A 57,671-nucleotide genomic window follows, 5' to 3' on the forward strand; every position below is an offset into this window, starting at 1 on the left:
TCAAACCGTGCTGGACGATGCTGGGGTACGGTAATTAATCAAAAAAGGTGTTAATATGGGAATGTTAGACGACGTAAAAGCAAAGAAAAAGCAGAAATCAGCTGATAACTGGATGAAAATGGCCGAATCGGCCAAAACGATTGAAAAACAAATCGAGTACTATACAAAATCATTGGACATCGATCCTTATAACGCAGAAGCATGGATCAAGAAGGGTAAAAGCCTGGAAAAACTTGGACGTTTTGAAGAAGCTAAAAAATGCTTTGATATTGCAGTAGAGATCGAACCTGCTTATAATGATCTGACTGAGACTAAATATGAATCAAACGCAGCTCATGCAGTATCACCTGCATCTTCTGTAGTTGAAGATACTACCTTTATTTCAGAATCCGATGTTCCTTTAGTTGCTGAAGAACAAGATACGGGAGATCAATGGTTCACAAAAACACCGGCAGCCGTGACTGCTGCAGATGATGTAATATCACAGAAGGATGAATATTCTTTTGCATCTCATGTAGGCGATGAATCTGCATTTAGTAATGTACTTATAGATGATGATAATGGTTCACCTGCATCTTTCAAAGAAAACGACGATGAAGTTTTTGGCAACAGCTATGAAGGCCCGTCTGTAATACCAGAACCTGAGATAATTTCAGGTGATGGCCGCATGGATGAAAATAAAGATGATGAAGCTTCCATATTTGCAGCTATTTCCAATGGTGTTGAAAAGGAACATGATGAAAGAGAAGGTACATTCTCCTCAATACCGGTACATACTCCGGAAGAAGAATCCTTTTCCTTTATTTCCGATAAGAATGTCATAAGCGAAAACACAGAAACAATCAATTATGCTCCCGTTAATGCTCCTGCTAACGCTCCCGTTATTCCTGAAGAAGAAAAGTCATCAGTTGGGTATGTCGCAGAAGCACCTACAGCCGCTGCAGTTGTAAAAAGGGATGCAATATCTTCAGAAGCCATTACCAGACCGGCAGTAATTAAAACATCAGGAGTTGAACCTGTGGATATACGGATACCATTAAGTGAAGCAATTAAATTCTGGGCAATAGGTATTGTTGCAATGCTCATTGTTATGATACTATCATCCATGATCTGATATTCTTCGGTCGATAGTTCTAACGGAATATTTTGCATACGCAATAATTTCAAAGTAATGTCTGAATGCTCAGATATCAAATTTCTTTTTTAGATTTCTTATGGCTGAGTTTATTTTTATACAAGGAACAACCAGTAGACAAAGACCTGTACAATAGTTAATGGAATACCCACTCTGGCAAACTCGAAAAAACCCAGGGATAGTTTACCTTTGCGTTCTGCATTCTGTACAATTATCACGTTACTTGCAGCTCCGAGGATGGAAAGATTTCCTGCAATGGTACTGCCAGCTGCCAGTGCAAGCAATCCCTCTGCTGTAACATTTGCATGTGAGAGTATTGGCATGTAAAGAGCAACCAGCGGTACATTAGATATAAACTGACTTAAAAATACACTAATTACCAGTATCATTGGAGTCATGGTAATATCTGCACCAGAATTATTAATTATATTCTGGAAAAAGCCGCTGCTCCAGACGCTTTCCATAAGAATGAACATTGATGCAAAGAAAACAAGCGTATGCCAGTCCAAATTCTTCAAAACATCTTTTCTTCTCTTGCTCAGCAGCAGTATCGGAAGTGCTGATAATACAGCTATATAGGTAAGTTTGAGATCGAATGGCTGTCCTGTTAATGCCAGCATTATCTTAACACATATAAGTAAAATCACAAGTCCCAGCGACACCCTGGAAATTCCTGCAAGTCTGATGTCAGTGATTGGCTGTCTAGTATGGTTTAGTGAAGCCGTGTTGAAATGTTCCCTGAACGATAGTTTGAGAAATAGGTAAGCGATGAATAGATTGACTACAGTTGGGATCAGCAGTTGTTCCATAAATGTGAGAAAAGGATTTTTCATTTCACTTCCAAGTGCTATCAAAAGGTTCTGGGGATTTCCAATAGGGCTTATGACACTTCCAGTTGTAACGGCAAAAGCCAGTGCAAGCAACAGCAATTTAGGATTGATCTTGTGTTCTTTTGCAAGTAAAAGAACAACTGGTGTGCCAATTATTGCCAGTGTATCATTCATCAGGAATGCTGAAGCAAAACCCATCCCAAACAGAATGTAAAGAATTACAGCATCAATTGACTTTGCATTTCTGAAAAAACGATATGATAGATGAGAAAGATATCCGCTCATCTCAAGTGCCTGCCCGATTGTGAACATTCCGAAAAGGAATAACATAACATCAACGTTGACAGCGGTAATAGCATCATTTATTGATATCTGGGCTGTAAGTAGAACACCTGCAGCTCCCATACTCATTATCTGCCATATTTCAAGCCGTATATCTCCAATCTGTCTCACAGCTATAAGAAAAAATACGATTGCAAGTACTACTACAGAAATTATCATTAGAAATCCAGAATCAGTGAGTTTACTTATATATTTATCCGTGACCTTGCCTGCAATTAAACACTTATCCTTATCTAGAATGAAAACAAAAAGTCCCACTAATGTTCGGACGATTCAGGTGCAAGGATGAAGTATTCTATGGAGAGGTAAATGGTAATACTGTTATTCCCCAGAATTGTACATTTATGGAGTATGAGCTCTCTGATCTGGAAATCCTGCCACCTTCACATCCTTCCAAGATAGTGTGTGTGGGACTTAATTATCATGACCATGCAACTGAGCTTGGTATGTCTGTTCCTGAAGAACCTATCATTTTTATCAAGCCTCCATCAGCTGTAATTGGACAGCATGGGAAGATACTTTACCCGAAGATGAGCAAAAGAGTTGACTATGAAGCTGAACTGGCTATCATAATCGGTAAAAAATGTAAAAATATAACATATGACCGGGCATTTGATGTAATTGCTGGTTTTACATGTTTTAATGATGTAACTGCCCGTGATCTGCAGCAAAAAGACGGGCAATGGACAAGAGCCAAAAGTTTCGATACTTTTGCACCAGTAGGTCCTTTCCTGGTTCATGTTGCTGATTTCAACCCGGAGGATGCTTCCATTTCAACCCGTGTCAATGGTGAAGTGATGCAGGATTCAAATATATCTAACCTGATATTTGATGTGCCATACCTGATTGAGTTTATTTCAGGAATAATGACATTGGAAGTCGGTGATATAATTGCAACAGGTACGCCGGCAGGTGTAGGTGAGCTTCATCCCGGAGATACTGTAGAGGTGGAGATTGAAGGAATAGGAACTTTGAGTAACGAGGTTGTATAATGCTATTCGATCAGGTTAACCGGGAGTTGGAACTAGCCCAGCGTCATCTGGAAGTTTTAAAGGTGGTTATCGAGCGTGGACCTATCGGTATACTCAAACTGGCAGAAGAGACACGTATGCCTACGCACAAGGTACGTTACTCTCTACGTGTACTTGAACAGGAACAACTGATAAAACCATCCTCTCATGGTGCCATTGCAGGTGATTCAGTGGGAAAGTTCATATCTGGTTTTGAAAAGGATATTGATGAGTTCATCAGCAGGGTAGAAGTGATAAAAAATACTGGTAAATCCTTCTGAACAAAAAGATCGACCATCTATTTTAAGTTCAGTTCTTATAATTCATTCACTATGTCTACCATAACAGGGATTGCAGAATTATCTGGTCCCATTATTGCATTTTATTTGATAAATTTTGATTTTCCCGGAGATATATAATGACTTTAACTGACGATGATAAGAAGAATATAGAAAAGTATGCACTCCAGAATGCTGTAAAATACGGCCAAGCACCACAGATAGGTGCTGTTTTGGGCCGTGTCATGGGTGAGTGTCCCCACCTTCGTCCCAAAGCAAAAGACGTTTCACCTCTGATACAGGAAATACTTATAGAAGTTGCAAAGGAAACACCTGAACAGTGGCAAGTCCGTCTTGAAGCTCTTGCTCCTGAACTCATAGAGGAGCTAAATACCAAAAAAGAGCCTGATAAGGGATTAAAAGCACTGGACCTTGAAGAGGGTCAGAAGGTTGTAATGCGTTTTGCACCAAATCCCAATGGTCCTCCAACACTTGGAAGTACCCGCGGTATCATCGTAAACTCCGAGTACGTGAAGAAATACGGCGGTAAGTTCATCATTCGTTTTGATGACACAGATCCCCAGACAAAGCGCCCCATGCTTGAAGCATACGACTGGTATGTGGATGATTGTAAATGGCTTGGTGCGAACCCTGATGAGATCGTCATCGCTTCTGACAGGATCCCCGTTTATTATGATTATGCACGCAAGCTCATAGAAATGGGACATGCATACGTATGTTTCTGTGATGGTGCAGATTTCAAGAAATTCAAGGATGCGAAACAGGCATGTCCACACAGGGACGCAAGCTCAGAGGATAATCTCGGACATTGGGATAAGATGCTTTCAGGCGAATATGAGGAAAAATCCGCTGTCCTGCGTATTAAGACAGATATCACTCACAAGGATCCTGCTTTACGTGATTTCGGTGCTTTCAGGATAGTCAAGACCCCTCATCCACGTCCTGAAGTAGGGGACAAATACAATGTCTGGCCATTGCTTGATTTCGAGGGTGCAATAGAGGACCATGAACTTGGTATGACCCATATCATCAGGGGTAAGGACCTGATGGACAGCGAGAAGCGCCAGGGTTATATTTACAAGTATCTGGGATGGGAGTATCCAAAAACAACCCACTGGGGTCGTGTAAAGATGCACGAGTTTGGCAAGTTCAGTACAAGTGGACTACGTAAAGCAATTGAGGATGGGGAATATTCCGGCTGGGACGACCCCCGTCTGCCAACTCTGCGTGCACTGCGAAGGAGGGGAATCTTCCCTGAAGCTATCCGTAAGTTCATGATAGAAATGGGTGTAGGTGAGACTGATATCAGCCTCAGTATGGATACTCTCTATGCAGAGAATCGTAAGATCCTCGATCCTATTGCAAACAGATATTTCTTCGTGTGGAACCCTGTTGAAATTGAAATAACGGGTACAGAACCATGCACCACAACTCCTGCACTGCATCCCACTAAGGATAGGGGATGTCGTGAGATCGAAGTGGACAATAAGGTCTATATCTGCAAAGAAGATGCAGAAAAGCTGGAGGAAGGTTCAAAGATCAGGCTCAAGGATCTGTACAACTTGGAAATAACTTCCATGGAACCTCTGCAGGCAAAGTATCTCGGTAACTCCATCGAGTCTGTGAAAAAGGAAAAGATGAGGATAATCCACTGGGCTCCAATGGACGGAATTTCTGTAAAGGTTCTCTCACCTGATGGCGAGTTTACAGGTATTGGAGAACGACAGATCGCTACGGAACTGGACAAGGTCGTGCAGTTTGAGAGATTCGGTTTCTGCAGAATCGATGCTGTGGCCGGAGAAGTAGTGGCTTATTATACGCATAAGTGAAAAGGGAATGTTGTTATTCCCTTTCTTTTATTTTATCAGTTTCACCCAAAAACTCTTTTTTCTCGCTTACTGTTTAACATATTATGGAAACTTGTCCTGATTTAAATTTCTCCAGTCCGATCATCGTGATTAGTAAATGTCTTGGATTTGCACATTGTCGCTATAACGGGCAAATAGTTCCATCTCTTTTTGTGGAAGCAATGAGTCCATTTGTTGAATTCATTGACATCTGCCCGGAGTGTGAGATCGGCCTGGGAGTTCCCAGGGAGCCGATTCTTATGGTTGATGATGGCAGTAGAAAGCTCATCCAGCCAGCCATCGGACTTGATCTGACAGAGAAGATGACAACATTTTCAAGGTCTTATCTTAAAGGACTGGAAGACTTTGACGGCTTCATCCTTAAATCAAAGTCCCCGTCATGTGGAATAAGGACCACTAAGGTCTTCATGGATCCTGATAGTGGTAAGTGCTTGTATCATGAAGGGAATGGATTTTTTGCAGAAACGGTCCTCAGGGATTATCCGGATCTTCCTGTAATTGATGAGAGACAAATTACTGATTCTTTTTTAATGGATCATTTCCTGACACGGGCCTTTGCGCTGGCATCTTTCAGGGATGCATCGCTTTCCGGGAAGATTCATACGTTAGTTGAGTATCATACCAGGAACAAGTTGTTGTTCATGGCATATGACAAAGAGCTTCTTAATGAAATGGGGAATATTGTTGCAAACAGAAACGAGCTTCCGGTTGAGGAGGTTTATGAAAAATACCTGTCACTTTTAACCAGGGTGCTATCAAAACCGTTAGAAACCGGTTATGTTGTTAATGCTTTTATGCATGCTTTTGGTTATTTCTCCCGGAACTTAAATGCCGGTGAAAAGTTTGGTTTCATGCAGAAACTGCAGCAATACCGTGAAGATAGTTCCATCATATTTGAACTGAAAAAATGGTTCATATCCAGAGCAGAGGAATTTAATGTGGACTATCTCTTAAAGCAGACCTTTTTCTGTCCGTATCCTCCACAACTGTCTGGTAGTTTGCAGATAGTTTGATATGTCTTAAAAATCCATATTATAATGTCGGTACAGTGTCCGTCGGGGAAATTCAAATGGAGGATATTGTCGTGGAAGAAAATGATGACGAATTAACGGTTTTTCAGGAAGCAGATGACGAAGAAATGGTGGAAGTATGTCCTGTATGCGGTAGCCCGGATCTTTACTATGAGGCAGGTGGCACTGAAGGACTCTTCCACTGCAAATACTGTGGTTACATCGGCGGATTTGTTATCGATGCTAATAAGAAGATGATACAATTGATTCGTGATGAGTATGAGAACAAGTTACGGGTTTCTGAATAAAGTCTGAACTACTTTTTCAAATAAAGGTACAAAGATTTACAAAAAGAGTAAAGAACAGGTGGTAAGAACCACCCGATATATATTTTAACACAATTTATTCTTTTACAGGGACAGTTTTTACAGGGACAGTTCTTACTTCTGTCTTCCTGATCTCTACTCTTCTGAGTGGGTAGATAGACTTTGCGTTCCTGTAGATGTTTGCGGAAAGTTTGCCCATGATCGCTTCTTCGATGAACTGTTCGAAGGTAAGCTCTGCTGCGCGGTCCTTGGTAATCTTAACCATGACTTCCCTGATACCTTTTATCTGGCTTGTCCTTGCCCTTTTGACAGTGAAGCAGATAGGCTTTACTCTGATGGAATATCCGTCCTTTGTTTTAACATCAAGGTTCGCATCAATTCTTGAGGTCTGACGCTTTACGATTGAGCGCAGGTAATCTGTAGTTATCTCGTGACCAAGGAATCTTGTGCTTGCAACGTCACCTGTGACATCACTGATCTCGAGCCTAAGCTTTGTGTTATGCTTTGTGAAATCGTTAGCAATTTCTCCGACAGTAGTTTCAACAATGCGGCCAACGAGCTGTTCAGGTGTTTCTGCAGGAGTAACCCCTATATTATTTCTACCCATAAATTCTGGTATTTCCACGTTGTACCATGTCTTAGACTTCCATTTGTCTAACTTTCTCTGCACTTTTCTTGCCAAGTAATTCCTCCGAATGAGTATGATTTAATGATATAATTCTAATGAAATATTGTAAATTGTTCAACGAGCTGTCATATATAATAGTGAAATAAGGTATACACTGATAAATTGGCTCTCTATACTATGCATGTCCGTATATAAAGAAATCGGTTAGAATCATAAAAAGTCAATTGAGCGACCAATTGCTTAAAACTAGCTCTAAATCAATTGTCTGGTAGGGTATGAAGTAACAAAAAGTATTTTAGCGATAAATACTTCATTGTTCCAATTCACAATTGTAAATACACTATCACTAAAAGTCTTCCTGACACAAGGAGTATATCATATATGAATCTTCCACTGAAAACGATAAGAGATACGAAACCGCTGGTACACCATATAACGAACTGGGTAACTATCTACGACTGTGCTAACATGACAAGGGCATTTGGTGCACTTCCTGTAATGGCTCATGATCCTGAAGAAGCTGCAGATATGACTGGAATTGCTTCCGCATTGGTCCTCAACATCGGCACCCTCACAAAAGAGCTCATTGATGCAATGATAATCTCAGCTACTGCTGCAAATGAGAAGAACATACCCGTGGTACTAGATGCCGTCGGAGTGGGTGCTACAAAATTCCGTGATGATATGGCAGCAAAGATCCTTGATTCAGTTCGCATTGATATAATCAAAGGCAACTATTCTGAGATCGCAAAACTGGCAGGCGAGAATGCCCAGACCAGAGGTGTTGAAGCAATGTCCATTGAAGCTGATCCAAGGAAAGTTGCAAAGGAATTCGCAGCTTCAAGGTCGTGTGTTGTTGTTATGACTGGTGCGGAGGACATCATCAGTGATGGACAAAAGACCTATGTTGTAAAGAACGGACATGAATCAATGGGTCTGATCGTGGGTACGGGCTGCATGGCTGCATCAGTTATCGGTTCCTTTGCCGCAGTCAATGAAGATTACTGTGATGCTGCAAAAGATGCTCTGTGCTATTTTGGAATTGCCGGTGAACTGGCATCCGTAAACTCTGTAGGTCCGGGAACATTCAAGATGAATTTCTACGATGAGGTATTCAATCTTTCAGATGAGAAAACGCAATCGATGGTGAATGTTGAAGAGTGTTGATCTGACCATGGAACACAAAAGAAAACTGCTGGACATCATTGATTTCTACCTTGTGACAGACTCCAGTCTGTCTAAAAAAGGAACCTTGTCAGACGTGGAGAATGCAGTCGCTGCCGGATGCAGGATTGTCCAGTACAGGGAAAAGGCCCGAAGTACTAAGGATATGGTCCTTGAAGCAGCACAGATCAAAACTCTATGTGGCAGCGAGGCAATCTTCCTTGTGAACGACAGGGTGGATGTTGCTCTTGCAGTTGATGCAGATGGAGTTCACATCGGCCAGGATGATATGCCAATTGGCACTGCAAGGCAAATTCTGGGCAAAGATAAGATAATAGGTCTTACGGTCCATAACATCGAGGAAGCACTGGATGCGGAAAACAGAGGTGCCGATTATGTTGGCCTCGGTCCTATCTATGATACTTCTACTAAGAAAGATGCAGGGGATGGAATTGGTCCTGAAAGCATCAAGGCTGTAAAAGATGCAATTGGTATTCCTGTTGTTGCAATAGGCGGCATTAACAAACAAAATAGTGAAAGCGTTATTGTGGGTGGTGCCGATAGTCTTGTGGCAATCTCCGCCGTTGTGTGCAGTGATAATGTGGCAAGGGAGACTGAGGCTTTTATTAAGTTGATTAAGCAGATTAAAGAGATTTGATCTGCTATTTCTTTCCAATTGAAAAGATTAATTTAACTATATTAAATTATTTTAACTTACAAAAGAGCTTTAAAATAGTGCTTTTATCATTCACTTTCAAGTAATTTCGTTTTAAGTCTAACTTCACAATCCTGGATGTATTTGTAATTATGACTTTTTTCATATCTGGTTAAGTGAAGTTTCATTTTATCGACTTTAAAATCATCTAATATATTAGTCTTTTTTCTTTCACTGATTTGCTCTTCATTTTCAATATTTTCAATTTGTGTATTCCATCTATCAGCAAACATTTTTACTTCTTCATTCACCATTCATCAACTCATATTTTGCAAAATATACTTCTCATATATTCACTAAAATATTTGTGGTTTCATATTTTTATTCATATAATGCAAAATGCTCTTTAAAAATGACAGGTCTTTCAATTCAATATCATTATAATGTACAACCTCTGCAAATAATATCACGTTTCAACTAAGCTTGTCGTGATGTGTCTAGAGGTGGTTAATACAAATTCAAATTCAAGCTGCCCTTAAAAAAGAAAATTGAAAGCTTACCGCTTTCACAATCCATCCATAAATACCCCTATCCTTTCCAGAGCTATCTCAATTTCTTCTCTGGAAGTTGCGTAGGAGCATCTGAGGAAACCTGTACCAGCTTCACCAAATACATTGCCGGGGATTGTGACAACCTTCTGCTCGTTCATCAGGCGTTCTGCAAACTCCTCGGAGCTCAGGCCTGTGTTCTTGACAGATGGAAAAGCGTAGAATGCGCCTTTTGGCTCGAAGCATTCAAGTCCGACCTTATTCAGGCCGCTGATTATGAGGTGGCGGCGACGGTCGTAGTCACGGACCATGCGTTCCATTTCTTGCTGGCCGTTCTTGAGGGCTTCTATGGCACCGATCTGTGCTGTAATGGGTGCACAGAGCATGGAATACTGATGAATCAGCATCATTGCACTGATTATTTTAGGGGATGCCATTGCATAGGCCATCCTGAAACCGGTCATTGCATATGCTTTGGAAAATCCATTTAGCAGGATCGTTCTGTCCCGCATGCCTTCAAGGGATGCAAAGCATGTGTGACTACCATTATAAGTAAGACAGTCATAGACCTCATCGGAAATGACCATGATGTCATGCTCGCAGACAACATCTGCAATAGCTTCCAGGTCTTCCTTGCCCATGGTAGCACCAGTGGGGTTGTTCGGGAAGTTGATGATCACAGCTTTTGTTTTTGGCGTGATTGCAGCTTCCAGCTCCTTAGCGGTCAGTTTAAAATTGTTCTCAAGTTTCGTTGAAACAATAACAGGGACGCCACCTGCAAACATCACGGAAGGCACGTATGCCACGTAGGCTGGCTGGACGACAATGATCTCATCACCCGGGTTGGTGATAGCTCTTATGGCTACATCAAGGGCTTCGCTAACTCCTGAAGTAACCAGTATCTCTGAATTAGGATTATAATTTACCCTATACTTTGTGGAAAAATAACTGGCCAGCTCTTCTCTAAGCTCTATAAGGCCATAATTCGAAGTATATGAGGTCTCACCACATTCAAGTGAATGAATACACGCTTCCCTTATGTGCCATGGAGTAACATAATCCGGCTCACCTACACCAAGGGATATGACATCTTCTAACCCTGATGCAAGATCAAAATAGCGGCGTATGCCTGATGGAGGCACCTTGTTCATTACATCCGCTACAAATTTTGAAGGGGTGCATGTTTTTCTCATACATTATACATCCTTTGTAATGTGACCCTTATCAGGGAGTCACCGGTAAACGTGTAACATGGTCCTGTTCATAGAGGATAACACCATCCTCTTTATACGTCTTCAGGACAAAATGAGTTGTTGTGTGCTGTACCTGTTCGAGGGTTGAGATCTTCTCAGCAACAAAGAAAGCTACTTCTTTCATTGTCTTACCAAAAACGGTAAGTGATAGGTCGTATTGTCCTGAAAGAAGTCTGGCAGAACGTACTTCGGGGAACTTGTACAAGCGTTCTACAAGAGCCTGATACCCCATTTTCCTTTCAAGGGTCACTTCCAGCTCGATAATTGCATAGACGTACTCATCACCCGCAGCATCCCAGTCAATGACTGTCTTATATTTGCGGATCACTCCACTGTCCTCAAGCTCTTTTACCTTTTTGCTAACTTCATCAACAGTAAGTCCTGTAAGGGCTGCAATCTTTTCATGACCTATTCTTGCATCCTCTTCAAGACATTCCAGAATATGACGTGTTTTATCATCCATCTATAGCAACCCCATAACACCAGACACTCAAATTGAAAAGAAAAAAGAATGCTCGATTATTCGAGCAGTATTGCGTTCACTACACCATCCTGACCAGGACGGCTTGTAATTCTTGCATTACCAAGAGGAGTCTTGATAACGGAGCCTTTTGTAAGGATGTTACGCCTGACATAGTGCTCGTTTGCATCATTTCCAACAACATTCTCAATGCTGGTTTGATGGCTCTTGCCCTGTGTATCTGTTACGTTTGCGACGTTGCACTGGAGAAGTCTTACTTTCCTGTTTCCGCCTCTTGTTGCAACATTCTTCCTCTTTGTCTCGTGAATGTGAGTGTCAGCTGATTCACGGCCAAGTTCGAATTTCCTCTTACCGCGAGCTCCCTTTACTTTAGCACCTGTATATGTTCTTCTAGATCTACCTTGACATTTCATGATATATCCTCTTATGATTGTTATTATAAATATGAATGAATTACTTTAATAATTCAGATTTAAATCTGGTATTTCAAATCTGGTATGATTTATGGACGTTCCTTTAATAATAAGATGCTATATGAACTTTTCGAGTGATGTGTTAAGGAGCGCTTCCAACACAAAAACAGAAACCACAACAAAGTCTGCTTTCTATCATAAGCATCATCAGAGACAATTCATAAATAATTCTAACACTTATATAGGTATATGCTTCGCGTAATATTTCTTGGAACAGGGGGTTCCCTTCCAACCCCGGAACGCAACCCTTCGGCTGTTATGGTCAACCGTGAGGGCGAGCTTATGCTCTTTGATTGCGGAGAAGGTACGCAACAACAAATGATGCGAGCAAAGACCGGGATGAAAGCATTGACATCCATATTCATAACACATTTCCATGCAGATCATATTCTTGGAATTCCAGGACTCATACAGACTATGTCTTTTCACGGACGAACCGAACCATTGAAAATTTATGGTCCTCACTGGGTGCATGAATTTGCCCGTATACTCAGTGCCCTTGGATACTATAAACTCCGCTTTGAAATTGATGCAATAGACTTGAGTCCCGGGGATGTAATTAAAAGAAATGATTATTCCATAGTAGCCTTAAAAACAGAGCACAGTGTCCCAAGTATTGGATATGCTCTTATAGAAAATGAGAGGAGTGGCAAATTCAACCGTCAGAAAGCTATTGATCTGGGCGTTCCTCCAGGTCCACTATTTTCAAAACTCCATCGTGGGGAATCTGTGGAGGTAGGCGGCAAAATCGTACACTCGCAGGATGTAGTAGGGGTAGGTCGCCCCGGCAGGAAAATAGTCTACACAGGAGATACCCGGCCCTGCAAAGCCGTACTTGAAGCCAGTAAAGATGCTGATCTTTTGATACATGATTCCACGCTTGCAAATGATCAGCAGGATTGGGCGATCGAATCAATGCATTCAACTGCGCAAGAGGCTGCTTCTCTTGCAAAAGAAGCAAATGTTCTGAATCTTGTACTCACACACATCAGTTCCCGATACTCAGATAATCCTGCACAACTGCTGGAGGAAGCAAAAAATGTATTCAAAAAAGTAGTAGTTGCTGAGGATCTGATGGAACTTGACATTCCATACAGGGACCAAAGGTGAATTTTTCTGTGATCTGAATTAAAACAAAACCTACAGGAAGGTCCAATCAAGCCTCTTATCGTTGGCGTCGTAGAGGGAAACTTCCATTGGCATCTCCTCAAGTTCACTATTAAGGCGTTTAATGCCTATATACAGGATGTCGCCCGGGGCATATTTAAAGCCTTCTGCCTTCACTTTTCCAAAATATACACGACCTCCGGATTCAACCTCTTCGACAACCACTCCTTTCCAAATGAGGGTGTTAATTACATTAACGATAATGCATTCAAACCGATCAGATTCATTTACCTCAGACATAGTCCTCGATACATTTGTCAGGTTTAAAAAGATAATCCTTAAATGTACATTCTGTCACTATTTGATGGTGCAGGAATATTCTTCAGTTTCTTGACAGAAGCATAGAGGTCATCTTGGGTTACACTATCTCTGTCCTCAATTATCACATTATGGAGTGCTGTTTTGAGCACTTTTCCTACAAGGTCTCTTCCAGAAAGTCCCTGTGTCATCTTTGCAATGGCTTTAAGGTCAACATCTTTTGCAGGAATGGGAAAGGTCTGAACGTTTGATTCAAGAATTTCAAGACGCTCTTTTTCATCAGGTAGGGTAAACTCTATTTCTTCTTCAAATCTACTCCTAACAGCGGGGTCTATGGTGTCAGTACGGTTTGTAGCTCCAATCGTACATACGCCGGGGCGCTCAACGATACCATCCATTTCCGTAAGGAGTGAATTAACTATTTCCGCAACATCGCCGCGCAATTCCTGATGTCTGCGATCAAGGGCAATGGCATCTAGCTCATCAATGAATATGATACATGGGGCCATCTCCTGCGCGCGCTCATACAATTGGTGAATCTGTCTGGCACCCTCACCAACAAATTCGCCTATAAGCTCGGTAGCCTTCACAGGGATGATTGGGACATGGGCTTTATTTGCCAGTGCCTTTGCAAGCATTGTCTTACCAGTGCCGGAAGGACCGAAGAAAAGTACATTTCGGGGTGCCCATTTCCCAAATTTATCAGGTGCCTCAAGGAAACGTTCAATGAGTTTACACTTCTTGCGTGCATTTTGCTGACCTATAACATCATCAAAGGTGACATCACTTCTAAACTCAACTGCAGGAACACTGCTTATAGTCGTGTCTTTTACAACAATGTGTGTATTCTGCCCAATGAATGACCCGGGTGGCTCAACATCGGTAACCTTATAGGCAAAATCAGGATACATGCGATTATCAAAAAGATAATCTCCTTTATGGGCTGTACAGCCTTTCCACTGTTCTCTGGCATAATGTTCAAAAACACCAGGATCCTCGATTTCGGGATATTCATCAAGTATGCTTGCCATGGGGTAGCCTGCTGGCTCAAGTACAAGGAATTCTGCAGTGCACTCAGCTTCTTCTGATTTTGTTTCCCTGTTTGATTTAGGGTTTGTTTTCTGGGCAGTCCTTACTATATCTATCATCTCTTTTTTAATTCTACATTTGTAAATGAATTAAGCAAATTCTTAAACCTAACCCTTAAAGGTTTCGACACATGGGTTATTAAAAACAAAAAATATTAAACGAAGAATAAATATACCAGTCCTGACAATATTACCAATGAACATGGCTAATGAAAAGACTATGAAACATGTAAAAATTCCAGGCGTAGTTAATACTGTATTCTTTTTAATAGTCTGTATATTCGGATTCGTATTACTCGCACCGTTTGTTATTGCAAAGGATACAAACTCCATAATAATCAGTTCAGCTTTGATAGGGTGTACTTTCATAGCAATCATTTATGCCAGTAGTCATATAGAAAAACAGAGCCGAGAGCTCGAATCAAAAATAGAGGAACTGGAAGGCAAAAGAAAAGGGCTTGAGCAACTTGTAGATCGCAATGCAAAGATTGAAGATATGATTTCTTCGCTGGTCTCAATGTTCATTACACCAAAAGACATTGACACAATAATTCTCAAAACACTGGAAAGAACAGCTACACTCTGTAATGTGGGGAATAGCTACTTGTTCTTGTTTAAAAGTGATGGTAGTGCACATATGTCGCATCACTGGAAAACGGATGAGTTCCAAAATGAAAGCAGTATTTTTGAAAAAACATCATTTTCGTATTTTCCCTGGATAGGGGAAAAACTGAACAAAAAAGAAATGATTTTCATATCTGATGACAGCAAACTTCTGAGCAATGCTGACAGGGAAAGGAAGATATTAAACTCAAACGGCTTACAGTCCATTTTAGTAATACCTGTGGAGGCAAACGGGGAAATCGCAGGATTTGTAAGTGTCGAGAGCTATACAGTATCTATAGAATGTTGCCAGGAGTATCTCCAGACATTAAAAGTGGTTTCGGAACTTTTAGGCATGGCTCTGAATCACAAATCGTTCCTTAAGGATCTGGGACTTTTCAAGGACCTCATAAACAGATCGAATGACTTTATATTCGTTATTGATATGGAAAAAGACAGGATAATAGATGTCAATCAAACCGCATGCCAAGAACTGGGTTACTCCAGAGAAGAAATCCTTGGCATGGGGAAGCAGGACATTCAATCACTTTTGAACGATGATTTCTGGGAAAATAATTTTAAGGATATGTTAGGAGATAGGTATTTTGGACCTGACAAGATATTAACAAGAAAAGATGGGAGCACTCTGCCAGCTGAAATAAATGTTACATTTTCCACTCTTGACCAGTATAATTATGCTCTTGCAGTTGTGCGTGATATTACAATACGCAAGGGTATGGAAAGTGAAATTGCAAAGACAAAAGAAGTTATGGAGCTGGCACTTGAAGGTGCAGATCTTGGAATGTGGGACTGGAACCTCAGGACCAATGAAGTAATGTACAATGCCCGCTGGGGTAAAATGCTGGGGTATGATGCAAAAGAGATCAAGCCAAACATTGAATTCTGGAAACACCTTGTACATCCTGATGATATTAAAATTTTAAATGAAGCCATCGATGAACATCTGACTGAGGAATTAGGTTTATTTGAATGCGAATTCAGGATGAAGAACAGCCAGGACAAATGGCAGTGGATACTTGCCCGGGGTAAGCTGACCGAATGGGATAAAATGGGTGAGCCTTTCAGATTCACCGGAACCACAATGGATCTCGATGAAAGGAAAAAGGTCGAAGAAGAGCTTCGCCACTCTAACGAGCTAAAAGACCTGTTTACAGATATTATGCGTCATGACCTCCTTAATCCTGCAGGAAATGCCAGAGGATTTTCTGATGTACTGCTTGAAATGGAGGAGGATCCAAGCAAAGCAAGGATTCTTAGGATTATGCAGAGAAGCATCAACAAACTCATCGACATGATAGAGACTGCTGCCAAATTCGCCAAGCTTGAATCTGAAGAGGAACTTGAAGTTATGATGATGGATATCATGGATATCCTGAATGATGCGACAGAACAATTCGACCAGCAACTGCAGGAAAAGAATATGGTCATTGAAATGAGGGCAGATGGCAGTTACCCTTCCATGCTTAATCCTATTGTTGAAGAAATATTTGTAAATTACATATCGAATGCCATAAAGTATAGTCCTGAGAATACAAGGATAATCATCGACATTCAGGATTGCAATTATGAATGGAAAGTAAATGTAATTGATTTTGGTGATGGCATTCAGGATAAGTCTAAACCTCTTGTTTTTGATCGTTTTAAGAGGGTAGATAAAAGCGGAGTAAAAGGAACTGGCCTTGGTCTTGCTATTGTGAAAAAGATAGCTGTTCTTCTTGGGGGGACTGTTGGTGTGGATGACAATCCGGAAGGCAAAGGTAGCGTGTTCTGGGTCCGGTTGAACAAAGTTCACGACAGCATTGTTGACTAAAATAATTAACTTGATCTGGAATGTGATGCAGAACTAAATACAGAGCATGATGCTCTGATTCATATTAATTGTTGATTTTTTATTTTCCATTAACTTTAATAAAGATAGGTCTTATCAGAACCGTTTGTATCAATTTTGATGAGGAAACAAAATGGAACTTGATGAGACTATAATTACGAGGGCTATTGTAGAAGAATTTTCAAAGGTTTTTCTGGACTACATTGATGTTGATGTGGCACTTGTAGGGGGAGGACCTGCGAACCTTGTTGCTGCCAAATATCTTGGTGAGGCTGGACTGAAAACAGTTCTTTTTGAGAAAAAGCTCTCTATCGGAGGGGGCATGTGGGGCGGTGGAATGATGTTCCCTCGTATAGTGGTTCAGGAAGATGCAAAGCACATCCTGGATGATTTCGGTATCAATTACCATGAATATGAAAAAGGTTATTATGTGGCAAGTTCTATTGAATCTGTTGGAAAGCTCATTTGTGGTGCAACCGGTGCAGGCGTGGAAATATTCAATCTTATTGATGTGGAAGATGTGATGATCAGGGAAAATGATGCTGTTTGCGGCCTTGTTATCAACTGGGGTCCGGTTTCAATGGCACGCCTTCATGTAGATCCTCTGGCAATCCGCGCAAAGGTTGTTATTGATGGAACCGGGCATGATGCAGGTATATGCAGCACGGTCCAGCGAAAGATACCAGGGGCTGATATTGAACTTGGTGTAATTGGTGAAAAGCCAATGTGGGCAGATGTTGGAGAAAAAATCCTGATGGATACTACTAAAGAAGTATATCCTGGTCTTATCGTTACCGGGATGGCTGCAAATGCCGTTGCGGGAGCACCCAGGATGGGCCCTGTCTTTGGCGGAATGATGCTGTCCGGTAAAAAAGCTGCTGAAATTGCAATTGAAAAACTGAAACAATTGAAAAACTGAAACGATAAATAAAATTCTATACAATGAATGAGGTCTGATGATGCTGTTCAAAGTTGTTTCAAAGGAAAAGATTTATGTAAGAAACGGACCTCTATAGGGTGCTTTCAAGGAAAGCACCTACTTCGTGCCGGGGTAGGGTAGCGGTTATCCTGTAGCCCTGTGGAGGCTACGATTCGAGTTCGATTCTCGATCCCGGCCCTATAATATTATTTTATCATCGTTTTGGTTTTGTTCTATTAAAACAAGAACACAGAGTTTACTTTTCTCCGTTATTCTAATAATAGCTATTAGTTAGCTCCCTCCTTGTTAGCAAGGATTAGTGCATCATTGCATCATGTCGCTAGATTGTAATATAAATAGGTCGTGCAATTTGCTACTATATAATTCTATATGCTTAATGTATAAGTTATGTTTGATGGGGGTATACAATCCCTTCAAAAAAAAATTAGAATTCGTGCAGCTTTAGCTGCCTTCGCTGGCAAACAGTTTCGCCTGGAATTTCTACGGGGTAAGCACCTGTGAGGCATCCTACGCAGAGATCATCTCTTCCAATTCCAATTGATGCTACCAGACCATCAACACTCAAGTATCCTAATGAATCTGCATTGATCACTGCTTCAACGCCTTTTATTGTTTTGTGGGCTGCTATCAGCTCATCCCTGGATGCCATATCAATACCAAGGTAACATGGTGCTACTATGGGTGGGCTTCCAATGCGGGCATGTACTTCTTTAGCACCTGCGTTGCGTACCATGTCGATAATACGGCGCGATGTAGTTCCCCGCACAATACTATCATCGATGAGGACTACTTTTTTCCCATTGATGTTCGCGTTGATCGTATTCATCTTCAGTCGCACGGCTGTTTCACGCATTGCCTGGCCGGGAAGAATAAAAGTACGACCTATATAGCGGTTTTTCATAAGACTTTCTTCATAGTCTATTTTTGAACCTCTGGAATATCCTATGGCAGAAGTGATTCCTGAGTCTGGTACCGGGGATACCATATCCGCATCGACCGGATGTTCAATGGCCAGTCTCTCACCAATTCTTTCACGTACTCTGTAAACAAGTTGTCCGTCGATTATAGAATCGGGACGTGCAAAATAGACATACTCGAAAACACAATGTGCAGAAAATTTCTCTTCAAAGAGTTGATATGATTCAATTTCTCCATCTCTGAATATGACAAGTTCGCCTGGTTTAACATCCCTTAAAAGTTTCCCATTCAAAGTATCGATTGCTACACTCTCTGAAGCAACAACATGGCCCGAATCAATTGTGCCAATGCACAGGGGCTTAAATCCTAACGGATCTCTTACAGCCATAAGCACATCATCGATCATGATGGCAAGGGAGTAAGACCCATTGAGTTGCTTCATCACATTGCGTACAGCTTCAACCGTGCCGTGTTTTAGCAGTTCTTTTACAAGCAGGTGTGCAATCACTTCAGTATCTGAAGTTGCAACAAACACGTGTCCTTCAGTCTCAAGTTGAGCTCGAAGATCCAGACCATTGACCAGATTACCATTGTGGGCAAGTGCCACACTGCCACTCTTATATTTCACAATAAATGGCTGACAATTCTCTATTCGGGAGTCGCCTGAAGTAGAATAGCGTACGTGGCCAATCCCTACATTGCCTTTAAGGCCCACTAGCTCGTCCTTGTCAAATATTTCCGGGACAAGGCCCATGCCTTTAAGAGTATGGGGCTGTTTGCCATCATGAACAGTTATTCCTGCGGATTCCTGACCACGATGCTGCAAAGCATACAGAGCATAGTAGATGCGAAGCGCGGAAGGGACTGCATGTGTTTCTTTAATGAACTGTACGATCCCTGCAACACCGCATTCTTCGCGCATTTATATTCCTAGTCTAAAAAAGACTTAATATTTGCACTTTGCTTGCCATTTGTAGCTTCTCATGCGTGTAGTTTTTCCAAAGCCACATGATGTGCATTGTTTTGTGTGAATGTTAAGTGAAACACTACCGCAGCGCCTGCATTTCAGATGCGTACGCTTTTGTCTTTTACCCATTGAGGGAGTACCTTTTGACATTTATAATCACCTTTTGATTTAAAATTTAATTAATAATAGATTATTTGTAGCCATTAATAGCTCAGAGTTTACCCTTGATATGGCTAGTAGTTCTTATAGGTTACGTTCGTTTCAGGGGGATACGTAAACTACGTTGTCACCTCTGATAACAACACTACCTAATTTTCTCACAATTTCTCCTTCTTTAAGTTCTTCCGCATCATCAAGAACAAGGTTCATGTGGACATCATATCCTTGAAGTTTTCCACGGAATTCCCTTGCGCCTTTAAGTCTCACAATTACAGGTGTGTTTAAAGTATCGTTCAATATATCAAGAGGTCTGTTTCCCATTTTAGTCGCCCTCAGTTAAATAAATTCGAATAGTTATACGCGAGTATTAGCTTGTAAATTTGTTTATTCACTTATACATATTGCGATGCTCCAATGTTGCAGATTCAGTATATAAAACTATCGAAGATAGCAGCTTTTCAACAAATCTAACGCCCATATCACAAGATATAATAGACTCCGTTAACCAACTGATATATAAATATCAAGGCATTTAAGGGCTTCGTCATACAGGAAATGAGACCAGAGGAGAGTGAATATGAGTAAAGTATCAGTCATACTGACCATCGCAGGTTCTGACTCCGGAGGGGGAGCAGGGGTAGAAGCAGATATTAAAACAATATCTTCCATGGGACTCCACCCGGCATGCGCTATAACATCAGTAACATCACAAAACACTACAGGAGTGTTAAGTGCTTATGACCTCCCCTGTGAAGTGATAAGCAGTCAGGCAGATGCAGTTTGTGATGATATGGATATCAAATGGGCTAAGTCCGGTATGCTCTCGTCTTCTGCGATTATATCAACAGTCGCAGAGATTGTGAAAAAACATGGGCTGAAACTGGTAGTTGATCCTGTCATGTCAGCTGAGGCAGGGGGGGACCTGCTTCGAAAAGATGCTGTCTCAACTTTAAAAGATGAACTGTTGCCCTTAAGTGAAGTGGTTACGCCGAATATCAATGAGGCAATCATCCTTTCTGGCATGCAGATCCGAAGTGTGGATGATGCTAAGGAAGCTGCAAAAATAATCAGTTTTACAGGTGTAAGGAACGTTATCGTTACTGGTGGTCACCTGGATGCATCAGATATATTATATCAATCCGAAAATGACACATACACTATAATTCCCGGAACCTTTGTCAAAGGTGGAACACATGGCTCAGGATGTACTTATTCTGCTGCACTGGCATCATGTCTTGCACAGGGGTATGGTATAGATAAAGCTGCAAAAATGGCAAAGGATTTTGTTGTCGAGGCTATTAAAGGAAGCGTTCATATTGGGAAAGGTGTGGGCCCGGTTAACCAGTTGTCTCATGTCCTTCACAACGCTGAGAAATATGTTGTTATGGAGGATGTAAAAGAAGGAGTTGGGATACTTAGGAGGTGCAAAAACTTTGCAGGTATTATTCCGGAAGTTGGGTGTAACATTGCAATGTCACTCTCTGATGCTGCGTCCACTTTAGAAGTGGTTGCACTAACAGGTCGGATAGTCAAAGTAAACGGAGCTCCACAGGTGGTAGGGGATGTAGAGTTCGGTGCAAGTAGTCACGTTGCCCGCATAATACTTACTGCAATGAAGTATGACTCGAAATCCAGATCAGCTGTGAATATCAGCTATTCTGAAGAGCTTGTGGATATATGCAGGGAACTGGATCTCAGCATCTCCTCATTTTCCCGAGAAGAAGAACCCGAAGAAACGCATACCATGGACTGGGGGACAACGGATTCCATTGAGAGGCATGGTAGTGTGCCTGATATTATCTATGATAAAGGCGGCGTGGGAAAAGAGTCCATGATTCGGGTAATCGGGCACAGCGCCACAGAAGTTGCGGAAACTGCTGTAAAAATAGCTGAGATGCATGCCCTAATAATAAATAACGGATAATCTCATATCTACATAATACGTCCATACATATTTCAGATGAAACAAATATTGGTTTCTGTCAAGAGTGGAAAATAAAATGGAAACAGAAGCATTCAACGGGCTTTATCTTTCAAAGGAGATAAGGAAAAGTATTAAGGAAATGGGGTTCAGGGAACCAACTGAAATTCAGGAAAAATGTATTCCCCTTATACTGGAAGGAAAAGACATTATCGGGCATGCGCAGACCGGAACAGGAAAAACAGCCGCTTTTGGAATACCTTTAATGGAACTTCTTGATCCTGCTAACAAAAAAGCCCAGGCCATTGTGGTATGTCCGACAAGAGAACTGGCAAACCAGGTGTCTGAAGAGCTTGGCAGGCTTGCAAAATATATTCCTGAGCTTAAAGTGCTATCTGTATATGGTGGTTTATCTGTTGATTCCCAGATAAGTGCGCTTAAAACTGGAGCACAAATAATAGTTGGAACTCCGGGAAGGATTATTGACCATCTCGAAAGGCAGACAATGCAGACTGATGATATTGGTATTGTTGTGCTTGATGAAGCCGATGAGATGCTCAATATGGGATTTAGGGAAGCTATAGAAGAAATACTTGGTACTATTCCTCTTGGCAGACAGACTTTACTCTTTTCGGCAACAATGCCAAAACCCATTCTCCGACTTACAGAACAGTATCAGAAAGATCCCGTCCTGGTTAAGGTGGTTCAGGAAGAACTCACTGTGCCTCAGGTGAAGCAATATTACTTTGAAGTAAAGGACAATGCAAAACCAGAGGCATTGAAACGTTTGATAGATGCTGAAAATATCAAGTCTGCACTTGTGTTTTGTAATGCTAAAAAGGAAGTTGACAAATTAGTTATTAAGCTGCGCTCCCGTGGATATCCTGCTGATGCACTTCATGGTGACATAAAGCAGAAGAAAAGAGAACAAAGAATGGACATGTTCAAAAATGAGGAGATTGGTATCCTTATAGCAACTGACGTAGCTGCAAGGGGTATAGATGTCGATAATATAGAAGTTGTTTTCAATTATGATCTGCCCCAGGAACTTGAAACATATGTGCACAGGATAGGAAGGACTGCAAGGGCAGGCAGGCCGGGGCTTGCATACTCTTTTGTATCCAGGAAGGAACTTGGCAAGCTGAATGCTATTACAAAAATAACTAATACAGATATTATTAAAAGAGAGCTTCCAAGCAACAAGGATATAGAAAAAATAAAAGAGGGTCGTATTGCAGATGATATCAGGATGCAAATTAGACGTGGGCATCTGGATAAATACGATGATTTTGTCTCTGGTATTGCTGATGACACTATCAACTATCGACAAATTGCTGCAGCACTTGCAAAAATTATACTTAGGAATGAGAAATAGAACTATAATAGAGGATATTAAATGAAAGATTTTGTAATCATAGGACATAAAGCATTGACAACTGGTGATTTTTCACTTAATGACCTGCCCGGTTCGGCCGGAAGGATGGATATCCTGTGTAGGTGTGTCAATTCAGCACTTTTCCTTTCACATGGGATGAGGCGTGATATCAATGTCTATCTGGTACTTCTTGGAGATCCGGATCCTGGTAAAGTAATAAGGTTTAATGGAGAGAAGCTAAAGTACCTCAATCCCGATGAGAGAAGTAGCGGTTCCCTAATAAAAAAAGCACTTGAAAGAGATGCTCTTAAATATGAAACCCAATCCACTCCTGGTGTATGGATACGCCGGGCAGGACTTGAGGAGCTACTTGAAGAATTCAACGATGCAGGCAGGGATATTTATTATCTGAGGGAAGATGGTGTGAATATCCGGGAGTATGACGGTCTTAATACAGATGCAGTCTTTGTCCTTGGTGACCATATGGGGGTTACTGAAGAAGAAGAGGCCATCATTGATAAAGTGGCAAAACAGACACTTAACATAGGTCCAATTTCACTTCATTCAGATCATTGTATGATAATAATTCATAATGAACTGGACAGAAAAGAAGTATAGTCAAAAAAGGTTATATTATATAGTATACATCTGTTGGAAATCATCCAGAGACATTCAATATAGAGAGAAACGTGATTCTATGAGCATACTTGAAACCGCCAAGAAAATTATCGAAGAAGGCCCTATATGTGACCATTGTATGGGGAGGCAGTTTGCCAAGCTGTCTACTGGTCTTACTAATGTTGAACGAGGTCAGGCCATTAAATTGAGTATGGTCATGCAGGGGGATGCTTTGTTCAAAGATACCGGTGACGACTCCTTACTTGAAGAACTTGCACATAGCAGTCACTATGCAAGAAAGACCCTAAAGGTCGAGGGTAAAGATGAGAAGTGCTGGGTATGTATGGGTGTTTTTGACAATCTTGATGTATGGGCTGACAGAGCAGTTGCAAGCATAGGCGATCAGGAATACTCTACATTTCTTGTGGGCACAAAAGTCAGTGGCCTTATAGGGGAAAATGAAGAAATACTGTGGAGTGAATGCGGTGTAACGCAGGCCGAGCAGTTCAAGACTGAAATGAACCGTGAGGTTGGCAAGCTTATATCAGCACGTACGGGGAAAGAAGTTGAGTTTGAAAGACCGGATATTGTTGTTACTCTGGATATTGCAGAGGAGTCAACAAGCATACAGGTCAAATCACTCTATATTCAGGGCAGGTACAGAAAACTAGTGCGTGGAATTCCACAGACAAGGTGGCCATGCAGGAGCTGTGGCGGCAGAGGCTGTGAACAATGCGATAATACTGGAAAACAGTATCCTGAGTCTGTAGATGAACTTATCGCTGAAGATGTCATCAAGGCAACAAACGGAACAGATACAAAGTTCCATGGTGCCGGGCGTGAAGATATAGATGCCCTGATGCTTGGGACAGGAAGACCTTTTGTTGTAGAGGCACTGAATCCGGTTATTCGTAGCATAGATGTCTGGGATCTGGAGAAGAAGATAAATGAGTTCGCTAGTGGGAAGGTAGAGGTCGAAGGGCTGAAGATAGTGGAGAAAGGCGTAGTCGAGATTCTGAAGTCCTCAAAGGCGGATAAAGTTTATAACCTTAAAGTTACATTCAAAGAGCCTGTTTCCACGGACAAGCTTGAAGGTGCTATAAGTTCTCTTATAGGGGCGCAGATACATCAAAGGACTCCACAGCGTGTAGCGCACAGAAGGGCGGATCTTGTACGAAAACGATACGTTCATAGCATGCAGCTCAAAGAGAAAACAGATGAGTATGCCATTATAGAAGTTCACTGTGATGGCGGCCTGTATGTGAAGGAACTAACGTCTGGAGACGATGGAAGAACTGAGCCAAGCCTTACCGGAAAGTTAGGTGTGCAGGCTACAGTGTCTGAACTTAATGTTGTCAATGTAGACATTTGACACACAAAGTACCTATAACAATTACATTTGAACATTCATAAGTTAAACTAATCATTTGATCAATGGAGGAAAATAATCATGGCAACATCACACGGCGAAAAACACTGTACAAGGTATAAGTTACAGAAAACCACTAGAGAAAGAGGTCTTTCCCCTATCAGCAAGGCAATTCAGGAATTCGACAATGGACAGATGGTCCACATCGATATTGATCCAAGCATACAGAAAGGAATGCCAAATGCAAGATTCCAGGGTAAGACTGGAAAGGTTATCGGCCAGCGTGGTCGCGCTTATCTCTTGCAGATTAGGGATGGAAACGCTACAAAAGAACTTATATCCCTTCCACAGCACCTTAAACCACAGAAATATTGAGTATCGGGGACATTCAGGTTTTATAACCTGAATAACCTTTATTTATCGTTAGATATATCTCTATTGCGTGTATTTAACGAAATAAATATATTTTATTGTAATCATATCGCCGTCCGAGGATGGCTTAATCAAACAATGCATAGAGTGTATACCAATGATAGTAAAAAAAGTTCTGAGTGAAGAATTGTTGACTCTGGCTGAAGTAAAGGGTCTGTTGCAAGAGATAATGGAAGAGCGTCTCGAAGATGAAGAAGAACTTGGATATGAACTGCGCAAAGCTATCAACCATGCAGAGATGTTCTCAAAGACATCCCCTGAAAAAGCAAGGGTTCTTGTCAACAAACTTCTTGAGCTTGAAAAAATGAAGCCTGAAATTGCAATCAGGATGGCTGATATACTGCCACAGACAAGAGATGAGCTCCGATCACTTTATGCAAAAGAGAGATTCACACTTATTGATGAAGAGCTCGATGAAATGCTAAACCTTGTAGAAGAAGCAATGGATTAGATTTATATTCGATACATCCCTTTTTTTATTCGAGAAAAGTTGCATAAGTAGCAGCAGGTATGTCACTGGAGGATAAACATGACAATGAGGGGAAAGTCACCTGAGAAAGAAGAGTATGCATTAATCCTAGATTATCTTCCATATGGAAGTTCTGATGATAAACGTCCTTCATATCAAAAGAAACCTCTTGTACAGGCTGTCGGAGAGATCCATTTCGTTTTAATGGAACTTGTACCAAAAGAAGGAAAAGTACCGGAAATTCAGTCCCGGGTTTATATTGGAGATGGTGACAGGGATCTTATAGATCATGTGAAACACCGCATACCATACCAGGATCTAAGTCATGGTGCCCAGCTTGAGCTACCTTATATTCTTGAAAAGATTGTAAAAGATAATGAAGAGAAATTTGTCAAATTCTTCAATGATGCACATCCGATCACAAACAGGTTACACATGCTTGAATTACTCCCGGGAATTGGGAAGAAACTCATGTGGGCCATCATAGACGAGAGGAAGAAAGGACCTTTCAAGACCCTTAAAGAGCTTCACGAAAGAGTCGGAGGAGTACACTCACCTGAGAAGACTGTTGTTAACAGGATCATAGATGAACTAAAGGATGACGCTATCAAGTACAGACTCTTTACAATACCTCCACGTCGTCAACGCAACTAGTAAAAGGTGTTTATTTTTTGGTTTATGATATTTTAAGGAAATATGGTGTCCGTGGTGGATACCATGACCAGCATTTTTTAATTGATAAGCGAATCCTTGACAGGATTGTAGATGCTGCTGATATCAAGCCCGATGAAACTATACTTGAAATTGGTGCAGGGATTGGTAATCTTACTGAAAGGCTCATGGACAAGTCTGCCCATGTAATTGCCATAGAAAGAGACCCTGAACTTGTTGATGTCCTGAAGGACCGTTTTGGAGATTCAGACAAACTTACCATAATCCATGGAGACGTACTTGAAGTTGATTTTCCACCTTTTGACAAGGTCGTTTCAAACCTCCCGTATTCCATATCTTCCGAGATAACATTTAAGTTATTCAGATACAATTTCAAACTCGGAATACTCATGTACCAGTACGAGTTTGCACAGAGACTGGTAGCACATGCTAATTCAAAAGACTACAGCCGCCTTTCTGTGAATGCACACTATTTTGCAGATACTTCAATGGTCATGCAAATTCCAAAAGGAGCTTTTTCCCCACCACCTGAAGTCCTTTCTGCTGTAGTAGAAATTATACCCAGACCCGCGGACTTTGAAGTACTGGATGAGAAATATTTCCTCGATTTCGTTACTGCAGCTTTTGGGCAGAGACGTAAGAAGATGAGAAACTCCATACTCAGGAACAAGAAACTACTTGGCATTGATGATATGAAAGAATTCATAAATGAATTGCCGGAAGAACTGCTTAACCTGAGGCCCGAGAATCTTGAACCGGCACAATTTGCCCAACTTGCCAACACGATGCTCAGGCACAAACAAAAATAACTCATTTTTTGACTATGATTACAATCAAACATCGCAATGCAATGGTCAGGCTCTCTGAGCATGTATACGAGCCTGCCGAAGATTCCTATTTACTTGCCGATACAGCCCTTGAATTAGTCAGTGATGGTATGAATGTCCTGGAAATTGGTACAGGCACAGGTTTCGTATCTGCAGTCCTGAAAGCCAACCGTAATATCAGGCTTGTGGGAACAGACATAAGTCCTCTGGCTGCAAGCTGTGCAAAATCCAATGGTATCGATGTTATCAGGACAGACATGTTCACTGGGCTTAAAGCCATGCATCAATTTGACTTTGTAATATTCAACCCTCCATATCTTCCAACATCAGAAGATGAAAAGGTTCCAGGGTGGCTGAATTATGCCTTTGACGGAGGTGTTGACGGTCGCAAGGATATCAAGTCATTCATGGAACAGGTGTGTGACTACCTGAAACCCGATGGGATAATCTTGTTGTTAGTTTCCTCTCTCACAGGTATAAATGAAGTTATGCAGGAAGTGGAACAATCTGGTTTCAGTTCACAAATCATTGCAAGGGATAAATGCTCTTTTGAAGAACTGGTTGTTATTGAGGCAAAAAGGCTCAATGTATCTGAAAATAACTTTTTAAACTAATATCCAAAAGCAACTGGGTCATGATTTAATAATCTATTTAAATGCAAAGATTAATATAATTGCACTTTCTGTTTATTTGTTAATCATTACTTTATTACCCCATAATAGAGGAAACATATGACAGTACCAGTCCTCCTCAACCATACCAAAATCGATTCGTTTAAGCTGAAAAACGATCTTCAGGATATCTGCAATAAGATTTCTGTGCACCACTTAGACCACAGCACCCATACAGAGACATGTCTCTTTGAAAGATCTATATTTTTTTGTAAAACTGAAAAAGACACTAATGTGGACATTGTGGAAAAAGCAATGAGAATATCCTCAGAAAGTGACTCGACTATTTTGTTCATCATATCAGAGCCAGATGAGAGTTTTTTTGACATAATCTCCACTTCGGATAAGGCATTGTATATCAAGGAGCCTTATACGCGAGATGAACTCAAATATAAAATTAAAGAGGCTTCAAATACCCTGAACAAAAGCAATGATAATTTTCACATGATCGCCGATAGTATACATGACATTATCTTTACAATGGATACCTCAGGTAAATTTTTTTATGTCAGTCCTTCTGTAAAAAAGATTACAGGCTTTACGCAGGAGGAAACACTGAAAAAGAATATGAAAGAACTGGTAACAAAGCAGTCTTTTGAACATATTAATAGTCTTATGGGCACTTTCCTTTCTAAACTTCAAAAAGGCCTACCTATCAAAGCTCCGGTAATTGAAATGGAAATCTTATGCAAGGATGATTCAACATTATGGACAGAGTTGACCGTAAACCCTGTTTTTGATGAAGATCAAAAATTCAAGTCGTTCACCGGAGTTATCCGCGACATCAATGACCGCAAAAAAGCAGAAGAGCGTTTCAGGATTGCAGCCGAATGTACAAGTGACCTTATCTATGAATGGAACATAAAAACTGACCATCTGGAATGGTACGGAGACATAGATGAAGCCCTTGGTTACAACCGAGGAGAAGTTATGGGAAGCCTCGAGGCCTGGTTAGAGAAAGTACATCCGGACGACCTGCAAGAAGTTATGGAAAAAATAGAGAACTACCGCAAAACAGGCGACCTATTTCATGCTGAGTATCGCATACTTACAAAAGATGGCAAAATAAAGTATTGGAAAGAGCAGGGAATACCCATATTTGATGATGTTACAAAGGAAGTAGTTCGAACAATTGGAGTTTGCTCGGACATTACTGAAAGAAAAAAAGCAGAAGATTCCTTAAAAGAAAGCGAAGAGATGTTCCGTCTGATAGCTGAGAATGCAAATGACGTAATATGGATGCTTGATGCAAGAGGTAATACTCTTTATGTCAGTCCTTCAGTTGAAAACTTAAGAGGATTTACTCTTGAAGAATTGAAGAATTTACCTACCGAAGAAAGATTTACACCCCAATCATTCCAGGACTTGATGAAACTATGGAATGCTTTCTTCAGTACATTCAAAAAAGGATTTCTTCCCGAGGTACCACGCACCATAGAACTAGAACAGCCATGCAAAGATGGTTCTACTTTATGGGTAGAAATGCATATCAATCCGGTCCTTGACAATGAAGGCAACTTTAAATTTTTCCTGGGGATTAGCCGTAATATTGATAAACGCAAAAAAAATGAGCTTGAACTTGAAAAGCAGGCAAAGCTGCTAGATACTATTTTTGATCTTGCCCCCATACCCATGGTACTTGTGAACAGGAATGGAATTGTTGAGAACATAAACCAGGAATGTATGGAAATAACAAAGTTAGAGAAAGAAAAATCTATTGGTAAGAAACCTGGAGAAATATTCTCCTGTGTTAATGCGTCAAAAGGGAATGGGTGCGGAACCAATGAAAAATGTACCAGATGTATCTTCTATACTGCTGCCATAGAGACATTAAAAACACGAAATAATATTCATAAAAGAGAAGGAATCACCACAATAAAATTACCCGATGGTTCACAGCTTGAATTGAACATACTGGTTTCAACTGCCTGCATTGACCTACATGATGATGTGAAAATAATATACAGTGTCGAGGACATAACAGAAAGGAAAAGAGCAGAGAAAGCAATTCTCATGTCTAAAATGGAAGCTGAAGAAGCAAATCGTACAAAGAGTGAATTCCTTGCAACCATGAGCCATGAACTGAGAACGCCATTAAATGCCATAATAGGCTATTCTCAAATGTTGCAGGAAGATACTTTTGGAGAACTTAACACTAAGCAGAATAGATTTGCAAACAACGTATCTTCAAGTGGAAAGCATTTGCTTGAACTGATAAATGACATACTGGACCTTTCAAAAGTAGAAGCAGGAAAAATAGAGCTGCACTTTGAGGAATTTGATGTCAATGACGTCATGAGAAATGTATACAACATAATAAGTCCTCTTGCAAGGAAAAAACATATAGATATCAATTTCCAGGTTTTAAAGAATACGAGAATATATGCCGACAAGACTAGGTTCAAGCAGATATCATATAACCTCATAAGCAATGCTGTGAAATTTACCCCGGAAAAGGGCCATGTAGAAGTTTCAGTAACAGTTGAGGACAAATTATTGCAGCTCTCCGTAATTGATAATGGAATAGGAATGGACAAAGAAGAACAGGATAAACTTTTCACGCCATTCTATCAGGTGGATTCATCAATGACAAGAAAATACCAGGGAACAGGACTTGGACTATCAATTGTTAAAAATATAGTTGAACTTCACAAAGGGACAATTGAAGTGAAAAGTGAAGCAGGAAAAGGCAGCACATTCACTATCAAATTACCCAGAAAGTAATAAATTATGATCAATGGTCAGACGAAACCATCGATCAACTCATTCACTAATTCGGTCTTAGGGACATTCTTATAGAGAGGACCCTGAGCGAGTACATCAAGATTATCCTCAAAACTTTGTTTCTCATTTACATAGAAAACACCCAGGGGTATTCTGTCGCCCCATTCCAGCGATTTCTCAAAGGCCTTAACACGATCATTTAATTCATAGCCCGTTTCTTCCATATCATAAACCCTTTCGGAATACCACTTAAAGGTATTCAGCTTATTGAAGGAAACACATGGCTGGAGTACATCAACAAGGGAGAGACCTTTGTGTTGTATGGCTTTTTCGATAAGTTTGGTCAGGTGAGGGATATTACCGGCATACCCACGGCTTACAAAGGAGCAATCAAGAGATATAGCCATTGATAACGGATTAAGCGGCATGTTGAACACACCATGTGTCTGGATTTTAGTTTTCATACCCACTTCACTTGTGGGTGATGCCTGTCCTTTTGTAAGGCCGTATATCTGGTTGTCGTGTACTATCATGGTTATGTCAGGGTTCCTTCTGACTGTGTGCAGGAAATGGTTGCCTCCTTCACCATAACAATCCCCGTCTCCGGTAACAGCAAGAACGGTTAGTTCATGGTTGGCAATCTTGACCCCGGTGGCAGGCGGCAATGAACGACCATGTAATCCGTTGAAAGCATTGCACTTTAGGTAATGAGGTAGTTTACTTGATTGACCGATACCTGAAGCTATGAATACTTCATGTGGCGAACGACCCAGATTCACAAGTGCCTGTTTAATGGCTTTAAGGATACCAAAATTTCCGCATCCCGGGCACCATGCAGTTTCATATTTTCCATAGTCCTCTATACTGACCATTCAGATCACCTCTTTTTCCTTAAGAACAGCAATTATGAATTCAGGACTGAATGGTTTACCATCGTACCTGAGCACATGCTCTGTGACATTTATACTGGCATCTACTTTCAAAAGGCGTGAGAATTGCCCTGTGGAATTGTTTTCAACACAGACTGTTTTTTTGGCTTTTGATAGTAATTTCTGAGTAACTTCAACAGGAAGCGGATGTATATGAGTAAAATGAACGAGGTTCACAGATTTACCTCCTTTAGTTAGTATATCTACAACTTCTGCAAGAGGGCCATACGTAGAACCCCAACCTATCAGCGTAATGGATGCATCCGGCTTTCCGTATACTTTCGCTGCAGGCATCTCTTCCCTGAGCACTTCTAGTTTATGCATACGTTTATCGTTCATCTTTATGCGATTGTCCGGAGTTTCATTGATGTGCCCAAACTCATCATGCTCATCACTGTCAGCAACAACAAGTACTCCTTCCTGGCCCGGCAGGGCCCGTGGAGAGATTCCTATTGGGGTAAGCTTATAACGTTTGTATTCTTCTTTTTTAGTTCTCAATTCCTTATCTGATAAAAGATGTCTTTCAACTTTTACTTTTGAAGTATCAAATCGTGGCAGCGTAAATAGTGAGTCTGCTAGGTACTGATCACTCATGACAAAGACTGGAATCTGGTATTTATCTGCGATATTGAAGGCTTCTGTCGTGAGATGGAAACATTCCTCCGGTGTGCCTGGTGCAAGTATGCACCTTGGGAACTCACCCTGGGCAGCGTTAAGTGCAAACTGCAGATCTCCCTGCTCTGTCATTGTCGGAAGGCCGGTGGCAGGTCCCGGACGCTGACAGAGGAAAATAACGGCAGGTGTTTCTGTGATGCTGGCAAGCCCAAGAGCCTCAGCCATAAGGGAAAAACCTCCTCCGGACGTTGTTGTCATTGAACGTGCACCTGCAAAAGAAGCACCAAGGATCATATTCAATGCTGCTATTTCATCTTCTGCCTGTTCAACCACTACATTGAACTTGTCTGCATTTGCAGCCACATAGGTCATTACACCTGTTGAGGGGGTCATGGGGTATGCTGCAAGGAACTGTACACCTGCGGCAAGTGCTCCAAGACCGACTGCTTCATTTCCATTAACAAGCATCATATTTTTATTTTCACCGGGCTCTTTGACTGTGAACTTGCACCCTCCAGGGTAGTTATCCTTCGTGTAGTTGTAGCCTGCACGTGCAGCATCAATATTCTTCTGTATGATCTCTTCTCCCTTCTTTTTGAAGGTTGCTTTTAGTATGAATTCAAGGTCTGCTAGCTCCATGCATAATAGTCCAATAACTGCCCCCATTGAAACTGAGTTTGAATATATTTTGTCCCCGCAGACATCCTTGGCTATTTTCAACATTGGGACATGGAAAATAGAATCGATGCTCTCTTTTACCTCTATCGAGTCAGTATCCACAACCACCACGCCATCTCCAAGTTCTGGTAAGTGCTTATCTATGGATTCACTATCTAAAGCAAGAAGTAAGTCTATGCTCTCTGTCATTGCAAATACGGGAGAGTCACTAATGCGTATCTGGAATGTATTATGTCCTCCACGAACTCTGGAAAGATAATATTGAGTAGCAAACACGTGAAATCCACTTTTCTTTAGCGTCTTGGCAAGTGCCATTCCGGTGGTTTGCAGCCCCTGCCCTGCCGCACCCCCAATTTTCAAGTTAAGATCAATATTCATGATTATTCCCTTTGTTTCAATATGTTTGATAACATCAAATACAGGTTTAAGATTATTCTAAAAGCCTGTAAGTATCTATTTAGTCTCACTTATTTTCCAGTTATTTCCTGTCTAAAATAATGGAAGCTAGTATCCCTTTCCCTACTTATTTTTTGAGACTGAATCTATATAATAGTATTCGTAAGACAAAATCAATAAATGGCATGGTAAAATTGGATTAAGAAAGCGAATAAATAATGATATTTTTTATATGTTGTTTTATACTAGGTGTGTATGGGTATGTGAGCAAGAATATGTTTATATAATATATTATCATCAATATTATATAAATCCGCAAAAGTAGATTTAAAATAGAGTTGAACTCAGGCTTGACGTGATAAAAATGGAAAGAATGCCTACAGGAATAGCAAATTTGGATAAAAAAATTAGTGGTGGTTATCCTAAAGGAAAAGGAATTCTCATCACAGGTGTTCCAGGTGCTGGTAAAACCATATTTGGGTTGCATTTTTTACATAAGTCCTGCATGGATGGAAAAAAATGCATAATGGTAGCAACTGAAGAGACGCCTGAAGACTTGCTTGAACAAGCAGCTATGCTTGGGCTTGGGCTTGAGTCTTTTATAGAGAAGGGACTGCTGCAGATCAAACAGGTTATTGAGTTTAGAACCAGATCAATTGCCAGGGAAGCTCGCCTTCTAGATGACTATAGTGATATTGAAATTGATATTATTGAGGAAACCCATCTTGACAGGCACATCAGGCCGGACCAGGAAGGATTCAACATTGAGGAGATTGATCTTCTTGACCTTGTGAGGTTAATACCAGAAGGTTCTGATGTGGCAGTGATTGACAATATAGGTGTTCTTGCATTTGGTATGGGACCTAAGGAATTCAGAGATAAATTTGATACTCTCAATCGTTTGCTTGCAAATCAAAAAACAAGCACTTTGTACATAATGGATGAAGCAGCCTATGAGATGACGCATAAAATTGCAGATTATTCTACCTATGGTGCTGTCAAATTAATGGTAAAAGAGAATCCATATACTGGCAAAAATGAGCGTTTTTTGAGTATACCAAAGATGCGTAGTACAAAAATATCTCTTGATATTAATGTTTTTGATATTACATCTGCAGGTATAAGCCTGAAGGGTTCAAAAGCCAAACTTGTGGAACTCTGAAGTATAATTTCAAATCTCCTTTCTTTTTTATTAATCGGGTTCATATATTTAGCGTTAGCTATGGATGAAAATATGTGGGATGTTGGTTGCAATAGTGGCATTATGTATATATAATAAAAAAGTAATTATATAATTATATACTAACTAAATCATTATCATACAGTTAAAAACGTATCATATCAGCAGTAAGGAGTTTTTACCATTACATCTTTTACAACAAATCCAAAAATTCTCGTCGTTGACGATGAGATTATGAATATAGAGTTGCTTAAGGCATATCTTGAAGAAAAATATGATGTTGTGACTGCCATAAATGGGAAGGATGCTCTTGAACTTGTGCCTTATGAAAAACCTGATATCATTCTTCTTGATGTTATGATGCCTGATATTAATGGTTATCAGGTATGTGAAACACTTAAAGCTGATTCTGAGCATAAATTTATTCCTGTTATTATGGTGACTGCTCTTTCAGGCAGGGATGACTGGATAGCCGGCATAGAGGCAGGGGCTGATGAATTCCTCACAAAACCTGTCAATAAAATGGAACTTCTTACGCGTATTACATCGCTACTCAAACTAAAGAAAATGCATTATGATCTTCTGGCAGAAAGGGACAAGCTCGACTTGCAGAACAAGATCCGATCAGTGCTCACACAAATAATTCCTACTTTACTTAGGACATTACCAGCCGAACAGAAAAGTATTGTTATACACCAGATGATAAATATGGTCGTAGAGGCAATTCTGGAAAACACTGATCCTGAAAGTGATGTAATCGGCATTGAGTGTATAGGCGATATTTGCTGTCAGATAATAAACCAGCTTGGAGCCGATTTTGAATCAGAGATGAAGGCAGAAGGAAATTCTGTTTTTACAATTCATGGAAACACCTGTCCGTGGGGAAAAGAAGAAGCACAATTAAACCCTATACTCTGTACTCTGTCAAGGGGAATTTTCTCTCGAATTCTGGATATCTATGGGCAGGATATGGAAGTTGATGTGCTCGAAACCATGGGTAATGGGGACGAGCAGTGTACATTCCAGTTCGTTAAAATAGATTACTGAATCAGATCAAGTATTCTTATTGCAAGATATGCTGCGTTTGCTCCGTTGTCGATACCTACGCTTGCCACCGGTACGCCCGGTGGCATCTGAGCAGTTGAGAGCAGAGCATCAAGTCCCATCATTTTTGCACTAACAGGAACTCCTATTACTGGTTTTTTTGTTTTGGATGCTATGACTCCCGGAAGTGCAGCAGAAAGACCTGCTATGGCAATATATACTTTTGAGTCGCTTTGTGCGACATACTCATCAAGCTTGTCAGGATTTCTGTGGGCAGATATGACTTGTACATCATACGAGTAATCAGTGCTATCAAGAACGCCTGTTGCTCTGTTTGCCACTGCGCGGTCAGATTCCGATCCCATTACTATTGCAATGTCAACCATTTTACCTCTCCTAAGGAAGATTTCCTTCGCCTCTTAACTCTTGCTGGCGTTCTATGTTCATCGTGATCAGTATGTTAAATATCTCTTTAACAGCAGAAACATCAAGATTCAATTCAACTGCAGTATCTGCTGCACGATCCAGAACCACTGAGTTCTGGGATGGATCATTAATGTTTATCGCTTCTTTTTTCTTGGCTTCAAGTACCTTTGCAGCCATGCCAACCCTTTTATGAATAAGTTGTATGATCTCGCTATCAATATGTTCTATTTCTTCACGTACTTCTTTGATAGTGGACATGTGTTCCCCGCTAAAATCTACATATAAATTAACTTAAATGAACTTAAGGCTATATCTTACTTGCACCTTTATTATCTACTTTTGTCTTTATCACGTTTCCGCTGATACCACAGTCATTCCATGCATTTTCAAGCTCTTCTGCCTGTTGCTCATTGACCAGTGCCACATACGAAGGTCCGGTGCCTGAAAGCGTGACTCCCTTAACTCCTATCTCAAGTGCACGGAGGAGGAATTCGGTATCATATCCAAGGGCACTGCAATATAAAAAACCATTCTGTGTCATGGCTTTTTCATATTCTCCCTTCATGGATAATTCATAAGCAATATCTACCCATGGAGCTATCAGTCTGGAACGCGAAACATTGGTTTTGGAACTAAATGATCTTGCATCGGGTGCAAATATCATTACATCATATTCCTGTTCTGTCTGTTTTAAAAGCTTCATTTCTTTGTTGTCAGTAACGACAAACCCTCCATAAAATGAAGCACATGCGTCATCCAGAGCTCCTGTTATGGTTACTCCTGCATCCAGGGCTGCCCTTACACCAATCTTTATTGCTTCAAATGAATCGAGCTCCTCGTCAATGGCTGCAAGTGTTGCGAGCACAGATGCATTTGCTGCGGCACTGCTGCTTTTTAGACCACTTGCAAGGGGGACTTCTGATCTTGTAGTTACAGTTCCTCCCATCTCAACGCCGAAATGCTTGAGTACATAAGATACTGATTTTTCAATAAGGGTTGTATCAGCATTCGGCATGCCTTCGATAGTTCCGTTTATGACGGATGCATCAGAGCTTAGTTCTACATCTGCAAATGTTTTCAGATCGATACCAAAAGCCGCACCTTTCCATGTGGCTATTGCGTTAATGACTGTACCGGCACCAAGTGCGTAGGCATTTCCCTTTAAGACCATTCAGATATCCCTGTAATTTTACCCATACCAGTACTATAAACTATTAAAGAATGATGTTTAAAAGAATGAAGATAGAAATTGCTCACATGGCATCTTTTAATTTGCCTTAGGTGTTAATATCAGGTCTTTAAGTCTATTATAGCAGGTTCTGTATTTTTGAATGAGTTCAGGAGTGTGTTCTTTCTTATTATTTGTGTCTGGGACACAGTCACTGACTTTTTCCCCGTATTTTGTGTTTTCTGAAGATAAACGCTCAATAAAAAAATGGCGAGTATGGAAGTCCAGGGTCGCATCCTCAAACATTCCCCTACAAGGGTTATCGAACATAAGGATGCCATTAGAAACAGAGCCATAGAATTTGATCTTTTCATCAGTCTCTTTCTTCATGTGCTGCGGTGACTTGAATGAATTTACATCCTGAAGGGTTACTAGTACATTAAAGTCTTTACTTTTCTTCAGACCATAGGGAATGGTTTCCGGAAATAGCACTTTTGGTTTCAGACCTATTTGCCTAAGGTCTGATACAAGTTCTGATGATTTGGCATCCCCCATTACAAGAAGGTGTTCTATCGTCCCGTCCTCGGCTAGTAATTTCACGATTTCCTTTTCAAATTCAGTGCAACCAATTATACTCATCAAAGGCATTTTCCCATCTCCCGTTAGCAAAATGAAACAAATTAAAAATTGTTAGTATAAATAAAATGAGTCTTTTAAGACCTTACTATAATACCCCATATAATATGGGATATGTACTAGTATATAAAATCACCGAATAATTTTAACAGTTACTATATATTCTATATGTTGCCGGCAGTACTAATATACAAGTGCAAGGTATGCAAACAACAACAGTAGATATAAACGATACTTTTATAACAAATACGTGTCACTATAATTACAATTCTCTTGTCCATCGGATATGGGGATATTCACGTATAGTGACGCGATCATTGAAAATCAAGATTGTAAGCAGGCTACCCTGAATGACTTTTTGTCATGAGGCAAAGCTTGTTAAAAAAGGCGTATTCATGCCCGCAACACATTAGAATGCTCGATTACTAAATGTTCTTTAGCAGACATCAGTATCAATTTCTGCAAACGATTCGCAGAGCTGCTGTATATCATTTGCAGGACATCTACCTGGAAGCATTTGTATTCATAGGCAGGATTACGGAGAAGATCAGATGAACGAAGTAGTGTTTGGAGTAAAAGGCGACAAGCAACTGTTATACACATCAGAAAAGTGTATCGGTTGTGGAACGTGCGTTATGGCATGTCCTAAAGGTTCATTAGTTATCGGTTCAGTAGGAGCCGTAGCAAGAGGACTCATAGACAAAGATTTCCTCGAGAACCAGACAGAACTCTGCATTGTATGTGGAATCTGTGCTAAGACATGCCCAACAGGTGCACTTGAACTGGAACAGGCCGGAGAGTCTGTAAATGACAATAGTTACATAAGTGTTGCACTTAAAGACACAACTGTCAATGACAACTGTGTTCACTGTGGACTTTGCGAGCAGATTTGTCCTCAGGGGTGCATTGAAGTAAAACAGTGGCTTGCAAACGATGGAACAGCAAGTGTTGACGGTGAGACTAAGATTGACACCGAATGTTGCATACACTGTGGATGGTGTGAGGCTGTCTGTCCTGCTGAAGCTATCAGTGTTGAGAAGCCATTTGAAGGTACATGGTTCAGGGATGAAGATACATGTACTGCCTGCCGCAGCTGTATAGACACATGTCCATGTAATGCTCTTTTTAACCCTGACTGGGAAGCCGGTGAGAGAGTCGATAAGGTAGCACAGCGTGCTGATGCATGTATATACTGTGGTGCATGTGACATGGCCTGCCCTGTCAAAGCAATTACTGTTACAAAGACAGCCATAATTCCTGAAGTTGATAAGAAAGCACTTCTTGAGAAGAAACTTCTCAATGTTGAAATGAAGAGACCTACACTTACTTCCACCCTCGTCATAGATGAAGATGCATGTCTTGGATGTGGGAACTGTGTTATCGTCTGTCCTGTTAATGCAACCGATGAAAATGTAGGAGCAGGATACCTTAACGAGGTTGATGCCAAGAAGGTTCTTGAAGTAAGGAACGGTGTAGCACAGGTCGTTAACCAAGACCTCTGTGGCTCAGATGGTGCATGTGCAATGATCTGTCCTGTAAGTGCCATCACACTTGAGAGAAGGGAGGAATAAAAATGGCAGGAACTATTGCAATCAAGAACGGTTACGTTTATGATCCCCTCAACGAGATAAATGGGGAAATTATGGACATCTTCATCAAAGACGGAAAGGTCGTAACTCAACTTTCCGCTGCAGACATGAAAGATGTAAAGGAAATTGATGCAAAGGGCAAAACCGTCATGCCCGGTGGTGTTGACTCGCACTCTCACGTAGCTGGAGCAAAGGTCAATACAGGTAGGATGATGAGACCTGAGGACCACTACAAACATTACCAGAAGAGAACACCACTCACACATTCCGGTTCAGGATACACTGTACCTTCAGTTTACCTTGGAGGATATGAGTACTCCAAAATGGGATACACAACTGTTTTTGAGGCAGCTGTCCCACCAATGGAAGCACGTCACACACACGAGGAAATGCGCTCAACCCCTATGCTGGACATGGGCGGATATCTTGTACTGGGCAACAACTGGTTCCTCATGAGATATCTCAAGGAAGGAGATGTCGATAAGGCAGCAGCATACATTGCATGGATGATGAAGACACACAAGACCTATGGTATAAAATGTGTTAACCCAGGTGGAGTAGAGAACTGGGGCTGGGGACAGAACGTAAGTGCTCTTGACCAGGCAAACATTCACTTCGAGGTCACACCGGAAGATATGATAAAGAGCCTGTCAGAACTGAACGAAAAGCTCGGAATCCCAATGCCTGTGCACCTGCACGCAAACAATCTTGGTCATCCTGGATGCTGGGAAATTACAAGGGATTCACTCAAGATACCAAAGAGTGTCAAGGCAAAGCCAAACACAGATGTTGAGTGGGCAGAGACAAAAAGAAATGCAAAGAGGCATGAGTCAGTTTACCTTACGCACTGCCAGTTCAATGCTTTTGGCGGTACATCGTGGAGAGACTTTGAGTCCGGTGTAAAAGGAATCACTGACTACGTCAACAGCAATGATCACGTTGTAATGGACAGTGGCTGTGTACCTTTCGGTGATGCAACAGTCATGACTGGTGATGGTCCTGCAATCCACGACCTCTATATGCTTACCGGTCACAAATGGTCAAACACAGATGTAGAATGTGAATGTGGTTCTGGTGTACTTCCATTCGAATACCTGAAGAGCAACCCAATACACAGTTCACAGTGGGCAATGGGTCTTGAAGTACTTCTCTACGTCAAGGACGCATGGAAGAGCATCATGACAACCGACAGCCCCAACGGCGGACCATTTACAAAATACCCACAGGTCATTGCATGGCTTATGTCCAACAAGGCAAGAGAGGACACATTCGCAGAATGTCATAAATGGGCACAGGACAGAACTGGCCTGGGCGGTGAAACAAGGGAAATGACACTTAACGAGATTGCCATTCTTACCCGTGCAAATCCTGCAAGGACAATTGGAATGTCATACAGAAAGGGTACCCTTGGTGTCGGTGCAGACGGTGATGTTGCTATCTACAACATCGATCCAAAGAAGCTTGAGGTCAACGATTATGAGAGCATCATAAGAGGCTTTGAGAACGCCGCATACACCATCAAAGCAGGAGAGGTTGTATCCCAGATGGGTGAGATCGTAGCAATTCCTGAGAAGAACACTTTCTACACTGACATTGCAACAGATGCAGATGATGAAAAGAGAATGCTTGATGATGTAAAGAAGTGGTTCAAGTACTACACACTTGGTTTTGACAGATATCCAACACCAGAAAAGTACCTGGCAAACCCAACACCGATCCAGGTCAATGCGGAGAAGTGATTTTAATGGCAGACGTAATTCTTAAACCAATAGGAAATTTCGACCTTACTGTAGAGGCAGAGGTTGTCACACCTGACAACTTTGCCGGAAAAACTGCCGATGAGATTGGAAAAGTACTCGTGTGGCAGGGACCTGCAGAGTATCCCCTTACAGATTTCTTTACAGTTGAAGGAAACGGTGGTAGCTCAGCAGAAGATACCACTATCATCGTAGATGGAGAGATTCCAAGGGTAAAGCGTATCGGACAACAGATGACAGCCGGCAAGGTAATTATCAAAGGCAGTGCAGGAATGCATGTAGGTTCTGCGATGGAAGGCGGCGAAATCATTGTTGAAGGTGACGCAGACTCATGGGTGGGAATGGAGATGAAAGGCGGATCCATTCTTATTAAAGGAAACACAAAGGACCACCTCGGTTGCGCATACCGCGGTAGCTGGAAAGGAATGACTGGTGGACGCATCACCGTTGAAGGAGATGCAGTAAGCCAGGTTGGTGGCGGTCTTAGTGGCGGCGAGATAATTATCAATGGTAATGTCAAACACTTCTGTGGAATCCGCATTAGTTCTGGTCTTATCGTTGTAAAAGGAAACGCTTTCAGAACCGTTGGAGCAGAAATGACCGGTGGTACTATCGTTGTCGGTGGAAATATTGAGAGATTCACACCAGGATTTGAACTTGTAGACATTGAGTCTGACCTTAAGTTCAACGACATCGAATGCCCTGGAGAATACAATAAGTTCACAGGCGATTATGCCATCCCGCAGAAAGGAAAAGGCACATTGTACGTTTCCTGTGATAACAACGAGTGTCTGTGAGGTAATATTCATGCAAGCATTACTCAATACAGGAAGTACGATCAACGAAGGAAGACTTGCCAAAGGCGGCAACAAGTATTCCGAAGATTACACAAAGGAATGTGCAGTCTGCTGGATGTGTGCAGAGGACTTTACATCTCTGGGATGCCCGGAGAAGGTATCAGTAACATCAAGAGACGGAAAGCACACAGTTGCAGTTCGCTCAAAGGTAACTGAGGCAATGAGGTCAGGACAGGTATTCATACCAAGGTCAATATGGGCTAATGTTGTCGTTGAGCCTGACACATTCTCAACAGGTTCACCACGTTATAAGGGAGCTCCTGTTTCCGTAGAACCAACTGATGAAGAGGTCCTCGGTGCCGAAGAAATAGTCCTTACACTGTACATGGGAGGTGAATAAAATGGTTTTTAAGAACATTATCTGTCCTGTTTGTGGAGGTTCATGTGACGATGTCCAGGTAAATCTGGACACTAAGAACCGTACAATCGATGTACAGAATGCATGTAAGATGGGTAACGCTAAGTTCCAGGAAGTTGTGAGCTCACACAGAATCTTAAAGCCAACCATCAGAGAGAACGGTAAGGTAAAGGACGTAAGCTGGGAAGAAGCACTTGAGATGTCAGCAGATATCCTTGTCAACGCAAGACGCCCATTGTTCTTCCTTGGAAGTGAGACATCATGCGAAGCACAGGAAGTAGGACTTCACATAGCTGAGTACCTTGGTGCACCTGCAGACTCCAACGCAACTATCTGCCACGGACCAACTGTCATGGGTATCCAGGAGTCCGGTATGGTAGGAGCTACCGCCGGTCAGGCAAAGAACAGGGCTGACATGATCGTTTACTGGGGTGTCAACGCACTTGAATCAATGCCAAGACACATGTCAAAGTACGGTGTGTTCCCAAGAGGTTACTGGACCAAAAGAGGAAGGTTCGACAGGACAATGGTCACAGTGGACCCAAGGGTAACCCCTACAGCTGTTGCATCAGACATGCACCTGCAGCTTAACCCAAGCTCAGACTACGAACTTCTTAGTGCAATGTTTACAATCCTTAACGGAAAGGAACCACATCCATCCGTTGAAGAGATCACTGGAATCCCTATTTCAGTGATGAAGCAGACCGTTGAAATGATGAAAGAATCAAACTTCGTAGCTATATACGTTGGTCTTGGTGTCTCATCCTCATACGGAAAACACAGGAACATTGAGATCGCACTGAACTTCGTCAAAGAGATGAACAATTACACCAAGTGTAACATCGGAGCTCTTAGAGGTCACTGTAACGTAGCAGGATTCAACCAGCTTGCATCCTACCTCTACGGCTATCCATTCGGTCTTGATTTCATGAAGGGATACCCAAGGTACAACCCCGGAGAGACCACAACAGTGGACCTGCTCAGGGAGAAGGATGTTGACGCAGCGTTCATCATGTCCGCTGACCTTGTGAACCATATTCCTGCAGACTGTGCAAAGTACCTTGCAGATATACCAATGATCTGCCTTGACATTGCACCATGCCCATCAACCACAGCAGCAGATGTAGTTCTGCCTGGTGTAATAGATGCTATGGAATGTGATGGTACATTCTACAGGCTCGACAATGTGCCTGTATACTTCGAACCATTCACAGAATCACCATTCTCTGAAACAAAGAGCAATGAGGACACCCTCAAGCAGCTCTTTGCAAAGATAAAGGCCAAAAAGGAAGCATGAGTGAGAACTGGTACTCAGAAAGGAACAGGAAGACTGAAGTCTTCCGAAAGGATGAGGAAAACATTTCCTCTCCCTTTTACGTCTCCATGAAGTGCCTGGAAATCACTGACAGTAATAAACAACACATCAATGTGGATGTTATTGTAGAGGAAAGGTTCGACCTTTTCGTGAATAACATCCATATAACTACTTTTTTTGCAAGCCCTATGGAACTCGAGGAGCTTGCACTGGGATTTCTCGTATGCGAGGGGTTCATTGAACCTGATACAAAGGTTGATTCGATAGGAATGGAAGATAGATCCATTTTTTGCGAAATTGAAATTAATACTCCTGAACTGGAAGAATTAACACATCTTGAACGATGCGGGACAACATCATACCGCAAGGATGCTGTTAAACACAACAATTCTAATACTAAATTCACCAGCGATGCTATCATCCGTGCAGTAGGACAATTAAAAGAGGTTGGACGGATATGGCACAGGACTGGTGGAGCTCATACGTCAGTTATTTGCGATAATCAGGGAGAAGTGCTCTTTTTCTGCGAGGATGTTGGGAGGGCGTGTTCAGTGGACAAGGTTGTTGGCAAGGCTCTGATGAACGGCACTGACCTGTCCGAATGTGCTCTTGTGACCACTGGGAGACTGGCATCTACAATGGTGTCCAAGGCTGTGAATGCAGGTATTCCTCTTGTTGCAAGCAAAGGTGCCACTGTGTGTGAAGCTGTGGAAATGGCGGAGAAGGCAGGGATTGCGCTGGTGGCTTTTGTGAGGGGGAGGAATCTGTATGTGTATGCTGGAGAAGAACGAGTCCATAATAAATGAATTGTCACACCGTTACAAATGCAAATCATACAAAAAACATTATATCCCATAACTACCCTACTACCCCCTGCATAGTAACACAAATACTATTGATATTATTACTATATTTTACAAAGAAGGTTACATTATGAGTGAAAAAATCGGAATTTTAGCTATTGGACACGGCAGCAGATTACCATACAACAACCAGGTAGTTACCGAGATCGCAAACATGATCTCAGAGAACCACCCAGAGTACATTGTAAAGGCAGGATTCATGGAGAACAGCGAGCCTACTGTCGAAGAGGCACTCATGTCCTTTGAAGGCACAGGAGTAACAACCATCGCTGCAGCACCTGTATTCCTTGCATCAGGCATCCACATCACAAAGGATATTCCTGGAATCCTCAAACTGGACCCTGAAACAAACGAAGGTGAGATAGAGTTTAATGGACAGAAGGTAAAGATCGTCTACGCAAAGCCTCTTGGCAGTGACGAGCTCATTGCAGACCTCATCTTCAAGAGAGCACAGGAAGTCCTTTAAACTGTGTCATTGACACAGTATTCTTTTTTTATTAGCAAATCCAGTTTTTGCAATATCTCATTTGACCTTATAACGAACGATTATTGTACTTTTGATGGATACTCATCAAAGTAAAAACCCTGAGCCATAATCATGGACAGGAATTTTGAACCTAGTCCAATAATCCTTTTATGATGCTGCTAAAAATTACAATATTTTGCAACATATATAGTAAAAAATATCGATTCACGCGTGTTAATTTTGCAAAGACATATATACCTTATTGCTAATGATATTTTAGAAGGAAGTAATATCATGAGTGAAAAAATTGGAATTTTAGCTATTGGACACGGCAGCAAATTACCTTTCAACAATCAGGTGGTCACTGAGATCGCCAACATGATCTCAGAGAAGCATCCAGAATATATTATAAAAATTGGCTTTGTGGAGCACAGTGAACCTACAGTAGAGGAAGCACTTCATTCCTTTGCAGGCACAGGTGTTACAAAAATAGCTGCAACACCTATATTCATGGCATCCGGAGTCCACCTCACCGAGGATATTCCGGGGTTCCTTAAGCTGGACCCTGAGACAAACGAAGGTGAGATAGAGTTTGACGGACAGAAAGTAAAGATCGTCTACGCAAAGCCTCTTGGCAGTGACAAGCTCATTGCAGAGCTTATTTTCAAAAGAGCACAGGAAGTAATTTAAGTTGTGTCATTTACACAACTTTTTATTAAACACAGAACCAGTCAATCAAATTTCACACGCGATTCAGAAAGAGCTGGTTTTGTCAGGACCAGTTTTTTAATGATATCCGCAGGGTAATTCCATTAAAGATTCTGACAGCCCTAAAGATTGTGAACCTACTTATTTAGCTATTTATTTAATCATCACCGAGACCAATTATTCATATTTCCAAGTGACAGTATAAAGGATTATATCAATCCTATGGCTCTCCGATATGCCCGGTTTTGGACTCTATGAAAATGGTTTTCCGGAGAATTAGGACCTTCAAGCTTCTCAAGAATACCGTCTTTGTAAGCTTGTACTGCATCTGCAACCGAGCCTGCAGTAAATATCAGATTCTCGATGCCTTTTGAATGCAGGATTGAGAAAACATTTGATCCAACAAATCCTGTTATAAGTATATCGATCTCCTTTTTGATAATCAACTGAGCTGCTTGGATACCCGCGCCATTTGAAGCAGAAGTGCTTTTGTTTTTAAGAATTTCAAACTTCATAGAATCTGTATCAACTATCACAAAGTACAAGCATCTTCCAAAATGAGGATAAATGGGAGCATCAAAACTAGCCGATGTAGCGGTCACGCATAATTTCATTTAATTTCCTCTGTGTTAATGAAGTTTTTCTTAATATCATATATAAAGGCCATTCAACTAACAAAATAAACAATTTACACGTATATAAGTTCTCATGTAAAAGCATTGCGCAATATTTTATATATTTAATCTCAATAGAGCAAAAAACTATTATTAAAAGAGACCAATACCGATATTGAACAAATAGTTATCAGCATGACTAAATTAGAAAGATAAATATTCTACTAAAACAATTTTCATCATATAATTTCAAGAAGTTGATCACATGAACAATGCTGAAATATCAGAGAAACTAACTGAAATACTCGAACTTAGATATGCACCAGTTGCTGTAAAGATAATAAAGAAAGGAGAAAAGATTCCCGACGGATTTGATGAACCTGACAGTAACATAAGACACTGCCAATCTATCATGAGGGCAAAAAATGGAGAATCATTTGTTATTCCTGCCGACAAACATGCTTGCGTGGTTGGTGCTTCCAGTCTGGGACTTGTGCCAACCCCACCTAAAGTGAAAACCGGTGATTTCCATGCGAACATAGGTATGTTCGAATGCGCCGATGCTGCTGCAAATATGGTATCCCAACGCAGCGAACTGGAAGAAGGTAGTACAATTGCCACAGTCGTTGGTCCATTGAAGGACTTTGAGATAGAGCCTGATGTAGTGATCCTGGTAGATGTTCCTGAAACCCTTTACTGGCTTGTTCCTGCAGCGACCTTCTTTGAAGGAGGCAGGCAGGCTTTCAGCACAGCAGCTTTCCAGGCTACATGTGTGGATTCTACAATTATTCCTCTTCTCACAGGGAAAATGAACATGAGCCTTGGATGTTTTGGATGTCGCAGGGCAACAGATATCAAAAACGATGAAATGGTAGCAGGAATTCCTTACAAAAATCTGGAAAAAATGATAGAGGCTCTTGAAAAAATACACGAAGGTCCAATGCAAAAAGCAAGACTAAAATGACCTTCAACCTTTTTTAAAGCAGACGGGTTTGACACAGCACCCACACATTTTATCTCATATGAGGGAATATACCCACCTAATACGACCCATCTTAGGTCACCTTGGAGTTTTCTGAATGAAATGCGCACACTGTGATGACAAAATGTGCCGGGAAGGCAAGGATTGTGCAGGCATAACTGACGATATCAATTATGAAGGAAATGAACTTGAATCAATGAAAATCTCTGCTGCCATCGAAGCCCGGTACTATATGCAAAAAACAAGACTTGAGGAAATAATCCTGTACGCAAAAGAAATGGGCTACACAAGACTGGGGCTTGCTTTTTGTGTGGGTCTGGAAAAAGAAGCAAAAATAATTCAAAAAATACTGGAAAAGCATTTCGATGTTTATTCTGTGTGTTGTAAGGTTTCCAGTATAGGTAAAGAGGATTATGACCTTGAAAAACTACATCCTGACACCTTTGATCCTACCTGCAATCCCCTCGGTCAGGCAATGTTGCTTAAAAAAAAGAATACTCAAATAAACATCATTATAGGCCTGTGCATTGGCCACGATATATTATTCACCCAGAACTCAGATGCTCCGGTCACAACTCTGATAGTTAAAGACCGGGTACTTGCACATAATCCTGCAGGTGCCATATATTCAGGCTATTACCTCAAAAAAAGGTTCGGAATTACAAGTGATATAAATTGATGTGACCATATGAAATTAACCGTTATTTATGACAATGAAACAAAAAATGGCCTGGAAAGTGGATGGGGATTTGCCTGTTTTATCGAAACAGAAGATCACAACATACTCTTCGATACCGGATGGGATGGACACGTACTTCTGAAAAACATGGACAAATTATCCATCGATCCGGAAAACATAGACATCCTTGTGCTTTCCCATCAACACTGGGACCACATCGGAGGTGTGACAACTTTCCTGAACCGAAATCCTGATGTCGATATATATGTCCCTTCAAGTTTTTCATCCAATCTCAAAAGAGAGATTGCATCAAAAGGAAAAGGAAAACTGTATGGAATAAAGACTCCTCAGGAAATATGCAATAATATCTACACCACAGGAGAACTTGGGAGTGAGATAAAAGAACAATCTCTGATACTAAAATCTGAAAAAGGTCTTTATGTTCTTACCGGCTGTGCACACCCAGGCCTTTCCTCAATAATTGAAGTTGCATCTTCTTTTGGTGATGTAACTGGTATTTTTGGTGGTTTGCATGACAGCCAGGAATATGGATTATTCAAAGATATGCAGCTGATAGGTGCAGGACATTGTACATCGCATAAAGATGCCATCAGGAAAATGTACCCGAAAAAGTTCCTAAAGATATATGCAGGATACTCCGTTGAGCTTTAATAAACCATAAACCCCTAGGTACAGGAAGCTTTCGCATGAGAAAAAGAATCATCTATGGTCCGATCCTTTCAAGAAGACTTGGAAGGTCCCTTGGAATTGATGTAATTAAAAATTCCGACACAAAAAAGAACTGTAACTTTGATTGTGTTTATTGCCAGCTTGGACATGCAGATAACAATATTACAGGACCAGAGGACGTTAAAGGAGCAGTCAGAACCGAAGAGGTCATTGAAGACATCAGCTCATATCACAAGAACATCGATCACCTTGATTACATAACTTTTTCCGGTACCTGTGAGCCCACACTAAACCTTAGACTTGGAGAAATGATAAAGGGAATTAAGGAAATCAGCGAGCATCCGGTTTGTGTGATAACTAATTCTTCTCTTGTTGAAAGAGATGATGTACGCTCAAATATTGCTGAAGCTGACTTTGTGGTAGCAACTCTTGTATCCGGTTATGAAGATACATTCAGAGCAATCAACCGGCCTGTTGATGGTATCAGACTTGAGAATATTATCAACGGGTTGAAAGCCATAATGGACATGGAAAAACGCCCAAAGCTCGGGATTGAAATAATGCTTGTTGATTCGACAACAAATTATCCTGTGAACTGCACGGACAGAGAAATTGATAGACTACTAGAAGTCCTCAAGACAATTGGCCCTGATGAAATAGAAATACTTACGGTTAGTAGGCCACCTGCAGAGGAATATATTATTCCTGTATCAGATACCAGACTAAAGGAAATTGCCTTCAGATTCGATGAAGAGTTTGGGAGGGGTCGGGTGAAACTGGTACTTAAGGGTCTTAAAAGAAATCGTTCAAGCATGAAACATGAGAACATAGAAGAAGAGGTCTACGACCTTATACTAAGGAGACCCTGCACTTTTAAGCAAATATGTGCATCCCTTGGAGTCGATAGTGTGGAACTTGAACCCATTATTGAAAAACTGATGTTATCAGAAAGTGTAATTGAGATTGGGAATGTAGAAGAAAGATATTATAAAACATCCTGAACTCAGGATTATTCAGTTCGGTATATGATATTGCGCTGATATCACACTGAAAATTCATTTATACTTGAAAAATGAGCAATTCAGTACATTTGACAGTACTGAATTGTATATTAAACGATTTAACAGGCGTAGCTGCCAAACATGGATTTCGCAGATTCTACCAGATTAGACAACATATCCACTGGCACGCTCATAATCATTTCTTCATCCTGTATCTCAGTATATTTCCTGCTTCCACTGCATCCAATGGTTACTCCTGCCTCACCTGTAAGGTATGGATAGGCAACACCGTCTGCACAGACACTCTGCTTACCTGCAAAGCCTGCGTTCACACGTCCTCCTGTCTTGTGGAGCAGTGCCTGTGATAGCTCCATTACCTGTTTAGGCTTAGCGATAATGAGAACTACATCTGGTGCGAATGTAGCTTTCTCAAGAGGGGAGTAAACAACAGCTTTAATTGAGTTTGCTTCTACCATCGGAACTCTTTCCATGGTTGACTTTGCAGAATCAATGGTTGCAAAGTGGTTCAGGTTGAAATAAACTTCACCGGATTTAAGCTTAGGACTCATCTCAGTTAATCCCATGACTGCAGCTCCACCTTTACACATCTGATCATCAAGCAAAGCATAGAAAGGAGCACCCAGTCTTCTTACGTTGTCTACCATCTGGCAGTGTCTTGTATTTTCACCTATATGAGGGATTCCTGCAGGAATCTCTTCACCGGTCTTTACCAGATAGACAGCAACTGGAGAAGTATTCATTTGAAGTATTTCTATGAGCTCTTTACCGAATCTCTGAATGTCATCGTTGTTCATTGTGATGTCTCCTATCAAAAAAAATTGAGTTCTCGGATGTGCACATAGTACACACAACTGGTATATCAAACTTACCACTCGTTTAGTGAGAAACAGGACATTTCAACATGAGTATTTAACATCCGTTAACATCATAATAAATTATTAAGATCCATAGGGATCCTTTGGCGAAATTATACATGGCAATTACTTATAAACCACAATTCTGGATATTTACGCTCACGTTTACAATTCTATATTTAAATTTATTGGATTGGCTTTTTATATTTTCTCTCACATGTGTATTATATACCTAAAATAAGTTCGGTTTTGGAAGCTTCTGCTAACCTCATTCTGGAAATCTTTAGAATTATATCTAATACAATATAGAAACAAAAAACCCCCATTTATTGATAGTATTAGTGAACTAAGAGGTGGCAGTTAAAAATTACATCAGCACGACCTGTCAATAAATGTTAAAAACTGCTTCCAACGAAAAAGAAGAAAAGACGAAGAGTGATTTTATGTCAGATAATTACAAATGGTTCCTAAAAGATGCAGTTGTAGATAAAGCCATGTGTACATTTTGTGGTGCATGTGCTGCAGTTTGCCCATATGATATCGTTGAGTTTGATGATAATGGTGCCAAAATAAAGGACGAATGTTACAGAAATGGTGAAGGTGCATGTAAGGATGTCTGCCAGAGAGTAATGACAGATGCAGCGCGTATCTCTATGAATGTATTCAATTTCAAAGCAAAGCCACCAACACTCATTGGCCAATATGAAAGAATCGTTGCTGCACGTGCAATGGACTCTCATATACTGGAAAATGGACAGGATGGAGGTGCTGTTACAGCCTTTCTTGCATACTGCTTTGATAATGAGCTTATAGATGGCACTTCCATCATTGCTGGTTTATCTAAACCCAGCGTTAGAATTGTAACTGGCAAAGATGAACTGTTGCAATCCCAGGGTGCCAAGTACTCAACAATACCCGTTATGAGTGCTCTTCGAGATATAGGGAACGAACTCAACAATGTTGCAATGGTAGGTTTGCCCTGTCAAACCTATGGAGCAAGAAGAACACAATTTTTCAATGGGCTTAATGTTCACCCTATAGAAGTTGGAATGAACGGGGAAAAGGCATCTCTGCCAAATATACCTTACGTCATAGGTCTTTTCTGTATGGAGAATTTCAATTTTGAAAAGTTATCATCCTACCTCATAAGTGAAGGTGTGGATATGAACAAGGTTAAAAAGTATGCCATACGCCTGGATGAGCTCATAGTGACCACAGATGAAAGTGAAATTAAGTTCAACATAAAGGATCTGCATGATTGCGTATGGGAAGGCTGCCGCGTATGTCGTGATGCAGTTTCAAAGGTAGCAGACATTTCAGCAGGTTACGCTGGCAGCTCAATGGGCTGGACAACTCTCATTGCAAGAAATATGAAAGGACTGGAACTTCTTGAGAAGGCAGAAAAAGCAGGATATATTGAAACCTCGGAAGATATTGATACTGATCAGATTGAAGAATTTGCCAGCATTAAAATGGAAAGGTTCAAGAAAGAACTCAAAAAACGTCTTGAAGCTGAGATTCCGGTAAACCATTACTGGGTACGGGATTACCCCGGTGTGCAACCTGAAGTGAATGGAACGAACTTTGTCAAGATCAAAACTAATTCAGGTATAGTGAATCATGCTTATATGGCTAAAGTTACAAGACTTGCCGAGAAATATGGAGATGGCACTCTTGAACTTACCACGCGAAAAAGTATCGAGATACAGGGCGTAAAAGGTGAGAATGTAGACGATCTTATGAACGAAATATATTCAAGCGGCCTGACCACCATAGGAATGGGTTATGCAACAGCATGTCCGGGTAATACATATTGTCCTGAAGGTCTTGTCAATACTAAAGACCTGGCTAATGAGCTCACAATGCTGTTCGCTCAGAAAAACATGCCACATAAAATGAAGATTGGTGTGGCGGGTTGTCCCAATAACTGTGTTCGTGCACATAACAATGATATTGGTATCATAGGTCAGCTCTACCCTACAATAGATCTGGATAAATGCACCGGTTGTGGTAGATGTGAAGAACTGTGCAAGGTTAATGCTATCTCCATTGAAAATGGTAAATCTGTAATAGACCGTGATATCTGCATCAATTGCGGATGGTGTATCAGGGGTTGTCCGCACGAGGGTGCCATTGAAGGTCAGCGTGGATTTTCCGTATGGATTGGTGGCAATAGCGCAAGAAGACCTACAGATGGAATACTTCTGAAATCATTCTGCACTCCCAAGGAAATTCCTGAAATCGTTGAGAGTGTACGCTTACATTTCGTCAAACACAGAACACAACCAGGTAAAGAACGCCTTGGCAATATTATGGAAAAAGTAGGAAAGGGAGAATTTGTAAGCACGATGTGATCTTATGATCCTTTTTTTTTGAATCTCAAAAATGAATCAATTAAAGACAAGTTAAAATCCAGTAAGATTAGAGGAAAGAAGGTTTATTGATGCTAAGAGATGGAGCTACAAACATAGGATAAATATGATTTTATGCAAAGTCCTCATTGATTAATTTGGAACAAATCCTTGTTTGTCGATATGGTGAAAAGACTATCCTTAAAAAGAACTGTTTACATTTTGTGAAGATTCCGGTAGTTATTTAGGTAGTTTTATCTCATATAATAGCATATATTGAATATTCCTAATTATATATAACTTTAGAAATAGCTCTGGCGATTTATATAATCTGATTGAAAAAAGTATATTGGGTGGTTGGAAAAGTGAAAAAACTTATGATTCTAGGAGCTGCCAGAACACAAGTTCCAATAATTAAATTAGCTAAGGAACGTGGCTTTGAAACAATCGTGGTAAGCTGCAAGGGTGGTTATCCCGGTTTAAAATTTGCAGATAAGATATATGAAGTTGACATTTGTGATAAAGAAAAAGTATTGGAAGTTGCTATAACAGAGCATGTTGATGGGATAGTTACAGATCAACTTGACTTTCCGGTTCCAACCATTGCTTATGTAACTGAGAAATTAGGCCTTCCAAGTATTGGCTATGATTGTGCACTAAAGTTCACTAACAAATTCTTAATGAGGAATGAAAGCACTAAATTAGGAATAAAGAATCCTAAATACTATAAGATTTCAACCCTGGAAGAAGCCAGGGAAAAGTGTTTGGACATTGGTCTTCCAGTAATAATAAAACCTACAGATAGCGCTGGCAGTAGGGGGATTTCAGTGATAAGAAATCTCACTGACCTAGAGGATGTATTCGAGCCTGCAATTGCTTTCTCTAAAGAGAATTGCTTAATAATGGAAAAGTACATTCAGGGAGAAGAATATGTAATTGCAGGCTTTGCTTCAAATTACAAGTTCACAAATTTAGCAATTGGGAAAAGGCAATTATTTGATATTCCAGGTGTATTTATTCCCAATGTAACCCTTTACAGTTCATCTCCTGAAAATTATATTGAAGAGCAGATGTTAAAGACTAATAAATATTTGATCGAGGGGTTTGGTTTAAAATTCGGTGTTACTCACTCTGAGTATATAGTTGAAGAAGGAACAGGGGATATATATCTTGTAGAATGTGCTGCCAGAGGTGCTATATGTGCCTCATCTCACTTGGTACAATTAGCTACGGGCATTGATGTAAATAGTCTATTGCTTGATGTTGCCGTGGGGGATGTAGAGGAAATTGAAATTCAAGATATAGAGAGCAATGTATCTGGATATTTATTGTTCACGTTGCCAAAGGGCTTTGTTAAAGAGATTAGAGGTATCGATAAAATACAGTCAGTACCAGGTGTCCAGAAAGTGTATATTGAGCCTATCTATATAGGGATGGAAACAAAAGTCATGACCGATAAAGGTAACCGTATGGGCCCGATTCTCATCAAAGGTAAAACTAAAGAACAATGTGAAAATACAATAAATGAAATAAAGACATTGTTTGAGATCGATGTAGAAACCTCTGAAGGAATCAAAGGTATAATATGGTAGGGATGTACTGAAAAGATTGGGTTTTTAGAAACCCAATTTTCTATTAAAATGAGTCTATGTAGAAATCCTCATTTTAATAGTAGTATAATTTTGATAAAGATATCAGGATTATTTATGATATTTATATGAATTAATCGGTAATTTCAGTAATTTGCTAATTCTCCCTTCGATTCACTTCTTCCTGTTATCATTCTACCTCAAACACTGCACAACCAACTGAATCCTTAGCTTTCTCCTAAGCCATTCTCCAACAAACAGGATATATCTATCAAATCTGAATTTATCCTCATCAATTATCGGAGGACCTTGTTTTACAATCGTGAAATGCTTTTTCTGAATTCTCAGCCATGTATTTCTAAGCAGGAACGATACCAATGCAAAGAAGTATCTTAGAGTAACGTTTATTGTAGATGTTTTGGGTTTGACTATATTTCTCATCCTGTAAGACGATTCAATAGCAAACTTCCTTCTGTATACATTGCTGATCCTCCTGGGTTTCCATTTAATTCCATACACTACAAAACCAAGATTTTCACACCCTGTTTTATTCCTTTTACCTTTCAGGTACTTGACATCGAGAACAATATCCAACCTAACCACTTTCTTCTGAGGATTCTTCATTATATCTTCAGTATATCTCGCGTTTCTACCGATAAGTAGTCGCTTGATTTTGTATCCTCTTCTTACTACAGGTGTAATATGAGCAATCCCTTTGTTCTGTAAGAACTCAAAGACATCAACAGAATAAAACCCTCGGCCCAAACAAAGAACCTTGGTCTTTAAACCTAGATCATTTATCATATCAAGAAAATAGTTGAGGTAATAGACCGTTGTTTTACTTTTTTCTACTGGAAGAACAGATATAGTGAACCTCTCATTCTTGTTTATTATAGATAATGAAATATATGAATAGAAAGAGTTTGTTGACTTTTTTGCCTGTCCACGTATCACATAGTTTTCATTGGATTGATCAGTTCTTCCATAATAAGGGTCATTTGTAAAGTCGATAGCAAACTCATACTTTTTCTCTGGATTAAGTGTGGCAATAGGATCTTGGAGCAGGATATTTTCGTTTAGGTGGATAAGTTCTTCAAGATCAAGTTTATTGAGATGATGTCTTGTAGATGTTTCACAAGAAATCTTTTGATAGTGTTTTGACATGGAATGAATCGAACTATTATCTACTGCCATACAAATGGCAGCATAGAACAGGTCTTTACAGGTAAGTGAACCATTGATAGTAATGATGATATTATCCGTAAGGGATTTTAGAACAGTATCAATGCATTCTTTAGGTCTTAATTCGACTTTAGCACAGGCGTTTGGATTAGATGCTAGAAGAGACATATGGCGGCGTTTCCGCAGCTTATAAAGCTATCTAAAGGCATTGATGAGCTCAAATGGATTAAATTAGCAAAGTACTGAATTTGTTTATATCTAATAATTTTTATTAACAAGTATACTTATATAAGGTTATGTGCGTTGTACGTAGGTGTATATACAACAAGTAGGCACCTATTTACCTGTATATATATATCTTTAACTATGTTATAGGAGTTTGCATTCATGAAAAAGTGATGATCCTTGGGGCCGCTAGAGCACAAGTTCCAATAATCAAACTAGCTAAAAAACGTGGCTTTGAGACAATTGTTGTAAGCCCTAAAGGTAATTATCCCGGCTTTAAACTTGCAGATAAGACCTATGAAGTTGACATATATAATAAAGAAAAAGTCCTGGAAGTTGCTAAAATAGAGCAAGTTGATGGAGTAGTTACAGATCAGCTTGATTTTCCTGTTCCAACCGCTGCTTATGTGACTGAGAAATTAGGCCTGCCAAGTATTGGCTATGATTGCTCACTAAAGTTCACTAATAAATACTTAATGCGGAATGAATGTTCTATATTAGGAATAAAGATTCCTGAATACTATAGGGTTTCAACCCTGGAAGAAGCCAGGGAAAAGTGTTTGGACATCGGTCTTCCAGTAATAATAAAACCGACAGATAGCGCTGGCAGTAGGGGTGTATCAGTGATAAGAAATATCACAGAACTGGAGGATAAATTCGAGTCTACAATTGCTTTCTCTGGTGATCATTACATACTAGTAGAAAAGTACATTCAGGGAGAAGAGTACGCAATTGAAGGTTTTGCTTCAAATTATAAGTTCACAAATTTGGCTATTGGGAAAAGGCAATTCTTTGATATTCCCGATGTATTCGCTCCCAATGTAACTATGTTCTGTTCATCTCCTGGAAATCATATTGAGGAGCAGATGTTAAATATTAATAAATATTTGATTGAGGGTTTTGGCTTAAAATTCGGTGTTACTCACTCTGAGTATATAGTTGAAGAAGGAACAGGGGATATATATTTTGTAGAAAGTTGTGCCAGGGGTGCTGCGTCTTGTATCTCATCTCATCAAATACCATTAGCTACGGGCATTGATGTAAACAGTCTGTTGCTTGATGTTGCTGTGGGTAATGTAGAGGAAATTGAAATTCAGAATATAGAGAACAACGTATCTACATATTTGCTGTTCACGTTGCCAGAGGGCATTGTTAAAGATACAAGAGGTATTGAAGAAATTGATTCAGTACCAGGCGTCTATAAAGTATATATCGACCCTATCCCCAAAGGAATGGAAACAAAAACAATGGTGGATAAAGGTAACCGTAGGGGTCCGATCATCATCAAAGGGGAAAATAAAGAACAATGTGAAAAGACAATAAATGAAGTAAAGGCTTTGTTTAAGGTCGATGTGGAAACCTCTGAAGGGATCAAAGGTATAATCTGGTAGGAATTTTGAAATGATTGGTTTTGTAGAAACCCTATTTTCTCTAAACATTAGTCTCTGT

Annotated in this window: 58 protein-coding genes and 1 tRNA gene; 39 read left to right on the plus strand and 20 right to left on the minus strand. The window is 40.6% G+C overall.

Annotated features, from left to right (window positions below):
• Window positions 1-55: 55 nt before the first annotated feature.
• A complete protein-coding gene (locus QZZ23_RS05445; protein ID WP_292467555.1) occupies window positions 56-1,114 on the plus strand; it encodes a tetratricopeptide repeat protein in 1,059 nt (352 codons plus the stop codon).
• Window positions 1,115-1,230: 116 nt separating this feature from the next.
• Here the strand turns inward: QZZ23_RS05445 and QZZ23_RS05450 are convergent, their stop codons facing one another.
• The gene (locus tag QZZ23_RS05450; RefSeq protein ID WP_292467557.1) at window positions 1,231-2,466 is read right to left on the minus strand and encodes an SLC13 family permease; all 1,236 of its coding nucleotides are present in this window, start codon (window positions 2,464-2,466) and stop codon (window positions 1,231-1,233) included.
• 101 nt (window positions 2,467-2,567) lie between these two features.
• On the opposite strand from QZZ23_RS05450, the gene QZZ23_RS05455 reads away from it, so the two are divergent.
• The 5 genes from QZZ23_RS05455 to QZZ23_RS05475 all read left to right on the plus strand — a co-directional run bounded on the left by QZZ23_RS05455 (window position 2,568) and on the right by QZZ23_RS05475 (window position 6,802).
• Window positions 2,568-3,299, plus strand: a complete 732-nt coding sequence (locus tag QZZ23_RS05455; RefSeq protein WP_292467558.1) for a fumarylacetoacetate hydrolase family protein — start codon at window positions 2,568-2,570, stop codon at window positions 3,297-3,299.
• Window positions 3,299-3,598: a hypothetical protein gene (locus QZZ23_RS05460; RefSeq protein WP_292467561.1), complete on the plus strand. Its 300-nt coding sequence runs from the start codon at window positions 3,299-3,301 to the stop codon at window positions 3,596-3,598. The genes QZZ23_RS05455 and QZZ23_RS05460 overlap by 1 nt, the downstream gene beginning before the upstream one ends.
• 137 nt (window positions 3,599-3,735) lie before the next feature.
• Window positions 3,736-5,445, plus strand: a complete 1,710-nt coding sequence (locus tag QZZ23_RS05465; RefSeq protein ID WP_292467563.1) for a glutamate--tRNA ligase — start codon at window positions 3,736-3,738, stop codon at window positions 5,443-5,445.
• A gap of 83 nt (window positions 5,446-5,528) precedes the next feature.
• Window positions 5,529-6,497, plus strand: coding sequence for a DUF523 and DUF1722 domain-containing protein (locus tag QZZ23_RS05470; RefSeq protein ID WP_292467565.1), 969 nt, complete (start codon window positions 5,529-5,531; stop codon window positions 6,495-6,497).
• Window positions 6,498-6,553: 56 nt separating this feature from the next.
• A complete protein-coding gene (locus QZZ23_RS05475) occupies window positions 6,554-6,802 on the plus strand; it encodes a hypothetical protein (protein ID WP_292467567.1) in 249 nt (82 codons plus the stop codon).
• A gap of 94 nt (window positions 6,803-6,896) precedes the next feature.
• Here QZZ23_RS05475 and QZZ23_RS05480 read toward each other — a convergent pair whose 3' ends face one another.
• Window positions 6,897-7,502, minus strand: coding sequence for a 30S ribosomal protein S3ae (locus QZZ23_RS05480; RefSeq protein ID WP_292467569.1), 606 nt, complete (start codon window positions 7,500-7,502; stop codon window positions 6,897-6,899).
• A 327-nt stretch (window positions 7,503-7,829) separates the two neighbouring features.
• Between QZZ23_RS05480 and thiM the strand changes: the two genes are divergently transcribed.
• Window positions 7,830-8,615 carry a hydroxyethylthiazole kinase gene (gene thiM, locus QZZ23_RS05485; protein WP_292467571.1) on the plus strand — a complete coding sequence of 262 codons (786 nt, stop codon included), beginning with the start codon at window positions 7,830-7,832 and terminating at the stop codon, window positions 8,613-8,615.
• A 7-nt stretch (window positions 8,616-8,622) separates the two neighbouring features.
• On the plus strand, window positions 8,623-9,270 hold the full coding sequence (gene thiE / locus QZZ23_RS05490) for a thiamine phosphate synthase (protein ID WP_292467777.1): 648 nt from the start codon (window positions 8,623-8,625) through the stop codon (window positions 9,268-9,270).
• 86 nt (window positions 9,271-9,356) lie between these two features.
• Here the strand turns inward: thiE and QZZ23_RS05495 are convergent, their stop codons facing one another.
• From QZZ23_RS05495 to QZZ23_RS05510, 4 genes are all read right to left on the minus strand, one after another.
• Window positions 9,357-9,581: a hypothetical protein gene (locus tag QZZ23_RS05495; protein ID WP_292467573.1), complete on the minus strand. Its 225-nt coding sequence runs from the start codon at window positions 9,579-9,581 to the stop codon at window positions 9,357-9,359.
• A 251-nt stretch (window positions 9,582-9,832) separates the two neighbouring features.
• The gene (locus tag QZZ23_RS05500; RefSeq protein ID WP_292467575.1) at window positions 9,833-11,008 is read right to left on the minus strand and encodes an aminotransferase class I/II-fold pyridoxal phosphate-dependent enzyme; all 1,176 of its coding nucleotides are present in this window, start codon (window positions 11,006-11,008) and stop codon (window positions 9,833-9,835) included.
• Between the two features lie 31 nt (window positions 11,009-11,039).
• On the minus strand, window positions 11,040-11,531 hold the full coding sequence (locus QZZ23_RS05505) for an Lrp/AsnC family transcriptional regulator (protein ID WP_292467577.1): 492 nt from the start codon (window positions 11,529-11,531) through the stop codon (window positions 11,040-11,042).
• A gap of 56 nt (window positions 11,532-11,587) precedes the next feature.
• Window positions 11,588-11,962: a 30S ribosomal protein S8e gene (locus QZZ23_RS05510; protein WP_292467579.1), complete on the minus strand. Its 375-nt coding sequence runs from the start codon at window positions 11,960-11,962 to the stop codon at window positions 11,588-11,590.
• A 249-nt stretch (window positions 11,963-12,211) separates the two neighbouring features.
• On the opposite strand from QZZ23_RS05510, the gene QZZ23_RS05515 reads away from it, so the two are divergent.
• A complete protein-coding gene (locus QZZ23_RS05515) occupies window positions 12,212-13,132 on the plus strand; it encodes a ribonuclease Z (RefSeq protein WP_292467581.1) in 921 nt (306 codons plus the stop codon).
• Window positions 13,133-13,162: 30 nt separating this feature from the next.
• Here QZZ23_RS05515 and QZZ23_RS05520 read toward each other — a convergent pair whose 3' ends face one another.
• Together QZZ23_RS05520 and QZZ23_RS05525 are read right to left on the minus strand one after the other, a co-directional pair.
• Window positions 13,163-13,429, minus strand: a complete 267-nt coding sequence (locus QZZ23_RS05520; protein WP_292467583.1) for a hypothetical protein — start codon at window positions 13,427-13,429, stop codon at window positions 13,163-13,165.
• 38 nt (window positions 13,430-13,467) lie between these two features.
• Complete coding sequence (locus QZZ23_RS05525; RefSeq protein ID WP_292467585.1) at window positions 13,468-14,595, minus strand: AAA family ATPase; 1,128 nt, start codon at window positions 14,593-14,595, stop codon at window positions 13,468-13,470.
• A gap of 142 nt (window positions 14,596-14,737) precedes the next feature.
• Here QZZ23_RS05525 and QZZ23_RS05530 point away from each other — a divergent pair, with 142 nt between their 5' ends.
• The 3 genes from QZZ23_RS05530 to QZZ23_RS05540 all read left to right on the plus strand — a co-directional run bounded on the left by QZZ23_RS05530 (window position 14,738) and on the right by QZZ23_RS05540 (window position 18,104).
• On the plus strand, window positions 14,738-16,969 hold the full coding sequence (locus QZZ23_RS05530; RefSeq protein WP_292467587.1) for a PAS domain S-box protein: 2,232 nt from the start codon (window positions 14,738-14,740) through the stop codon (window positions 16,967-16,969).
• A gap of 151 nt (window positions 16,970-17,120) precedes the next feature.
• Window positions 17,121-17,906, plus strand: a complete 786-nt coding sequence (locus QZZ23_RS05535) for a sulfide-dependent adenosine diphosphate thiazole synthase (protein ID WP_292467589.1) — start codon at window positions 17,121-17,123, stop codon at window positions 17,904-17,906.
• Between the two features lie 126 nt (window positions 17,907-18,032).
• Window positions 18,033-18,104: transfer RNA gene (locus QZZ23_RS05540), tRNA-His, on the plus strand.
• A 247-nt stretch (window positions 18,105-18,351) separates the two neighbouring features.
• On the opposite strand, the gene purF is transcribed toward QZZ23_RS05540, so the two are convergent.
• From purF to QZZ23_RS05555, 3 genes are all read right to left on the minus strand, one after another.
• Window positions 18,352-19,767 (minus strand): amidophosphoribosyltransferase, encoded by a 1,416-nt coding sequence (gene purF / locus QZZ23_RS05545; RefSeq protein WP_292467591.1) that lies wholly within the window; start codon window positions 19,765-19,767, stop codon window positions 18,352-18,354.
• A 24-nt stretch (window positions 19,768-19,791) separates the two neighbouring features.
• Window positions 19,792-19,962, minus strand: a complete 171-nt coding sequence (locus tag QZZ23_RS05550; RefSeq protein WP_292467593.1) for a 50S ribosomal protein L37e — start codon at window positions 19,960-19,962, stop codon at window positions 19,792-19,794.
• Between the two features lie 111 nt (window positions 19,963-20,073).
• Entirely contained in the window at window positions 20,074-20,292 is a 219-nt protein-coding gene (locus QZZ23_RS05555; RefSeq protein WP_292467595.1) for an LSm family protein, read from the minus strand.
• Between the two features lie 256 nt (window positions 20,293-20,548).
• Between QZZ23_RS05555 and thiD the strand changes: the two genes are divergently transcribed.
• The 10 genes from thiD to QZZ23_RS05605 all read left to right on the plus strand — a co-directional run bounded on the left by thiD (window position 20,549) and on the right by QZZ23_RS05605 (window position 31,049).
• Entirely contained in the window at window positions 20,549-21,895 is a 1,347-nt protein-coding gene (gene thiD / locus QZZ23_RS05560) for a bifunctional hydroxymethylpyrimidine kinase/phosphomethylpyrimidine kinase (RefSeq protein ID WP_292467597.1), read from the plus strand.
• A gap of 76 nt (window positions 21,896-21,971) precedes the next feature.
• Window positions 21,972-23,267, plus strand: a complete 1,296-nt coding sequence (locus QZZ23_RS05565) for a DEAD/DEAH box helicase (protein WP_292467600.1) — start codon at window positions 21,972-21,974, stop codon at window positions 23,265-23,267.
• Window positions 23,268-23,288: 21 nt separating this feature from the next.
• Window positions 23,289-23,885, plus strand: coding sequence for a tRNA (pseudouridine(54)-N(1))-methyltransferase TrmY (gene trmY, locus QZZ23_RS05570; RefSeq protein WP_292467602.1), 597 nt, complete (start codon window positions 23,289-23,291; stop codon window positions 23,883-23,885).
• 79 nt (window positions 23,886-23,964) lie between these two features.
• The gene (locus tag QZZ23_RS05575) at window positions 23,965-25,257 is read left to right on the plus strand and encodes a tRNA pseudouridine(54/55) synthase Pus10 (protein WP_292467604.1); all 1,293 of its coding nucleotides are present in this window, start codon (window positions 23,965-23,967) and stop codon (window positions 25,255-25,257) included.
• A 78-nt stretch (window positions 25,258-25,335) separates the two neighbouring features.
• On the plus strand, window positions 25,336-25,629 hold the full coding sequence (locus QZZ23_RS05580; RefSeq protein ID WP_292467606.1) for a 50S ribosomal protein L21e: 294 nt from the start codon (window positions 25,336-25,338) through the stop codon (window positions 25,627-25,629).
• Window positions 25,630-25,783: 154 nt separating this feature from the next.
• Complete coding sequence (locus tag QZZ23_RS05585) at window positions 25,784-26,137, plus strand: RNA polymerase Rpb4 family protein (protein ID WP_292467607.1); 354 nt, start codon at window positions 25,784-25,786, stop codon at window positions 26,135-26,137.
• Window positions 26,138-26,215: 78 nt separating this feature from the next.
• On the plus strand, window positions 26,216-26,809 hold the full coding sequence (locus QZZ23_RS05590) for a DUF655 domain-containing protein (RefSeq protein WP_292467610.1): 594 nt from the start codon (window positions 26,216-26,218) through the stop codon (window positions 26,807-26,809).
• 17 nt (window positions 26,810-26,826) lie between these two features.
• The gene (gene rsmA / locus QZZ23_RS05595; RefSeq protein ID WP_292467612.1) at window positions 26,827-27,636 is read left to right on the plus strand and encodes a 16S rRNA (adenine(1518)-N(6)/adenine(1519)-N(6))-dimethyltransferase RsmA; all 810 of its coding nucleotides are present in this window, start codon (window positions 26,827-26,829) and stop codon (window positions 27,634-27,636) included.
• A gap of 14 nt (window positions 27,637-27,650) precedes the next feature.
• Window positions 27,651-28,268, plus strand: a complete 618-nt coding sequence (locus QZZ23_RS05600) for a HemK2/MTQ2 family protein methyltransferase (protein ID WP_292467614.1) — start codon at window positions 27,651-27,653, stop codon at window positions 28,266-28,268.
• Between the two features lie 117 nt (window positions 28,269-28,385).
• On the plus strand, window positions 28,386-31,049 hold the full coding sequence (locus QZZ23_RS05605) for a PAS domain-containing sensor histidine kinase (RefSeq protein ID WP_292467616.1): 2,664 nt from the start codon (window positions 28,386-28,388) through the stop codon (window positions 31,047-31,049).
• A gap of 17 nt (window positions 31,050-31,066) precedes the next feature.
• Here the strand turns inward: QZZ23_RS05605 and QZZ23_RS05610 are convergent, their stop codons facing one another.
• Together QZZ23_RS05610 and QZZ23_RS05615 are read right to left on the minus strand one after the other, a co-directional pair.
• Entirely contained in the window at window positions 31,067-31,921 is an 855-nt protein-coding gene (locus tag QZZ23_RS05610; protein WP_292467618.1) for a 2-oxoacid:ferredoxin oxidoreductase subunit beta, read from the minus strand.
• Complete coding sequence (locus QZZ23_RS05615) at window positions 31,922-33,649, minus strand: 2-oxoacid:acceptor oxidoreductase subunit alpha (protein ID WP_292467620.1); 1,728 nt, start codon at window positions 33,647-33,649, stop codon at window positions 31,922-31,924. It abuts the gene before it with no gap.
• A gap of 382 nt (window positions 33,650-34,031) precedes the next feature.
• On the opposite strand from QZZ23_RS05615, the gene QZZ23_RS05620 reads away from it, so the two are divergent.
• A complete protein-coding gene (locus QZZ23_RS05620; protein ID WP_292467622.1) occupies window positions 34,032-34,829 on the plus strand; it encodes an ATPase domain-containing protein in 798 nt (265 codons plus the stop codon).
• 228 nt (window positions 34,830-35,057) lie between these two features.
• Complete coding sequence (locus tag QZZ23_RS05625) at window positions 35,058-35,894, plus strand: methanogen output domain 1-containing protein (RefSeq protein WP_292467779.1); 837 nt, start codon at window positions 35,058-35,060, stop codon at window positions 35,892-35,894.
• Here QZZ23_RS05625 and QZZ23_RS05630 read toward each other — a convergent pair.
• The 4 genes from QZZ23_RS05630 to QZZ23_RS05645 form a co-directional block, all read right to left on the minus strand.
• Entirely contained in the window at window positions 35,888-36,277 is a 390-nt protein-coding gene (locus QZZ23_RS05630; protein WP_292467624.1) for an AIR carboxylase family protein, read from the minus strand. The two genes, QZZ23_RS05625 and QZZ23_RS05630, sit on opposite strands and share 7 nt — an antisense overlap.
• A gap of 10 nt (window positions 36,278-36,287) precedes the next feature.
• Entirely contained in the window at window positions 36,288-36,575 is a 288-nt protein-coding gene (locus QZZ23_RS05635; protein WP_292467626.1) for a chorismate mutase, read from the minus strand.
• Between the two features lie 49 nt (window positions 36,576-36,624).
• Entirely contained in the window at window positions 36,625-37,488 is an 864-nt protein-coding gene (locus QZZ23_RS05640) for a shikimate kinase (protein ID WP_292467628.1), read from the minus strand.
• 96 nt (window positions 37,489-37,584) lie between these two features.
• Entirely contained in the window at window positions 37,585-38,133 is a 549-nt protein-coding gene (locus tag QZZ23_RS05645; RefSeq protein ID WP_292467630.1) for a hypothetical protein, read from the minus strand.
• Window positions 38,134-38,672: 539 nt separating this feature from the next.
• Here QZZ23_RS05645 and QZZ23_RS05650 point away from each other — a divergent pair.
• From QZZ23_RS05650 to cfbA (QZZ23_RS05685), 8 genes are all read left to right on the plus strand, one after another.
• Window positions 38,673-39,692, plus strand: a complete 1,020-nt coding sequence (locus QZZ23_RS05650; protein ID WP_292467632.1) for a 4Fe-4S binding protein — start codon at window positions 38,673-38,675, stop codon at window positions 39,690-39,692.
• A 2-nt stretch (window positions 39,693-39,694) separates the two neighbouring features.
• Window positions 39,695-41,449, plus strand: coding sequence for a formylmethanofuran dehydrogenase subunit A (locus tag QZZ23_RS05655; RefSeq protein ID WP_292467634.1), 1,755 nt, complete (start codon window positions 39,695-39,697; stop codon window positions 41,447-41,449).
• 5 nt (window positions 41,450-41,454) lie between these two features.
• The gene (locus QZZ23_RS05660) at window positions 41,455-42,264 is read left to right on the plus strand and encodes a formylmethanofuran dehydrogenase subunit C (RefSeq protein WP_292467636.1); all 810 of its coding nucleotides are present in this window, start codon (window positions 41,455-41,457) and stop codon (window positions 42,262-42,264) included.
• Window positions 42,265-42,274: 10 nt separating this feature from the next.
• On the plus strand, window positions 42,275-42,664 hold the full coding sequence (locus QZZ23_RS05665; protein WP_292467638.1) for a molybdopterin dinucleotide binding domain-containing protein: 390 nt from the start codon (window positions 42,275-42,277) through the stop codon (window positions 42,662-42,664).
• Between the two features lies 1 nt (window position 42,665).
• Window positions 42,666-43,979 (plus strand): formylmethanofuran dehydrogenase subunit B, encoded by a 1,314-nt coding sequence (locus tag QZZ23_RS05670; protein WP_292467640.1) that lies wholly within the window; start codon window positions 42,666-42,668, stop codon window positions 43,977-43,979.
• Entirely contained in the window at window positions 43,976-44,803 is an 828-nt protein-coding gene (fdhD, locus tag QZZ23_RS05675) for a formate dehydrogenase accessory sulfurtransferase FdhD (protein WP_292467642.1), read from the plus strand. The genes QZZ23_RS05670 and fdhD overlap by 4 nt, the downstream gene beginning before the upstream one ends.
• Before the next feature lie 127 nt (window positions 44,804-44,930).
• On the plus strand, window positions 44,931-45,326 hold the full coding sequence (gene cfbA / locus QZZ23_RS05680) for a sirohydrochlorin nickelochelatase (RefSeq protein WP_292467644.1): 396 nt from the start codon (window positions 44,931-44,933) through the stop codon (window positions 45,324-45,326).
• A 294-nt stretch (window positions 45,327-45,620) separates the two neighbouring features.
• Window positions 45,621-46,016 (plus strand): sirohydrochlorin nickelochelatase, encoded by a 396-nt coding sequence (gene cfbA / locus QZZ23_RS05685; protein WP_292467646.1) that lies wholly within the window; start codon window positions 45,621-45,623, stop codon window positions 46,014-46,016.
• 227 nt (window positions 46,017-46,243) lie between these two features.
• Here cfbA (QZZ23_RS05685) and QZZ23_RS05690 read toward each other — a convergent pair whose 3' ends face one another.
• On the minus strand, window positions 46,244-46,648 hold the full coding sequence (locus tag QZZ23_RS05690; protein WP_292467648.1) for a NifB/NifX family molybdenum-iron cluster-binding protein: 405 nt from the start codon (window positions 46,646-46,648) through the stop codon (window positions 46,244-46,246).
• 265 nt (window positions 46,649-46,913) lie between these two features.
• Here QZZ23_RS05690 and QZZ23_RS05695 point away from each other — a divergent pair, with 265 nt between their 5' ends.
• The 4 genes from QZZ23_RS05695 to QZZ23_RS05710 all read left to right on the plus strand — a co-directional run bounded on the left by QZZ23_RS05695 (window position 46,914) and on the right by QZZ23_RS05710 (window position 50,000).
• Window positions 46,914-47,612 (plus strand): DUF169 domain-containing protein, encoded by a 699-nt coding sequence (locus tag QZZ23_RS05695; RefSeq protein ID WP_292467650.1) that lies wholly within the window; start codon window positions 46,914-46,916, stop codon window positions 47,610-47,612.
• A gap of 115 nt (window positions 47,613-47,727) precedes the next feature.
• On the plus strand, window positions 47,728-48,309 hold the full coding sequence (locus QZZ23_RS05700; RefSeq protein ID WP_292467652.1) for a DUF1847 domain-containing protein: 582 nt from the start codon (window positions 47,728-47,730) through the stop codon (window positions 48,307-48,309).
• Window positions 48,310-48,318: 9 nt separating this feature from the next.
• Entirely contained in the window at window positions 48,319-48,981 is a 663-nt protein-coding gene (locus tag QZZ23_RS05705; protein ID WP_292467654.1) for an MBL fold metallo-hydrolase, read from the plus strand.
• A gap of 35 nt (window positions 48,982-49,016) precedes the next feature.
• Window positions 49,017-50,000 carry a radical SAM protein gene (locus QZZ23_RS05710; protein WP_292467656.1) on the plus strand — a complete coding sequence of 328 codons (984 nt, stop codon included), beginning with the start codon at window positions 49,017-49,019 and terminating at the stop codon, window positions 49,998-50,000.
• Between the two features lie 119 nt (window positions 50,001-50,119).
• Here QZZ23_RS05710 and QZZ23_RS05715 read toward each other — a convergent pair whose 3' ends face one another.
• Window positions 50,120-50,815: a DUF169 domain-containing protein gene (locus QZZ23_RS05715; RefSeq protein WP_292467657.1), complete on the minus strand. Its 696-nt coding sequence runs from the start codon at window positions 50,813-50,815 to the stop codon at window positions 50,120-50,122.
• A 452-nt stretch (window positions 50,816-51,267) separates the two neighbouring features.
• On the opposite strand from QZZ23_RS05715, the gene QZZ23_RS05720 reads away from it, so the two are divergent.
• Window positions 51,268-53,229, plus strand: a complete 1,962-nt coding sequence (locus tag QZZ23_RS05720; protein WP_292467659.1) for a Coenzyme F420 hydrogenase/dehydrogenase, beta subunit C-terminal domain — start codon at window positions 51,268-51,270, stop codon at window positions 53,227-53,229.
• A gap of 362 nt (window positions 53,230-53,591) precedes the next feature.
• Window positions 53,592-54,818, plus strand: a complete 1,227-nt coding sequence (locus QZZ23_RS05725; RefSeq protein ID WP_292467661.1) for an ATP-grasp domain-containing protein — start codon at window positions 53,592-53,594, stop codon at window positions 54,816-54,818.
• Window positions 54,819-55,010: 192 nt separating this feature from the next.
• Here the strand turns inward: QZZ23_RS05725 and QZZ23_RS05730 are convergent, their stop codons facing one another.
• Window positions 55,011-56,165 (minus strand): ISH3 family transposase, encoded by a 1,155-nt coding sequence (locus tag QZZ23_RS05730; protein WP_292467663.1) that lies wholly within the window; start codon window positions 56,163-56,165, stop codon window positions 55,011-55,013.
• A 230-nt stretch (window positions 56,166-56,395) separates the two neighbouring features.
• Between QZZ23_RS05730 and QZZ23_RS05735 the strand changes: the two genes are divergently transcribed.
• On the plus strand, window positions 56,396-57,613 hold the full coding sequence (locus QZZ23_RS05735; protein WP_292467665.1) for an ATP-grasp domain-containing protein: 1,218 nt from the start codon (window positions 56,396-56,398) through the stop codon (window positions 57,611-57,613).
• Window positions 57,614-57,671: the final 58 nt, after the last annotated feature.

The sequence above is a fragment of the Methanolobus sp. genome, assembly GCF_016278385.1.
In the GTDB taxonomy this organism is placed as follows: domain Archaea; phylum Halobacteriota; class Methanosarcinia; order Methanosarcinales; family Methanosarcinaceae; genus Methanolobus.

Bases quoted from the DNA above. Each gene is read 5' to 3' on its own strand.
- QZZ23_RS05630 (WP_292467624.1), bottom strand. From the start codon at position 36,277: ATGGTTGACATTGCAATAGTAATGGGATCGGAATCTGACCGCGCAGTG.
- QZZ23_RS05690 (WP_292467648.1), bottom strand. From the start codon at position 46,648: ATGAAATTATGCGTGACCGCTACATCGGCTAGTTTTGATGCTCCCATT.
- QZZ23_RS05605 (WP_292467616.1), top strand. From the start codon at position 28,386: ATGACAGTACCAGTCCTCCTCAACCATACCAAAATCGATTCGTTTAAG.
- QZZ23_RS05445 (WP_292467555.1), top strand. From the start codon at position 56: ATGGGAATGTTAGACGACGTAAAAGCAAAGAAAAAGCAGAAATCAGCT.
- QZZ23_RS05715 (WP_292467657.1), bottom strand. From the start codon at position 50,815: ATGAACAACGATGACATTCAGAGATTCGGTAAAGAGCTCATAGAAATA.
- QZZ23_RS05550 (WP_292467593.1), bottom strand. From the start codon at position 19,962: ATGTCAAAAGGTACTCCCTCAATGGGTAAAAGACAAAAGCGTACGCAT.
- QZZ23_RS05565 (WP_292467600.1), top strand. From the start codon at position 21,972: ATGGAAACAGAAGCATTCAACGGGCTTTATCTTTCAAAGGAGATAAGG.
- QZZ23_RS05660 (WP_292467636.1), top strand. From the start codon at position 41,455: ATGGCAGACGTAATTCTTAAACCAATAGGAAATTTCGACCTTACTGTA.
- QZZ23_RS05730 (WP_292467663.1), bottom strand. From the start codon at position 56,165: ATGTCTCTTCTAGCATCTAATCCAAACGCCTGTGCTAAAGTCGAATTA.
- thiE (WP_292467777.1), top strand. From the start codon at position 8,623: ATGGAACACAAAAGAAAACTGCTGGACATCATTGATTTCTACCTTGTG.
- QZZ23_RS05505 (WP_292467577.1), bottom strand. From the start codon at position 11,531: ATGGATGATAAAACACGTCATATTCTGGAATGTCTTGAAGAGGATGCA.
- QZZ23_RS05495 (WP_292467573.1), bottom strand. From the start codon at position 9,581: ATGGTGAATGAAGAAGTAAAAATGTTTGCTGATAGATGGAATACACAA.
- QZZ23_RS05650 (WP_292467632.1), top strand. From the start codon at position 38,673: ATGAACGAAGTAGTGTTTGGAGTAAAAGGCGACAAGCAACTGTTATAC.
- thiM (WP_292467571.1), top strand. From the start codon at position 7,830: ATGAATCTTCCACTGAAAACGATAAGAGATACGAAACCGCTGGTACAC.
- QZZ23_RS05500 (WP_292467575.1), bottom strand. From the start codon at position 11,008: ATGAGAAAAACATGCACCCCTTCAAAATTTGTAGCGGATGTAATGAAC.
- QZZ23_RS05700 (WP_292467652.1), top strand. From the start codon at position 47,728: ATGAAATGCGCACACTGTGATGACAAAATGTGCCGGGAAGGCAAGGAT.
- QZZ23_RS05575 (WP_292467604.1), top strand. From the start codon at position 23,965: ATGAGCATACTTGAAACCGCCAAGAAAATTATCGAAGAAGGCCCTATA.
- QZZ23_RS05475 (WP_292467567.1), top strand. From the start codon at position 6,554: ATGGAGGATATTGTCGTGGAAGAAAATGATGACGAATTAACGGTTTTT.
- QZZ23_RS05705 (WP_292467654.1), top strand. From the start codon at position 48,319: ATGAAATTAACCGTTATTTATGACAATGAAACAAAAAATGGCCTGGAA.
- QZZ23_RS05720 (WP_292467659.1), top strand. From the start codon at position 51,268: ATGTTAAAAACTGCTTCCAACGAAAAAGAAGAAAAGACGAAGAGTGAT.
- QZZ23_RS05610 (WP_292467618.1), bottom strand. From the start codon at position 31,921: ATGGTCAGTATAGAGGACTATGGAAAATATGAAACTGCATGGTGCCCG.
- QZZ23_RS05510 (WP_292467579.1), bottom strand. From the start codon at position 11,962: ATGAAATGTCAAGGTAGATCTAGAAGAACATATACAGGTGCTAAAGTA.
- QZZ23_RS05555 (WP_292467595.1), bottom strand. From the start codon at position 20,292: ATGGGAAACAGACCTCTTGATATATTGAACGATACTTTAAACACACCT.
- QZZ23_RS05620 (WP_292467622.1), top strand. From the start codon at position 34,032: ATGGAAAGAATGCCTACAGGAATAGCAAATTTGGATAAAAAAATTAGT.
- QZZ23_RS05710 (WP_292467656.1), top strand. From the start codon at position 49,017: ATGAGAAAAAGAATCATCTATGGTCCGATCCTTTCAAGAAGACTTGGA.
- QZZ23_RS05645 (WP_292467630.1), bottom strand. From the start codon at position 38,133: ATGCCTTTGATGAGTATAATTGGTTGCACTGAATTTGAAAAGGAAATC.
- QZZ23_RS05670 (WP_292467640.1), top strand. From the start codon at position 42,666: ATGGTTTTTAAGAACATTATCTGTCCTGTTTGTGGAGGTTCATGTGAC.
- QZZ23_RS05455 (WP_292467558.1), top strand. From the start codon at position 2,568: ATGTTCGGACGATTCAGGTGCAAGGATGAAGTATTCTATGGAGAGGTA.
- thiD (WP_292467597.1), top strand. From the start codon at position 20,549: ATGAGTAAAGTATCAGTCATACTGACCATCGCAGGTTCTGACTCCGGA.
- QZZ23_RS05460 (WP_292467561.1), top strand. From the start codon at position 3,299: ATGCTATTCGATCAGGTTAACCGGGAGTTGGAACTAGCCCAGCGTCAT.
- QZZ23_RS05470 (WP_292467565.1), top strand. From the start codon at position 5,529: ATGGAAACTTGTCCTGATTTAAATTTCTCCAGTCCGATCATCGTGATT.
- QZZ23_RS05450 (WP_292467557.1), bottom strand. From the start codon at position 2,466: ATGATAATTTCTGTAGTAGTACTTGCAATCGTATTTTTTCTTATAGCT.
- QZZ23_RS05735 (WP_292467665.1), top strand. From the start codon at position 56,396: ATGATCCTTGGGGCCGCTAGAGCACAAGTTCCAATAATCAAACTAGCT.
- QZZ23_RS05590 (WP_292467610.1), top strand. From the start codon at position 26,216: ATGACAATGAGGGGAAAGTCACCTGAGAAAGAAGAGTATGCATTAATC.
- QZZ23_RS05525 (WP_292467585.1), bottom strand. From the start codon at position 14,595: ATGATAGATATAGTAAGGACTGCCCAGAAAACAAACCCTAAATCAAAC.
- fdhD (WP_292467642.1), top strand. From the start codon at position 43,976: ATGAGTGAGAACTGGTACTCAGAAAGGAACAGGAAGACTGAAGTCTTC.
- QZZ23_RS05640 (WP_292467628.1), bottom strand. From the start codon at position 37,488: ATGGTCTTAAAGGGAAATGCCTACGCACTTGGTGCCGGTACAGTCATT.
- QZZ23_RS05530 (WP_292467587.1), top strand. From the start codon at position 14,738: ATGGCTAATGAAAAGACTATGAAACATGTAAAAATTCCAGGCGTAGTT.
- QZZ23_RS05665 (WP_292467638.1), top strand. From the start codon at position 42,275: ATGCAAGCATTACTCAATACAGGAAGTACGATCAACGAAGGAAGACTT.
- QZZ23_RS05465 (WP_292467563.1), top strand. From the start codon at position 3,736: ATGACTTTAACTGACGATGATAAGAAGAATATAGAAAAGTATGCACTC.
- QZZ23_RS05615 (WP_292467620.1), bottom strand. From the start codon at position 33,649: ATGAATATTGATCTTAACTTGAAAATTGGGGGTGCGGCAGGGCAGGGG.
- QZZ23_RS05580 (WP_292467606.1), top strand. From the start codon at position 25,336: ATGGCAACATCACACGGCGAAAAACACTGTACAAGGTATAAGTTACAG.
- QZZ23_RS05695 (WP_292467650.1), top strand. From the start codon at position 46,914: ATGAACAATGCTGAAATATCAGAGAAACTAACTGAAATACTCGAACTT.
- QZZ23_RS05585 (WP_292467607.1), top strand. From the start codon at position 25,784: ATGATAGTAAAAAAAGTTCTGAGTGAAGAATTGTTGACTCTGGCTGAA.
- trmY (WP_292467602.1), top strand. From the start codon at position 23,289: ATGAAAGATTTTGTAATCATAGGACATAAAGCATTGACAACTGGTGAT.
- QZZ23_RS05600 (WP_292467614.1), top strand. From the start codon at position 27,651: ATGATTACAATCAAACATCGCAATGCAATGGTCAGGCTCTCTGAGCAT.
- QZZ23_RS05520 (WP_292467583.1), bottom strand. From the start codon at position 13,429: ATGTCTGAGGTAAATGAATCTGATCGGTTTGAATGCATTATCGTTAAT.
- QZZ23_RS05515 (WP_292467581.1), top strand. From the start codon at position 12,212: ATGCTTCGCGTAATATTTCTTGGAACAGGGGGTTCCCTTCCAACCCCG.
- purF (WP_292467591.1), bottom strand. From the start codon at position 19,767: ATGCGCGAAGAATGCGGTGTTGCAGGGATCGTACAGTTCATTAAAGAA.
- cfbA (WP_292467646.1), top strand. From the start codon at position 45,621: ATGAGTGAAAAAATTGGAATTTTAGCTATTGGACACGGCAGCAAATTA.
- QZZ23_RS05655 (WP_292467634.1), top strand. From the start codon at position 39,695: ATGGCAGGAACTATTGCAATCAAGAACGGTTACGTTTATGATCCCCTC.
- QZZ23_RS05635 (WP_292467626.1), bottom strand. From the start codon at position 36,575: ATGTCCACTATCAAAGAAGTACGTGAAGAAATAGAACATATTGATAGC.
- cfbA (WP_292467644.1), top strand. From the start codon at position 44,931: ATGAGTGAAAAAATCGGAATTTTAGCTATTGGACACGGCAGCAGATTA.
- QZZ23_RS05535 (WP_292467589.1), top strand. From the start codon at position 17,121: ATGGAACTTGATGAGACTATAATTACGAGGGCTATTGTAGAAGAATTT.